The 54,786-nt window shown below is 68.8% G+C and carries 58 protein-coding genes and 1 pseudogene (2 of these 59 only partly in view); 30 read left to right on the forward strand and 29 right to left on the reverse strand.

Annotation, left to right across the window (positions count from 1 at the left end):
- Nucleotides 1-441, reverse strand: the 5' portion of a protein-coding gene (locus ACQEVG_RS36500; RefSeq protein ID WP_432991975.1) for a gamma carbonic anhydrase family protein. It extends 246 nt beyond the left edge of the window; only the first 441 of its 687 coding nucleotides appear in the window; its start codon is at nt 439-441; the stop codon falls past the left edge of the window.
- Nucleotides 442-781: 340 nt separating this feature from the next.
- Between ACQEVG_RS36500 and ACQEVG_RS36505 the strand changes: the two genes are divergently transcribed.
- Nucleotides 782-958 carry a hypothetical protein gene (locus tag ACQEVG_RS36505; RefSeq protein ID WP_432991978.1) on the forward strand — a complete coding sequence of 59 codons (177 nt, stop codon included), beginning with the start codon at nt 782-784 and terminating at the stop codon, nt 956-958.
- Between the two features lie 89 nt (nt 959-1,047).
- Complete coding sequence (locus tag ACQEVG_RS36510) at nt 1,048-1,257, forward strand: hypothetical protein (RefSeq protein WP_432991981.1); 210 nt, start codon at nt 1,048-1,050, stop codon at nt 1,255-1,257.
- A 43-nt stretch (nt 1,258-1,300) separates the two neighbouring features.
- Here ACQEVG_RS36510 and ACQEVG_RS36515 read toward each other — a convergent pair whose 3' ends face one another.
- The 4 genes from ACQEVG_RS36515 to ACQEVG_RS36530 all read right to left on the reverse strand — a co-directional run bounded on the left by ACQEVG_RS36515 (nt 1,301) and on the right by ACQEVG_RS36530 (nt 4,585).
- The gene (locus ACQEVG_RS36515; protein ID WP_432991984.1) at nt 1,301-2,209 is read right to left on the reverse strand and encodes a GlxA family transcriptional regulator; all 909 of its coding nucleotides are present in this window, start codon (nt 2,207-2,209) and stop codon (nt 1,301-1,303) included.
- 10 nt (nt 2,210-2,219) lie between these two features.
- A complete protein-coding gene (locus tag ACQEVG_RS36520) occupies nt 2,220-2,819 on the reverse strand; it encodes a cysteine hydrolase family protein (RefSeq protein ID WP_432991987.1) in 600 nt (199 codons plus the stop codon).
- Nucleotides 2,820-3,336: 517 nt separating this feature from the next.
- Nucleotides 3,337-3,564: a hypothetical protein gene (locus ACQEVG_RS36525; protein WP_432991990.1), complete on the reverse strand. Its 228-nt coding sequence runs from the start codon at nt 3,562-3,564 to the stop codon at nt 3,337-3,339.
- Nucleotides 3,565-3,586: 22 nt separating this feature from the next.
- Nucleotides 3,587-4,585, reverse strand: a complete 999-nt coding sequence (locus ACQEVG_RS36530) for a trypsin-like serine peptidase (protein WP_432991993.1) — start codon at nt 4,583-4,585, stop codon at nt 3,587-3,589.
- Nucleotides 4,586-4,819: 234 nt separating this feature from the next.
- Between ACQEVG_RS36530 and ACQEVG_RS36535 the strand changes: the two genes are divergently transcribed.
- The 4 genes from ACQEVG_RS36535 to ACQEVG_RS36550 all read left to right on the forward strand — a co-directional run bounded on the left by ACQEVG_RS36535 (nt 4,820) and on the right by ACQEVG_RS36550 (nt 6,557).
- A complete protein-coding gene (locus ACQEVG_RS36535; protein ID WP_432991996.1) occupies nt 4,820-5,179 on the forward strand; it encodes a hypothetical protein in 360 nt (119 codons plus the stop codon).
- A 218-nt stretch (nt 5,180-5,397) separates the two neighbouring features.
- Nucleotides 5,398-5,811 carry a hypothetical protein gene (locus tag ACQEVG_RS36540; protein WP_432991999.1) on the forward strand — a complete coding sequence of 138 codons (414 nt, stop codon included), beginning with the start codon at nt 5,398-5,400 and terminating at the stop codon, nt 5,809-5,811.
- 113 nt (nt 5,812-5,924) lie between these two features.
- A complete protein-coding gene (locus tag ACQEVG_RS36545) occupies nt 5,925-6,176 on the forward strand; it encodes a hypothetical protein (RefSeq protein WP_432992002.1) in 252 nt (83 codons plus the stop codon).
- 3 nt (nt 6,177-6,179) lie between these two features.
- The gene (locus tag ACQEVG_RS36550; protein WP_432992005.1) at nt 6,180-6,557 is read left to right on the forward strand and encodes a toxin Doc; all 378 of its coding nucleotides are present in this window, start codon (nt 6,180-6,182) and stop codon (nt 6,555-6,557) included.
- Between the two features lie 41 nt (nt 6,558-6,598).
- On the opposite strand, the gene ACQEVG_RS36555 is transcribed toward ACQEVG_RS36550, so the two are convergent.
- Nucleotides 6,599-7,420: an SCO6745 family protein gene (locus tag ACQEVG_RS36555; protein ID WP_432992008.1), complete on the reverse strand. Its 822-nt coding sequence runs from the start codon at nt 7,418-7,420 to the stop codon at nt 6,599-6,601.
- 342 nt (nt 7,421-7,762) lie between these two features.
- On the opposite strand from ACQEVG_RS36555, the gene ACQEVG_RS36560 reads away from it, so the two are divergent.
- Nucleotides 7,763-8,164: a DUF3662 domain-containing protein gene (locus ACQEVG_RS36560; RefSeq protein WP_432992011.1), complete on the forward strand. Its 402-nt coding sequence runs from the start codon at nt 7,763-7,765 to the stop codon at nt 8,162-8,164.
- 169 nt (nt 8,165-8,333) lie between these two features.
- Here ACQEVG_RS36560 and ACQEVG_RS36565 read toward each other — a convergent pair whose 3' ends face one another.
- The 3 genes from ACQEVG_RS36565 to ACQEVG_RS36575 all read right to left on the reverse strand — a co-directional run bounded on the left by ACQEVG_RS36565 (nt 8,334) and on the right by ACQEVG_RS36575 (nt 10,630).
- A complete protein-coding gene (locus ACQEVG_RS36565; protein WP_432992014.1) occupies nt 8,334-8,612 on the reverse strand; it encodes a GlsB/YeaQ/YmgE family stress response membrane protein in 279 nt (92 codons plus the stop codon).
- A gap of 381 nt (nt 8,613-8,993) precedes the next feature.
- Nucleotides 8,994-9,776, reverse strand: coding sequence for a calcium-binding protein (locus ACQEVG_RS36570; RefSeq protein WP_432992017.1), 783 nt, complete (start codon nt 9,774-9,776; stop codon nt 8,994-8,996).
- 68 nt (nt 9,777-9,844) lie between these two features.
- Nucleotides 9,845-10,630: a calcium-binding protein gene (locus ACQEVG_RS36575; RefSeq protein ID WP_432992020.1), complete on the reverse strand. Its 786-nt coding sequence runs from the start codon at nt 10,628-10,630 to the stop codon at nt 9,845-9,847.
- 695 nt (nt 10,631-11,325) lie between these two features.
- Here ACQEVG_RS36575 and ACQEVG_RS36580 point away from each other — a divergent pair.
- On the forward strand, nt 11,326-11,889 hold the full coding sequence (locus ACQEVG_RS36580) for a dihydrofolate reductase family protein (RefSeq protein ID WP_432992023.1): 564 nt from the start codon (nt 11,326-11,328) through the stop codon (nt 11,887-11,889).
- Nucleotides 11,890-11,950: 61 nt separating this feature from the next.
- Here the strand turns inward: ACQEVG_RS36580 and ACQEVG_RS36585 are convergent, their stop codons facing one another.
- From ACQEVG_RS36585 to dhaM, 5 genes are all read right to left on the reverse strand, one after another.
- Nucleotides 11,951-12,460 (reverse strand): transposase family protein, encoded by a 510-nt coding sequence (locus ACQEVG_RS36585; protein ID WP_432992026.1) that lies wholly within the window; start codon nt 12,458-12,460, stop codon nt 11,951-11,953.
- 142 nt (nt 12,461-12,602) lie between these two features.
- On the reverse strand, nt 12,603-13,310 hold the full coding sequence (locus ACQEVG_RS36590) for a helix-turn-helix domain-containing protein (RefSeq protein WP_432993171.1): 708 nt from the start codon (nt 13,308-13,310) through the stop codon (nt 12,603-12,605).
- A 115-nt stretch (nt 13,311-13,425) separates the two neighbouring features.
- Entirely contained in the window at nt 13,426-13,914 is a 489-nt protein-coding gene (locus ACQEVG_RS36595; RefSeq protein WP_432992029.1) for an ATP-binding protein, read from the reverse strand.
- Nucleotides 13,915-13,991: 77 nt separating this feature from the next.
- Nucleotides 13,992-14,291: an HPr family phosphocarrier protein gene (locus ACQEVG_RS36600; RefSeq protein ID WP_432992032.1), complete on the reverse strand. Its 300-nt coding sequence runs from the start codon at nt 14,289-14,291 to the stop codon at nt 13,992-13,994.
- Nucleotides 14,275-14,667 (reverse strand): dihydroxyacetone kinase phosphoryl donor subunit DhaM, encoded by a 393-nt coding sequence (dhaM, locus tag ACQEVG_RS36605; RefSeq protein ID WP_432992035.1) that lies wholly within the window; start codon nt 14,665-14,667, stop codon nt 14,275-14,277. Before dhaM ends, ACQEVG_RS36600 begins: the two co-directional genes overlap by 17 nt.
- A 58-nt stretch (nt 14,668-14,725) precedes the next feature.
- Between dhaM and ACQEVG_RS36610 the strand changes: the two genes are divergently transcribed.
- From ACQEVG_RS36610 to ACQEVG_RS36645, 8 genes are all read left to right on the forward strand, one after another.
- On the forward strand, nt 14,726-15,502 hold the full coding sequence (locus ACQEVG_RS36610) for an IclR family transcriptional regulator (RefSeq protein ID WP_432992038.1): 777 nt from the start codon (nt 14,726-14,728) through the stop codon (nt 15,500-15,502).
- A 377-nt stretch (nt 15,503-15,879) separates the two neighbouring features.
- Nucleotides 15,880-16,656 (forward strand): MIP/aquaporin family protein, encoded by a 777-nt coding sequence (locus ACQEVG_RS36615; protein ID WP_432992041.1) that lies wholly within the window; start codon nt 15,880-15,882, stop codon nt 16,654-16,656.
- Entirely contained in the window at nt 16,653-17,651 is a 999-nt protein-coding gene (gene dhaK, locus ACQEVG_RS36620) for a dihydroxyacetone kinase subunit DhaK (RefSeq protein ID WP_432992044.1), read from the forward strand. The genes ACQEVG_RS36615 and dhaK (ACQEVG_RS36620) overlap by 4 nt, the downstream gene beginning before the upstream one ends.
- 128 nt (nt 17,652-17,779) lie before the next feature.
- On the forward strand, nt 17,780-18,421 hold the full coding sequence (dhaL, locus tag ACQEVG_RS36625) for a dihydroxyacetone kinase subunit DhaL (protein ID WP_432992047.1): 642 nt from the start codon (nt 17,780-17,782) through the stop codon (nt 18,419-18,421).
- Nucleotides 18,418-20,106: a phosphoenolpyruvate--protein phosphotransferase gene (locus ACQEVG_RS36630; RefSeq protein ID WP_432992050.1), complete on the forward strand. Its 1,689-nt coding sequence runs from the start codon at nt 18,418-18,420 to the stop codon at nt 20,104-20,106. Before dhaL (ACQEVG_RS36625) ends, ACQEVG_RS36630 begins: the two co-directional genes overlap by 4 nt.
- Before the next feature lie 178 nt (nt 20,107-20,284).
- Complete coding sequence (gene dhaK, locus ACQEVG_RS36635) at nt 20,285-21,277, forward strand: dihydroxyacetone kinase subunit DhaK (protein WP_432992053.1); 993 nt, start codon at nt 20,285-20,287, stop codon at nt 21,275-21,277.
- 44 nt (nt 21,278-21,321) lie between these two features.
- Nucleotides 21,322-21,990, forward strand: a complete 669-nt coding sequence (dhaL, locus tag ACQEVG_RS36640) for a dihydroxyacetone kinase subunit DhaL (RefSeq protein ID WP_432992056.1) — start codon at nt 21,322-21,324, stop codon at nt 21,988-21,990.
- A gap of 576 nt (nt 21,991-22,566) precedes the next feature.
- On the forward strand, nt 22,567-24,837 hold the full coding sequence (locus ACQEVG_RS36645; RefSeq protein ID WP_432992059.1) for a sensor histidine kinase: 2,271 nt from the start codon (nt 22,567-22,569) through the stop codon (nt 24,835-24,837).
- Between the two features lie 234 nt (nt 24,838-25,071).
- Here ACQEVG_RS36645 and ACQEVG_RS36650 read toward each other — a convergent pair whose 3' ends face one another.
- The gene (locus ACQEVG_RS36650) at nt 25,072-25,671 is read right to left on the reverse strand and encodes an FG-GAP repeat domain-containing protein (protein ID WP_432992062.1); all 600 of its coding nucleotides are present in this window, start codon (nt 25,669-25,671) and stop codon (nt 25,072-25,074) included.
- A 379-nt stretch (nt 25,672-26,050) separates the two neighbouring features.
- Entirely contained in the window at nt 26,051-26,530 is a 480-nt protein-coding gene (locus ACQEVG_RS36655; protein WP_432992065.1) for a hypothetical protein, read from the reverse strand.
- Nucleotides 26,531-27,071: 541 nt separating this feature from the next.
- On the opposite strand from ACQEVG_RS36655, the gene lanKC reads away from it, so the two are divergent.
- The 9 genes from lanKC to ACQEVG_RS36700 all read left to right on the forward strand — a co-directional run bounded on the left by lanKC (nt 27,072) and on the right by ACQEVG_RS36700 (nt 37,506).
- A complete protein-coding gene (gene lanKC / locus ACQEVG_RS36660; RefSeq protein WP_432992068.1) occupies nt 27,072-29,708 on the forward strand; it encodes a class III lanthionine synthetase LanKC in 2,637 nt (878 codons plus the stop codon).
- A gap of 30 nt (nt 29,709-29,738) precedes the next feature.
- On the forward strand, nt 29,739-29,870 hold the full coding sequence (locus ACQEVG_RS36665; RefSeq protein ID WP_432992071.1) for a SapB/AmfS family lanthipeptide: 132 nt from the start codon (nt 29,739-29,741) through the stop codon (nt 29,868-29,870).
- A 137-nt stretch (nt 29,871-30,007) separates the two neighbouring features.
- Complete coding sequence (locus ACQEVG_RS36670; protein WP_432992074.1) at nt 30,008-31,768, forward strand: ABC transporter ATP-binding protein; 1,761 nt, start codon at nt 30,008-30,010, stop codon at nt 31,766-31,768.
- Nucleotides 31,765-33,507: an ATP-binding cassette domain-containing protein gene (locus ACQEVG_RS36675; protein ID WP_432992077.1), complete on the forward strand. Its 1,743-nt coding sequence runs from the start codon at nt 31,765-31,767 to the stop codon at nt 33,505-33,507. Before ACQEVG_RS36670 ends, ACQEVG_RS36675 begins: the two co-directional genes overlap by 4 nt.
- Before the next feature lie 179 nt (nt 33,508-33,686).
- Nucleotides 33,687-34,328: a hypothetical protein gene (locus tag ACQEVG_RS36680; RefSeq protein WP_432992080.1), complete on the forward strand. Its 642-nt coding sequence runs from the start codon at nt 33,687-33,689 to the stop codon at nt 34,326-34,328.
- 203 nt (nt 34,329-34,531) lie between these two features.
- Complete coding sequence (locus tag ACQEVG_RS36685) at nt 34,532-34,840, forward strand: helix-turn-helix domain-containing protein (RefSeq protein WP_432992083.1); 309 nt, start codon at nt 34,532-34,534, stop codon at nt 34,838-34,840.
- A complete protein-coding gene (locus tag ACQEVG_RS36690) occupies nt 34,837-36,441 on the forward strand; it encodes a helix-turn-helix domain-containing protein (RefSeq protein ID WP_432992086.1) in 1,605 nt (534 codons plus the stop codon). Before ACQEVG_RS36685 ends, ACQEVG_RS36690 begins: the two co-directional genes overlap by 4 nt.
- Before the next feature lie 3 nt (nt 36,442-36,444).
- The gene (locus ACQEVG_RS36695) at nt 36,445-37,017 is read left to right on the forward strand and encodes a transcriptional regulator (RefSeq protein ID WP_432992089.1); all 573 of its coding nucleotides are present in this window, start codon (nt 36,445-36,447) and stop codon (nt 37,015-37,017) included.
- Nucleotides 37,018-37,152: 135 nt separating this feature from the next.
- Nucleotides 37,153-37,506, forward strand: a complete 354-nt coding sequence (locus tag ACQEVG_RS36700; protein WP_432992092.1) for a VOC family protein — start codon at nt 37,153-37,155, stop codon at nt 37,504-37,506.
- A gap of 179 nt (nt 37,507-37,685) precedes the next feature.
- Here ACQEVG_RS36700 and ACQEVG_RS36705 read toward each other — a convergent pair whose 3' ends face one another.
- From ACQEVG_RS36705 to ACQEVG_RS36720, 4 genes are all read right to left on the reverse strand, one after another.
- Nucleotides 37,686-38,936, reverse strand: a complete 1,251-nt coding sequence (locus tag ACQEVG_RS36705) for a hypothetical protein (protein ID WP_432993174.1) — start codon at nt 38,934-38,936, stop codon at nt 37,686-37,688.
- A 5-nt stretch (nt 38,937-38,941) separates the two neighbouring features.
- A complete protein-coding gene (locus ACQEVG_RS36710; protein WP_432992095.1) occupies nt 38,942-40,216 on the reverse strand; it encodes a glycosyltransferase in 1,275 nt (424 codons plus the stop codon).
- A gap of 274 nt (nt 40,217-40,490) precedes the next feature.
- A complete protein-coding gene (locus tag ACQEVG_RS36715) occupies nt 40,491-40,976 on the reverse strand; it encodes a hypothetical protein (RefSeq protein ID WP_432992098.1) in 486 nt (161 codons plus the stop codon).
- Nucleotides 40,969-41,529 (reverse strand): SigE family RNA polymerase sigma factor, encoded by a 561-nt coding sequence (locus tag ACQEVG_RS36720; RefSeq protein WP_432992101.1) that lies wholly within the window; start codon nt 41,527-41,529, stop codon nt 40,969-40,971. Before ACQEVG_RS36720 ends, ACQEVG_RS36715 begins: the two co-directional genes overlap by 8 nt.
- A gap of 84 nt (nt 41,530-41,613) precedes the next feature.
- Between ACQEVG_RS36720 and ACQEVG_RS36725 the strand changes: the two are divergent.
- Nucleotides 41,614-41,803: pseudogene (locus ACQEVG_RS36725) on the forward strand (transposase); the annotation flags it as partial.
- 295 nt (nt 41,804-42,098) lie between these two features.
- Here ACQEVG_RS36725 and ACQEVG_RS36730 read toward each other — a convergent pair.
- Entirely contained in the window at nt 42,099-42,290 is a 192-nt protein-coding gene (locus tag ACQEVG_RS36730; RefSeq protein WP_030931808.1) for a hypothetical protein, read from the reverse strand.
- Nucleotides 42,291-42,454: 164 nt separating this feature from the next.
- Between ACQEVG_RS36730 and ACQEVG_RS36735 the strand changes: the two genes are divergently transcribed.
- The gene (locus ACQEVG_RS36735; RefSeq protein ID WP_432992104.1) at nt 42,455-43,588 is read left to right on the forward strand and encodes a glutathione-independent formaldehyde dehydrogenase; all 1,134 of its coding nucleotides are present in this window, start codon (nt 42,455-42,457) and stop codon (nt 43,586-43,588) included.
- Nucleotides 43,589-43,853: 265 nt separating this feature from the next.
- Here ACQEVG_RS36735 and ACQEVG_RS36740 read toward each other — a convergent pair whose 3' ends face one another.
- On the reverse strand, nt 43,854-44,738 hold the full coding sequence (locus ACQEVG_RS36740) for an NAD(P)-dependent oxidoreductase (RefSeq protein ID WP_432992107.1): 885 nt from the start codon (nt 44,736-44,738) through the stop codon (nt 43,854-43,856).
- A 49-nt stretch (nt 44,739-44,787) separates the two neighbouring features.
- On the opposite strand from ACQEVG_RS36740, the gene ACQEVG_RS36745 reads away from it, so the two are divergent.
- Nucleotides 44,788-45,195, forward strand: a complete 408-nt coding sequence (locus ACQEVG_RS36745) for a MerR family transcriptional regulator (RefSeq protein ID WP_432992110.1) — start codon at nt 44,788-44,790, stop codon at nt 45,193-45,195.
- 270 nt (nt 45,196-45,465) lie between these two features.
- On the opposite strand, the gene ACQEVG_RS36750 is transcribed toward ACQEVG_RS36745, so the two are convergent.
- Nucleotides 45,466-45,855 carry a hypothetical protein gene (locus tag ACQEVG_RS36750; RefSeq protein WP_432992113.1) on the reverse strand — a complete coding sequence of 130 codons (390 nt, stop codon included), beginning with the start codon at nt 45,853-45,855 and terminating at the stop codon, nt 45,466-45,468.
- 143 nt (nt 45,856-45,998) lie between these two features.
- Between ACQEVG_RS36750 and ACQEVG_RS36755 the strand changes: the two genes are divergently transcribed.
- Together ACQEVG_RS36755 and ACQEVG_RS36760 are read left to right on the forward strand one after the other, a co-directional pair.
- A complete protein-coding gene (locus tag ACQEVG_RS36755; protein WP_432992116.1) occupies nt 45,999-46,688 on the forward strand; it encodes a helix-turn-helix domain-containing protein in 690 nt (229 codons plus the stop codon).
- A gap of 596 nt (nt 46,689-47,284) precedes the next feature.
- On the forward strand, nt 47,285-48,088 hold the full coding sequence (locus ACQEVG_RS36760; protein ID WP_432992119.1) for an AfsR/SARP family transcriptional regulator: 804 nt from the start codon (nt 47,285-47,287) through the stop codon (nt 48,086-48,088).
- Between the two features lie 207 nt (nt 48,089-48,295).
- On the opposite strand, the gene ACQEVG_RS36765 is transcribed toward ACQEVG_RS36760, so the two are convergent.
- The 6 genes in view from ACQEVG_RS36765 to ACQEVG_RS36790 are tightly spaced (at most 59 nt apart) and all read right to left on the reverse strand, a layout consistent with a single transcriptional unit that may run on beyond the window.
- Entirely contained in the window at nt 48,296-49,645 is a 1,350-nt protein-coding gene (locus ACQEVG_RS36765; RefSeq protein WP_432992122.1) for an NAD(P)/FAD-dependent oxidoreductase, read from the reverse strand.
- Nucleotides 49,642-50,247: a flavin reductase family protein gene (locus tag ACQEVG_RS36770; RefSeq protein ID WP_432992125.1), complete on the reverse strand. Its 606-nt coding sequence runs from the start codon at nt 50,245-50,247 to the stop codon at nt 49,642-49,644. Before ACQEVG_RS36770 ends, ACQEVG_RS36765 begins: the two co-directional genes overlap by 4 nt.
- Nucleotides 50,248-50,296: 49 nt before the next feature.
- Nucleotides 50,297-50,788: an SRPBCC family protein gene (locus tag ACQEVG_RS36775; RefSeq protein ID WP_432992128.1), complete on the reverse strand. Its 492-nt coding sequence runs from the start codon at nt 50,786-50,788 to the stop codon at nt 50,297-50,299.
- Entirely contained in the window at nt 50,785-53,196 is a 2,412-nt protein-coding gene (locus ACQEVG_RS36780; RefSeq protein WP_432992131.1) for an MMPL family transporter, read from the reverse strand. Before ACQEVG_RS36780 ends, ACQEVG_RS36775 begins: the two co-directional genes overlap by 4 nt.
- Entirely contained in the window at nt 53,193-54,212 is a 1,020-nt protein-coding gene (locus ACQEVG_RS36785) for a hypothetical protein (protein WP_432992134.1), read from the reverse strand. The genes ACQEVG_RS36780 and ACQEVG_RS36785 overlap by 4 nt, the downstream gene beginning before the upstream one ends.
- A 59-nt stretch (nt 54,213-54,271) precedes the next feature.
- Nucleotides 54,272-54,786, reverse strand: the end of a protein-coding gene (locus ACQEVG_RS36790; RefSeq protein ID WP_432992137.1) for a cytochrome P450. Its footprint extends 970 nt past the window's final position; the window shows 515 of its 1,485 coding nt (coding positions 971-1,485); its start codon lies beyond the right edge, outside the window — the gene reads right to left on this strand; its stop codon occupies nt 54,272-54,274.

Here is a 54,786-nt window from a genome sequence, read left to right on the forward strand (position 1 = left end):
GATGCCGTTGAGGCGCACCTCCGAGCGCGTCCCGATGCGCGCGCCGTTGAACACCCGGCTGCCGGTAGCCAGGAATACCTCGTCCTCCGCCGAGCATCCGGTCAGGTACGAGGTGGGGCCGACCAGGACCTGCCGCCCCAAGCTCAGTGGATCGCGGCGTGTCCCGCGCAGGACCGCGTTCTCCATCACGATGCAGTCCTCGCCGAGTTCCACGGGACCGCCTTCGGCAGTGAGCACGGCGCCGAACAGCACCCGACACCCCGCTCCCACTCGCACGTCCCCGCTCAGTGTCGCGGTCGGCGCGACATAGGCAGTGGGGTGCACGGTCGGCGAACGGCCCTCGTGATCGATCAACATGCCCGCGATCATGCCGCAGCCCGGGCCATTTGCGCGCACCATTCCACCAGGAAGACCCCAGGCGCCCGGCACCAGGCTGCTCAACGAGCAAGACATCCCCATGGGCAATCGGCACCGGTGTGCAGAAGCCTGAGTCCCTCGTCCGGCGACGGTGCGGGGCCCATGAGAAGGGCGGGGTGGAGGGGGCAGGTCGGCTACTTCCGCCGCAACTGCCTCACCGCCGTCCCGCGCGTCGACTCACTTGACGAACTCAATGCGGCCTCTGCCGAGTTCGAGCGAGGCGAGGAGAACCGGCGCCCAGTCTGCCCGGACCGCTACACCCCCAGGCCCCGAACCGCGTCGCGCGGTGTTCGGCGTTTCGGGTCTGGCAGTGGAATGCGGGGGTACACGAGCCGTACCACAACGAAGAAAAGGGAGCCGCTCCATGCTTGGTATAGCCGCGGCAGTGCTGTTCTTCATCGCCTTTCTCATCAACGCCGCCGACATCACGACCAACGACACCTTCTCCTCCGGGAACATCATGCTCCTCGGCCTTACCCTCCTGGCCCTGCATGTGGCAGGTATCGGCAGTGGCTGGACCGGCCGGGCCCGCAGACGCTAACGGGCCTGGACACTCAGGTGTGGCGACACTCCCGTACCAGACGGCCCCCGGGCTGCTTGTCTGCGGCACCGCAGTCGGCGGTTCGCCGTGTGGAGAAGGCCGCGAGCCGGACATGGGAGGCGGAGCGCGCGCAATCCCTCGACCGCCTCCTGCCCGTGTGCAGCCAACTGCTCGACGTCGCAGCCGCCTCCGGCGAGATTCGAAATCTGATGACCGTCAGCTTTAGCGGGTTCGGCGCCGATCCAGAAGAGCCGCCAGTCTCCCGCCACACTCGACCTCTCGGCCGCAACACGACCTGAGGCAACACAGCGTATGTCCACAGAACACCGCTGCCTGACGCAGTCAGGCCGTGCGGGCGCGGAGGCGGCGCAGCATGCGCGGGTCCTCGAAACCGACTGAGCGGGCGGCAGCGTCGATCGTCGCGCCGTGGCTGATCAATTGCTGGGCGCGTTCGAGGCGGAGGGTCTGCTGGTAGCGCAGTGGGGTGAGCCCGGTGGCCCGGCAGAAGAGGCGGGTGAGGGTGCGTTCGCTCACGCCGACGGACGAGGCCAGGGTGGGCAGGGGGAGCGGTTGGTCGAAGCGGGCGTCGATGAGGTCCTGGGTGCGGTGCACGGTGTCGTCGAGGTGGGACCGATGCCGGAACATCGCGCTGGACTGCGGCTCATGGCCATTGCGGCGAGCGTAGACGACCATGTCCCGGGCCACTTGGGCTGCGACGGCCGGGCCGTGCCGGGTCGCGACCAGGTGCAGGGCCAGATCGATGCCGCTGGCGATGCCGGCCGAGGTGATCACGCGGTCGTCGGCGGTGAACAGGACGTCGCGGACGACGACCGCCTTGGGGTGGCGCAGGGCCAGCTCGTCCTGCACGTCGTGGTGGGTGGTGCAGTGGCGGCCGTCGAGCAGGCCGGCCTGACCGAGCGCCTCGGCTCCGGCGCAGACGCTGGCCACCGTCCCGCCCCTGGCGTGGTGGTCCCGGAGGACCTGTAGGGAGGCAGCGCCGATGGCGGGGCCGTCGGCCAGGGCGACTTTCCGCCAGCCGGGCACGACAATCAGATCCTCGGGCCCGAGCTCGGGCCAGTCGAGCCCGGCCACCAGCGGCAGCCCCTGGGCGCTGGAGACCTGGGGCTGCTCGGCGACGTAGGCGAGCGTGTAGGGGTGCCCGAAGTCGGCGGCCGTGGAGAAGACCTGCGCGGGGCCGGCCAGGTCCAGCAAGTGGACTCCGGGCACCAGGAAGAAGACGATATGGCTCACGATTCGGTCATCATGCCTGAAGTCCTGCTGCGGCCTCCAGCTGGTCGACCGTTGCGATGGTGGCGAAGCGTCCGGCGAGGGCGTACTCGGTGCGCCTGATGACCTCTTCGGCAGGCAGCGTGCGGGGGTCGGCCAGCAGCTCGGCGACGCTCTGGTCGGCGGGAGCGTCGCGGTGCGGAATGGGATTGGTCGCGGTCGCGTCGATGACAAAGGTGACCTGGTAGCCGAGGTCGCTGGCGACGCGGGTGGTGGTCTCCACGCACTGCTCGGTGCGGATGCCGCAGACGGTGAGCTCGCGGATACCGCGCTCGGTGAGGAGCTGCTGCAGGTTGGTGGTGGTGAAGGCGTTGTGGGAGGTCTTGTGGATCAGCGGCTCCCCATCCGCTCGCTCCAGCTCCTCCATCAGCCGGACATGGCCGAGGACCGGGTCGAAGACATCGCCGGTGCCGGGCTCGGCGTGCAGTACCCACACCACCAGATCCCCGGCCTGACGGGAGAGCCGGACCAGGCGGTTCACCTGGTCGGCGATCTTCAGGTCGGAGGTGGTTGCCCATAGCGGACGGGCGCGGAAGGACTCCTGGACATCGATGACGATCAGTGCTCGGGTCATGTCCCCAATCCTGAGCCGCGCGAGCGGGGTGGCGACAGGCCGCATCGGGTCCGGCAGCGGACCGATCCGGTCATCAGTGGGTCAGGCAGTTGAGCAACCACGGCAGGGGCGTGAGGAACTGATCACGGGAGCGGGTCGAGAATGCATGACGGGACGCGTGGATGTGCTGCGACGCTACCGACGAGTGGCGAGGAACCAGAACGCAGAAATGCCCCACCCGGCCCCGATTGCGACCGGTGCCGAGGCACAGCGGGCGTAATTGAGGTCGGGTGGGGCTCGTCGTCGGGCCGTGGTCGTGTCGTAGAGGGGCGTGTCTCCGACCGGGACGACGCCGGGAGGCAGGTACTGGCACTCCCCGAATCCCGTACATCAGGAAGGAACCGCGGACATGGGCAGGGGCTGCGTTCCGAATGATCGTGTGCGTGTTTCCGGCCGATGGGGAACGGATGGAGTGGGCGAAGGCGATGCGCCGTCGGGCCCGCGCCACCCCGCGGTCCGGCTGAGCCATCCGCCGGATTCAGCCGTCTTCCGGCATAGGTGCGGGCCGGCCCCCTGTCGCCCGTTCCGGTGTCCAGTAGTCCTGCACCTCTTGTGGACTCTGCCGCACCTCGCTGCCGGTGCTTCTGGGGTCCGGCTGGTGCTCGGGACCCCGGTTGGCCGTGGCGGTACGCCATGCGGCTGTCGCCGCGACAGCGGCAAGCAGGACGCCCACGACTCCCCATCGGCGGGAGCTGCTGTGACCCATGGGACCGTTCCTTGTCAGGAGGTCAGGTGACGCTGCCCTGGGCGTCGAACATGCCCTTGACCGCGTCGTCGAAGTAGGAACTCCGGTTCCATCCGCCCGAGGAGATCGTACTCATCGCCCCATTCACGTTCCCCAGGCCGTTGGCGTCGTTGAACTCCCGCAGCCATGGTCCGCCGCTGGATCCGGGGCCGAAGTCACACTGAAGTTCGATGCGGCCGTCGCTCACCCCGCGTGTGGTGCCCTGGCAGGCCCATTGGAGCTCGCCGTTGTCGCGGTTGCCCGGGTAGCCCATCACGGTCATCGCCTGGTTGCGCGAGTAGTTCCAGCTCAGGCCGTGACCGCCGGTGACGTTGACGATCTTGTTGCCGTTGAGCGGCCAGGTGGTCACCATGGCAACGTCCCGGCCGAGGTCGCTGCTGCTGATCCAGGAGTTGAAGGTGCGGAACTGTTTGGCGGCGTACGTGCCGAACGGGCGGGCGCCCGAGCGGTAGCGCGGGACGTAGACCCAGTTGGTCATCCACGTGCCGCCGCTGCCGCCGTGGACGCAGTGCCCTGCTGTGATGAGCATCTGTTTGGAGGCGCTGTTGAGAGCGCTGGCAGAACAGGCGTAGTTGAGTCCGTTGCTCGGGTTGGTGAAGTACACCTTGCCCACCGCTGCGGATTCGTTGACCAGCGTCCGCTTGGTGTCCGACCGCGCTCGGCCCGGCGAGGTCGATCCCGGCGGGCCGGTGGGTCCGGCCTTGACGCGGACTGCCCGCGGCGCATCCTTCACGTTGAGCGGGACGGCCTTGCTCATCCGCTCTGGTGTCCAGTATCGGGACAGCGCGGCGGCTGCCGCCGAGTCGACCGGCGTGCCGTTGGAGAGCCGCGCCGTGGGACTGGCGGTGGTCGCGGCCCCGGCGGGCACGGCGGCGGGTCCGGAACCGGAGTCGGCGGGTCCCGCCAAGGCGGGACCTGCCCCGGCCAGCGCCAGTAACGCGGTGGTGGCCAGCGGCAGTAGCGCGTGTCTCAGGTTGCGCATAGGTGGTGCCCCCAATGGTTGAATCGTGCGTACATTGCTGCACTTTCGCCTTCAATGTGCGGAGCAGAGCGACGGTAGGTCCGGCAAGTGCCCGCGGGATAGTAAGAAATGAGCCCGTCCGCTCATTCGTATGGACTCCTGCGGATTCCGGACAGTGCGGATTCATCGATTTCCTTCTGAGGCTCGGCCTGCTCGGACAGTGAGGAAGGAGGCAGAGATCGACATACTGGGCTGATGCGGCTTGCCTACGCCCACGAAGCGGTCCTCGTCACGCACCCAGACGCGGACCTGCGGGCGCCAGGTGCGGCAATCACCGTAGAGCTGTGCGGACACTGGGAACACCCGCCACCGTGCCCGCTGGCCGCGCACCACACCCGAGTTGAACAGGTCGGGGACCGGGTGGTTCTGCGGACGCTGTTTGCCACCGAGCCCGCCGACGAGCAGGTGGTGCGTGACCGCATCGACATCGCCCTGTCCGCCGGGCAGATGCATGGCCCCGACGGTGCGGTCACGCACTGGCGGCTGCACAGCAGTCGGCGCAGTGACCTGACCGCCGAGGAGGCGCGCCATGCCCAGCGCCTGACGGGCACCTGAGGCGGGCACCGCTCCGATCCGAATCGTCAGTGGCTTCCACGGCAGGATCGTCGCACGCACCAACCGATCGGCCGACGAGCAATACGTCCGCAGCCGCCGTGAAGGTTGGGCTTCTCGTTCACGTTCTGAGGAGGATGTGAGTGCGGAGGAGATCGAGTTGGGCTCTGCCGTATACGGCCTTTTTAGGCTGTGTTTGATTCCAACGGGAAGGGGTGGCGATGGCGACCTGGGGACTGATCGTCGAGACGACCATGGGCATGGGGGAGCGCAAGCACGCGGAGGCACACGTGATGGCGCACGTGGAGGGTGCGCGCGAAGAGGCGCTGGCGGAGCTGGAGAGGCGTGCCCGGCGCTATACGCCAGAGCACCCCAGGAGCCCGAAGCGCCGCCGGCTCTTCCGGAACAGCGACGGCTTCCTACTGGTCATCGATGGCAGCTGGCAGTCCTTTGGCACCCGGTTCACGATCGCGGAGCTGGTGGAGGACACCGCTGCGCCGGCAGAGCCCACGGCCACACGCCAGGCCGGGCCGGAGCCTGCGGACACGGTGCCGCCCCCGTCACCGTCCGAAGAGCGATACCCGGACGGGGTGCCGGTAAAGCCGGCGTGGCTGGGACGCACCGATCTGCCGTGACAGCCGCCGCACCCTCGCGGCTGCGGGCGCCAAAAGGAAGTGCGGTACCCGCCGCAAGGCGTCATGAGCTGGGTAAATGTACCTTACGGTACCCAGGGGGTACCGTAAGGGCCATGTCAGCTCTCAACATTGACTTCCCCGATCAGGAGCTCCAGGAGATCCGGGAGATCGCCTCGGCGCTCGGCATGACGATGAAGGCGTTCGTCCGCGCCTCGACTGCGGATGCCATCGCCCAGCACCGTGCCCTCAAGGAAGGTGCTGAGGTGCTCCAGCGGGTCTTCAACGACCCCGCGCTCGCCGCAGCCATCGACGATGCCGGCATCGACGACGGCCCTGCCGAAAACAGTGCAGGCCGGGCCGCCTGACTGATGCCGCCTATCCTTCACATCGACGTGCAGTGGCTCCTGCAACAGCAGGAGATCGCTATGCCCGATCAGGCGGTCGTCTCCGACTTCTCGGCGCTGGTCGCAGCAGTGGCACGGCACCGTGTGGACCCGCCCCGTCTCGGTGTCGATTCCGATCCCGCGTGGCGCGCCGCTGCTCTGCTCCACACACTCGTCCTGCTCAAGCCGCTGCCTGCCTACAACGTCCGCTTTTCCTGTGCGGTGACCATCGCCTACATGCACGCGAGCGGAGCAGGTATCGACGCTCCCTACGGAGAACTCGTAGAACTCACCAAGCAGCTGATTGCCGGGAAGGCCACTGTGTTCGACGCAGCCGACACCATCAGGACCTGGCGGATCTGAGCGCCGACGCAGAGCCCGGACAAGGCGGCCCGGTGCTCGCGTCAGCCCACGGTGAGGAGGCCTGCTTCGACGACGGCGCGGCCGAACGGCATCGCCAGTTCCGCGAGGCGCTCGCAGTCCGCCTCCCCCAGAGCGGCGTAGGCGGGCAGGGCCAGGGAATCGGTGCGGTCCTCGATGTGCTGCCGCACGGCGACGCCTTCGGGGCTGAGGGTGTCGCCGTCGAGTAGACCTCGCTCACGGAGGTCCCCCGAAGCAGCGGTCCACTTCTCCTCGGGCCAGGCGCGACTGCTCTTGAGGAACTCGACCGGAACGGTGCCGGTGGCACTGTGCAGAATCAGGGCCTCCAGGCCGCTGAGACCTTCACTGAGCAAGCATGCGACATGGCCGTCTCCGCGGAACTCCCGCAGGAGGGTCTGGGCGTGCCACAGCCGCTGTACCGGATCCGTCGGCCAGGGCAGGGCGGCGTGGGCGGCGAACAGCGGGCGTCCGTGCACATGCTCGCCGGCCGCCTCGGCGGCACGACGGGTCAGCGTCAGGATGTCCTCCAGCCCGGGCAACTCCCCGATGCCGGCGCGCCGCAGGGCCTCCCGCACGGCGGCATGCCGCGCGTGCAGCACCTGCTCCGGCGTCGCCGCGGCCCACGCTTGGGGGAGTACCCGCCGTATGACATCCGGGTTGAAGTTGTAGAAGGTGGCGATGACCAGCTCGGCGGGAGCCCGGCCGAAGACGGCACTCCTGGACGCGAAGTAGCCGGCTCGCCCGCTGAGGCCGAGTTCCTTGTACCGTCGCGCGCCCTCGGGAACGAAATAGATCATGCCGTGCAGGGGCTCGAGCCGGCGCCAGGCCTCTCGTGCTGCACCCATGGGTCACCTCTCGGGGAAGTCGGAGAGCCGGGCGTTCGCCAGACTCCCTTCTCGCTTCGTGCTCGCAGGTGTTGCAGCAGTACCGACTGGTCGGTCAGCCTTGCGGCCTGACAGGGCACTGTCAAGACTGGGCCGCGGGCCACTGCGTGCCTTCCGCGTTGCATCCCAGGACGCCGAGCCGAGCCTTGGGCCGGCGCGCTGCGGACCCACGGCTCTCATCCAGATCGTGTAGGAGAAAACGGACGGCATCAGGTGCCCACTGAGGTCTGAACGAGAGAAGCGGGCGACGTCGCCTCTTGGGCACGGGCGTGATCAGGCGGTGTCACGGGCACGCGAAGTGTCATGGGAACTCTGAGGCAGTGGGAACAGGCGCTTGAACGCTGGCAGGACGCCTTGGTCGCGAAGTTCTTCCACCGTGAACCGGTCGAGCTGCTCGACAAGCTGAGGGCCGAATGCGACAACCAGGCCGTGGTGTGCAGCCAGACCCGTGTGGTGGCGCCCAACGCGTACGAAGTCGAAATCGACTCCAGCCTGCACAAGGAAATGGCCCGGCACGCGCGGCAGGTGGGGCAGGCGCTCATGGACAGTCTCGCGCGGCACGGTGAGAGCCGCGGCTACGAATGGGCAGGCCCGCTGACGGTACGCGTGACGGCGGCGTCCCATCTGCCCAACGGCCGATACCGCGTCGCCTGCCGCGCCATGCCCCATGTCCGCGCCGACGCGTTCCCTTCAGCGAGCGACTAGGCGCCCGGTGCGATCGAACGCTTCCGGGCCGCCCAACCCGACCGCATCGAGGCCCCTGCCTCGCACACGCGTAGCTCGTGCCTGTGTGGCTCCCACCTGCCAGACGGTGGGAGCCACACAGGCACGAGCTACGGGGCTTCTCGTCTCTGTGGGTTTCGCGCGCCGCCCGTCAGGCGTGCCGGTGGGAGCGCCTGTTTCCGGTGATGAGCCGGTAGAGGGCGAGCAGGATCAGGGAGCCTACGATCGCCGCGACCCACGTGGAGAGGTCGAAGAAGCCGTCGATCGAGTCGACGCCGAAGATGACCTTGCCGAGCCAACCTCCGAGAAGGCCGCCGGCGATACCGATGAGCATGGTGATGATGATGCCGCCGGGGTCCTTGCCAGGCATCAGAAGCTTGGCGATCATTCCGGCGAGCAAGCCGATGAGTATCCAGGCGATGATGCCCATGATGATCCTCTCCCGTCTTGGGGATGTACGGCTGCGTTCACTTATCGTCTGCGCCGGGAAGGCAGGTTTAAACAGCGACATCCACGCCGCCTCATCCACCGCGGCCCGGAGCCGTGTCATGGTGACCATCGGCGGACCGAAGGTGATCGGATTCGGCATCGCCCGCCTCGGATGCCTCCACCACCGGCGGTCTGACCGCACCGAGACCTGCACCCGCCCGACTGCCCCCAGGCGCGTGCTGGGAGAGATCCTGCGGCAGGTACCGCCGGACACGATCTCCCACAGCGTGCTCTGCCCGTCGGCCGGGGCAAGGAGCAACGGGCCGCGCCCCGGCCGGCCGCTTCACGCGGTCTCAGCCGCGAACGCACATCCGAGGTGCTGTCAGGGGCAGTTGACCATCGAGTCGCCGATGTCGCGGTTGCAGGAGTCGAAGGCGAGACCGCCGTCGAGGCTGTCGTTGGCGTTGACGCCGTCGGTGGCGTTGAGGGTGTCGTTGCCCTCGTCGCCGCTCAGGGTGTCGTTGCCGCTTCCTCCGGCCAGGGTGTCGTTTCCGGGGTTCCCGTTGAGGGTGTCGTTGCCCTCGTCCCCGTTGAGGGTGTCGTTTCCGGCATTGCCGTTGATGGTGTCGTTCCCTCCCAGCCCGGAGATGGTGTCGTTTCCAGGCCCACCGTTGATGGTGTCGTTGCCCGGAGTCGCTGCCGTGAGGCCGAAGACCCCGGCCGGGTCGTCGCCCACGAGATGATCCGCGCGGGGGCCGCCGTTGAGCTGGTCCTTGCCGTCGCCCCCGTAGAGAGTGGCCGGAACATCCAGATTCGGGGAGACCGTGATGTCGTCATCCGCGTCCCGGCCGTTGACCTGCACGGCCGTGGGGAGCGGGCACGCCGCGGTGTTCTGCGACCGTGTCTCGCAGGGGGCGACGGCGCGCACCTCGTCCGCGTTGTCCGACACGAGGACGACGCTGCCCTGACGGCGGATGGTGATGTCATTGGCCACGCCCTGATCCGCAGTGACGAGCAGGGTGCCACCGACCATCTCGACCACTGTGGCGTCCGCGAGGTGCCGGGGCTCGGTGGTGAGCGGGGCCGCCGAGGCCGAGGTGCCGGCCAGCGCAGCGCAGAGGAGCGCTCCGGCGGACAGGATCGCGTAGATACGTTGCGCTGTCATGGTTGTGCGTCTCCTTCGTCGTGTCGCTGGCACTGCGGGCCCGTCTGCGCGCCGTTCGCGCTCGCCGGTCACGGGCACTCAGTAACGCTGTCGCCCAGGTCGGCCGTGCAGTTGTCGACCTCCGTGCCCCCCTGGACGTAGTCGTTGCCGCTGACCTCGTCGATGGCGTTGATGCTGTCCCGGCCCGCGCCCCCCTCCACGAAGTCGTTGCCGGTGCCGGCGACCACCTGGTCGCCGCCGTTGCCGCCGCTCACCACGTCATTCCCGGCGCCTGCGTTGATGACGTCGGCGCCGGCCCGGCCCTCGATCGAGTCGTTGCCGGCGCCGCCGAAGATGCGGTCCGGGTCGCTGGCGCCGTTGAGCGTGTCGTTGCCGCCTCCACCGGAGAGGAAGTCGGAGCCTTCGTCGCCTTCCAGGGTGTCGTTGGCGCTGCCGCCCTGGAGGCTGTCGTCACCCGCGCCACCGACGAGAGTTACCCCCGGACTCGCGAGGGATGACGCGACGCTGTCAGCCTGGTCACCGGCGTTGACGACGAGCTCGGTGAGGCTGCCGGCCCCCGGACAGACGGCCTCAGTGGCGCTGACCGCGGTGCACCCGCCGAAAGCCACGATGGTGTCACCGGTGTCCCTCACCCGGATCGTGTCGCCGACCTGCCATACGGAGATGGTATTGCCCAGGCCGACAGCGGCGGTGACGGTGACCGACGTGCCGTTCTTGCTCACCAGCGTGCCGGCGGCAGCGGAGCCGGGCGGCTGAGTACCGGGGGTCGCACTGGCCGGGCCAGTGGTGAGGCACAGCGTGCAGCCGAACACCGTTGTCAGGAGCGCAACGGTGCGATGAAGCGCCTTGTCCATGAGCTGCCTCCTGGAAAGCGTGCGGGATCGTTACTCGGCTCGAAATGCTTTCTTTGCCCTGTGGTGGCATAGCGCAGCGGCGCCACCAGCATGTCTGGAACGGCGTCTGCCGCTTGGGTGCGTTGGGCGGTTCCACGGGCCCCGAATTGTTGGCTCGTCACCTTGGTACGGGACAGCGGAATTTTGCCCGCCGGAAACGGCCGCTTACGGTGTGCTCGCCTTCCCGGCGTTCATGACAGCAGTACGGCAGTGCGTGGTGGCTCACAGCACAACTGGGCGCGCATTGTCGGAAACGTTGCCACACATCGGATGATGCCAGGCGCCCCTCAGCTGCCGGGCCTGAGTATGCCGTGTGGAGACCTTGTGGAGGAGAGGGTTTAGCGCCATTGAAGAGATGATTCCGCGAGTTTCTGACGTGCGGTGCAGGCTGTGCCGGCGGCAGGAGTGCTGCGGAAAGGAACGCCAGGGTGGCGGAAACACCACTCATGGCATCCGAAGTGCGGCATGACTCGTTCGAACGATTCCGCGACAGCACGTGGCCGTTCGTGCGCGGCCGGGAAACAACGTAGTCATTGAGGTTTTCTCAACGAAATGATCTCGTGAGGTGACTCGGCCCAGGGGATCCCGCGAGTCGCGATGGGTCCTGCGGCGTCCGGCGGTCGTACTGTCGAACCCGTTACCGAGGAGGACTTCTGATGCGCAGCGTGACCTATTCGATGAGCGTCTCACTTGACGGCTACATCGTCGGGCCGGACGGCGACTTCGGCTGGACGGTGCCCGACGAGGAGGTCTTTCGCTTCTGGATCGACGAGATTCGACAGGTCGGCGTCCACCTGTTGGGACGACGGCTGTACGAGACGATGCTGTACTGGGAGACCGCCGAGCAGGATCCATCGCTCGACGACTCAATGCTCGAGTGGGCCGCGCTCTGGAAGCCGCTCCCCAAGGTGGTGTTCTCCACGACGCTGTCGGCGGTGCAGGGCAGTGCCCGCCTGGCCTCCGGCGGCCTGGCGGAGGAGATCGAGCGGTTGCGAGCCGAGCCGGGGGAGGGCGACATCGCGATCGGCGGCGCGACTCTCGCCGCCGAGGCGGCCGCGTTGGGTCTGATCGACGAGTACCGGGCTGTGGTCTACCCAGTGCTGGTTGGCGGTGGCATTCCGTTCTTTCCCCAACGCGAGCGCCGGGTGGATCTCGAACTCGTCGAGACCCGCACCTTCAGCTCGACAGTCGTCTACCTCCGCTACCGCGTGGCGCGTTAGCCGGCTCGTCCGCCGACCCCTAGGAAGAACGGGCCAGTCAGTGACGTCTTCTCAGTGAAGATCACTTCCAGTGTCTGTTGAGGACGAGGGCGGCGCGGGTGATGTCGCCGATTCGGCTTGGGCTGAGGGTGACATGTTGCAGGGTGCGCCAGCGTTGTTTGAGTTCGGCGGCGGTGCGTTCGCCCACGGCGCGGACGTTTCTGATCAAGGCGTTCGTTGCGCGGGTGTCGGCGGGCAGGGCCTGCTCGGACTGGCCCTTGGGACAGCGGACGGGGACCCGGATACCGATGCCCGCACCGGTATTGCCCTTGTCCGCCAAAGTCGGCATTCCCTCGGCGGCTGCCTTGTAACGCGCGGGTAGCGCGTGGCGGCGGGCGGCGGTGATATCGGGGGTGGAACCGGGCTCGACGTCGGAGATCCACAACGGGGTGCCGTCCGGGGCGGACAGGAACTGCACGTTGCCGCCGAACGCCTTGTGCTTCTTGCTGCACCACACGTCGTTGCCGTTCTCACGGACGCCGGTGAGACGGTCCGACTCGATGAGCGTGCCGTCAAGGATCACGTGAGTCATCCCCTCCTGCCGGCAGCGGTCCAGTACCTCATACAGATCGACCCTGCCGGACGCTTGAAGGTGCAGCGCGATGGCCGCTCATTCACCGTAGAAGTCACGGCGGACGGGGAGGGTTTGGTCTGCGATGCGGGCTCGGCGCTGCTCACCCAGGTCTCCGACAGGACCGGGCTGACGAGGCGCTCTCGGGCGCGCTCTTGGGGATGCGCAAGCGGGCCGGCGGCCGCACCTCGGCGCTCAGCTCTCGTTCACCGATCACGAGGGCCACCGCTTCCAGACGATCCTCACCGATCAGGACGACTCCGACTGGCCTGTCCGGGGGCGAGGGTGGGCCGGCAGCGGCGGCGAGCCTGGAGGGAGGTCTTCCTGTCCGCGCTGATGACGTATTCGTCTGCACCGAGCGGCTCGCCATTGAAGGTGCGGGCGTACAGGTCCAGCACACGCTCGGCCTTGGGGCGGAGTCGGGATCGGTGATGAAGATCGAGGAGCGGTTCTGCCAGGGCTTGATCGCGTAGCTGGTGAGCCACCGGCGCACGGTGGAGGCCGACAGGAAGCGGGCGATGCCGCGCGCGACAGCCCCGCGGGTCAGTTCCGGGCGGCTCCAACGGGACAGCGGCGCGCCGGTCTCGGCGGGCAGCTGGCAGGCCGGCGCCGTGACCTGGGCGGCCTGCAGCGGGGTCAAGGAGGCCGGACGGCCGGTGCGCTTGCGGTCGGCCAGGCCCGGCAAGCCCGGCTCGGCGAACCGGCCCCGCCAGGTGCGCACGGTGTCCAGGTGCAGCCCCGTCTCAAGGGCGATGCGCGCGTTGGAGCGTCCGCGCGCCGCGCGCAAGACGACCTGCGCGCGCAGGCGCAGCCGGTGCTCGGTCGGAAGTCAACCCCCGAATGTGCGGCGAGGTGGAGCCGCCAGTCATGTCATCGCCATGGGCTTCTTCGCGGGTGGCCGTTCCTGTGCCCCGGCGGGACGTTTCTCAAGGGCTTGCAGGGACAGCACTGCCGGTGTGGTCTGACGCCACGTGGAGGTCCGCCCATCGGGTGATCCTTTGGAGGTGGTGGGATATGCCGTGTCGCATGGAAAGGGCAGCGACGATGCCGGTCCCGCGTCCGTGTTCCTCATGTTCCGCAGGGTGCGGGCGGTCGGATGGTCGGCGCGGTCGTTGTACCGGCCCAGCGTCGGTGACCTCGATGCGGAGGGCGTGACGGCCGCCGACCTCGGACATCGACAACCGCAGTGCTGCTGGGGGCAGTGCGTGAGCGATCGCGTTGGTGGTCAGTTCGGAGATCACCAAGAGGGCGTCGTCGGATGTCTCCGTGGGCAGGGCCCAGTGGGTCAGGATCCGCCGTGCGCGGCGGCGCACGGCGGAAACGCTCTCCACGATGTGCGGCAGCGGGCAGATGTACTCGCCCCGCGGGGGCGGGGCCACGTCGGTGTCAGACGTGGTTATGGCGGGATTGGTCATCCTCGGCCACCTCCACTCGTCTCTGCTCTTCATGTCGGAAGCCGGCGGCTCGATCGGTGCGGTGGCGGTCGGCCGGGTTATTCGGCGGTGGCGAGGATGTCGGCCAGTGCCCTGACGGCCTGTTCTGCGTCGGGGCCTTCGGCGCGGACGGTCACGGTGCCTCCGGCTGTGGCGCCCAGCCCCATAACGGCGAGGACGCCGGTCGGGTTGACGGTCCGGCCGCTGTGCTCCAGCTGTAGGGCACTGGTGAATCGGGATGCGGCGCGGGCGAGTTGGCCTGCGGGACGGGCGTGCAGGTTGGCGGGCAGGATGACGATGGTTTCGTGACTCGCCGTGGTTGTGGCGGTCGTGGCGGTGGCGTCAGAGCTTGGGGACATTGCGGGCCTCCTTGGCGGCGTTGGCGACGGTCTTCAGGTCGGCGCCGGATGCGGCGGTGACCACGGCTGCGACGGCTCCCTCGACGAAGGGCGCGTCGACGATCAGCACGTCGGGGCGGGGATGGTCTTCCAGAACGGTGCGGGCGGTGAGGACGGAGCTGCCGAGGTCGGGAAGTACGACGACGCCGGCTCCGCGGTCGGCGTGCCGGATCGCGGCGAGGACGAGGTCGTAGCTGGTGCCGATCCGGCCTTCGGCGGTTCCTCCGGCGGTGGCGAGGGGGACTGTGTCGGAGCCGATCTGCTCCACCAGCAGGCGAAGGCCCGCGGCGAGCTCGGCGCTGTGGGACACGAGTACGATGCCGACAAGTTTGCTCATGAACACATACGCTAATTCTCGGAACACGATTCAGCAATACTGAACAAGGAGTTTTTTCATGGTGCAGGCGGTGCAGCGGGCGGTCCAGATCCTGCGGGAGCTCGCGTCCACTGGGCCCCGGCTGGGTGTGACCGAGCTGGCCGACCGCCTGGGCGTGGCCAAACCCACCGTCCACGCGCTGCTGCGCACGCTGGAGGCCGAGGGGCTTGTGGTGCAGGACCGGGACAGCTCCAAGTACCAGCTCGGCCCGGACCTGGTGCAGCTTGGCAACGCCTACCTCGATACCCAGGAGCTGCGGACCCGCTCGCTGACCTGGGCGGACCAGCTGGCGACCCGGGCGAACGCGGCCGTGTGGGTGGCCGTGCTCACGGGCGACCATGTCCTGGTGGTGCACCACGCCTTCCGGCCGGAGGGCGCCGTGCAGATCCTCGAGGTGGGCGCCAGCATCCCGTGGAGCACCTGCGCCCTGGGCAAGGCCATCGTCGCCTTCGTTCCTGCGGCCGAGCGCGAGCGGCTGCTCGCCGACGAGCTCGCGGTCCTCACCGGCACCAGCATCACCAACCCGGAGGAGCTGGCCGGCCAGCTGAAGGAGATTCTCAGGACGGGTTACGCGATCGAGGACCAGGAGTCCGCCATCGGGGACGCGGGTATCGCATCGCCTGTTTTTGACCGCTCCGGCGAGGTGGTGGGCGCCATCGCCATTGTGGGTCCGGTCGAGCGGCTGCTGGCCGAATCAGCACGTCAGGAGCTCGCTGTCGCGGTCCGCGAGACCGCCCGCAGCCTCTCCCGCGACCTGGGTGCCCCTCGGGGGGCCGCCCGCATCGCAGGCCCCTGACCTGGCCGCCCCGCAGCCACCAGCCTCGCGAGCACCTGGCCTGCGCACTCCGCATCCATCTGCAGCCCGGCGGCGGCGTCCGCTCCCGTCACCTGCTCTTCCCTCGGGCCCCTCGGCGCATCGCCGTGGGGCCTTCTCCGTGTCCGTGGTGCTCGAGAGTCGCCGAACCTCTTGACAGGCGTGAAACGTGGGCTTAACTTCCGGAACAACGTTCATCCATAGTGAACGACTTCCCGGATTCCACTAGATATCCGGTTCCCCTGAGCCGGCCGCCAGGTTGCCCGACCCTGACCACCTGGCGGCCACCTCCCTTCATAGCCCGCTCCATGCGGAGGAGGTGAGACGCCCAAGCTGCCGCTCGGCACTGGGCGCCATCAATGGAAGAAAACACTTACTCACAAAAGCTCCTGGCCGAGATGCTAGGCACCGCGGTGCTGGTGTTCATCGGCGTCGGCTCGGTCCCCGCAACGCTCCTCGTCGGGGGCGACGCCCCGTTCACCATGGCGCAGCTGGGAATGATCTCGCTGGCCTTCGCCACTGCCGTCATCGCCATGGTCTACGCGATCGGCCATGTCTCCGGCTGCCAGATCAACCCGGCCATCACCCTGGCGCTGGCCGTCACCAAGAAGATGCCCTGGCGGGACGTCCCCGGCTACATCGCGGCCCAGGTGGCCGGGGCGACGCTGGGAGCGCTTGCGATCGTCGGGGTGCTGGGGAAGAAGGCGGTCGACGTCGGACTCGGAATCGCCGCCTACGGCGCCGGTGTCGGCGACGGCCAGGCCTTCTTCGCCGAAGCCATCGGCACGTTCATCCTCGCGTTCGTCGTCTTCGGGGCCATCGACCGGCGTGCGGCCGGCGGCTTCGCCGGTCTGGCCATCGGCCTCGGCGTGTTCGCGATCATCATTCCCGTGGCGCCCGCCACCGCGGCGTCCATCAATCCGGCCAGGACGCTCGGCCCGATGATCACCGGCCAGTTCTTCGACGCCACGGTCCACTGGGACCAGCTGCCCGTCTACCTGGCCGCCGAGGTGATCGGCGCGATCGCCGCCGGCGTCCTCTACACCGCCCTCAACGCCCACCGCAAGGCCGGCGCTGCAACTAGGGCTGAGAGCCAGGTCGTTGAGCCTGCCACTGCCGAAGGAGCCCTGTCGTGAAGAAGCTCATCAACGCCCCCGAGGCGGTGCTGGACGATGCCCTGGCCGGCATCGCCGCCGCCCACCCCGAACTGAAAGTCGACGCCGAGAACAAGTTGATCACCCGGGGCGGCGACGCCAGACCGGACAAGGTCGCTCTTGTCTCCGGCGGCGGTTCCGGGCACGAGCCGCTGCACGGTGGCTTCGTGGGCCTGGGCATGCTGGACGCCGCCTGCCCCGGCGAGGTGTTCACCTCGCCCGTACCCGGCCAGATGCTTGCGGCGGCCCAGGCCGTCAACGGCGGCTCCGGCGTGCTGTTCATCGTGAAGAACTACACCGGTGACGTCCTCAACTTCCAGATGGCCGCCGAACTGGCCACCGACGAAGGCATCACGATCGAGACCGTGCTGGTCGACGACGACGTGGCGGTCAAGGACTCCACGTGGACCGCCGGGCGCCGGGGCACCGGGGCCACGGTCTTCGTCGAGAAGATCGCCGGCGCTCTCGCCGAGAAGGGCGCCGACCTCGCCGCGGTGGCGGAGATGGGCAAGCGGGTCAACGCCGCCTCCCGGTCCTTCGCCGTGGCGCTGGCCCCCTGTACCACCCCCGCCGCCGGCAAGCCCGGCTTCGACCTGCCCGAGGACGAAATGGAAGTCGGCGTCGGCATCCATGGCGAACCCGGACGCAGCAGGGAAAAGCTCCGTCCGGCCAAGGAGATCGTGGCCACCGCCCTGGACGCGATCCTCGCCGACCAGCCGCTCACCGCGGGGGACGAGACCATCGTCATGGTCAACGGCCTGGGCGGCACACCTCTTATCGAGTTGTATGTGGTCTTCAATGAGGTCGCGGCCGCCCTGGCGGACAAGGGCATCGTGATCGCCCGCAACCTCGTCGGCAACTATGTGACCAGCCTGGACATGGCCGGTGTCTCCATCACCGTGTGCAAGGCCGACGCCGACATGCTGTCCCTGTGGGACGCACCCGTGAACACCCCAGCCCTGCGCTGGGGCGTCTGAACCGAGCCGGGGGCGGGGCCGCGCGATACGCGAGGGCCGGGCGGGAGCCTTCCCGCGCCATCTCACCCGACCCCCCGTATCCGCCCCCGCCCCCGGCTCACCAACCGTGAACGCGCCACGCAACGACCATGAACGGAGACTCCGTGGACACCGACCTCGCCCGCACCTGGGTGCAGGCCATCGCCGCCGCCGTCGACAAGTACAAGGACCACCTCACCCAGCTCGACTCGGCCATCGGCGACGCCGACCACGGCACCAACATGAAACGCGGCTTCTCCGCCGTCACCACGGCCCCGGCCGACGACAAGCCGGACACCGTCGGGGCTGTGCTGGCCCAAACGGGCGCCACCCTCATCTCGAGCGTCGGGGGCGCCTCCGGCCCCCTCTACGGCGGCGCCTTCCGCGCCATGGGCAAGGCCCTTGACGCACCCACCGCCGACACGCGGCAGTTCGCCACTGCACTCGCCGCCGGACTGGAAAGCATCCAGAAGCTCGGCGCGGCCGCACCCGGCGACAAGACCATGATCGACGCCTACGCCCCCGCGCTGGCCGCCTTCCAGCAGCACGCCGGCGCCGGAGCCGACTTCGCCGCCGCGGCCCTGGCCGCCGCCGATGCTGCCGAGGAGGGCATGCGCGCGACCATCCCCATGCAGGCACGCAAGGGCCGCGCCTCTTACCTCGGCGCCCGCAGCATCGGCCACCAGGACCCGGGAGCCACCTCCGCCGCCCTGATCTTCCGCGCCCTCGCCCGAACGGTGGTGGCCCGATGACCAATCGCCACACCTACGCCGGGCATACCGCCGCACCCGGCATAGCCCTGGGGTTCCTCCACCGCACTGACCGCCCGCTCACCAGAACCGTGCTCCCTCACCGCACCAGTGGCGACGCCGCACAGCAGATCACAGACGCCTTCGACGCCGTCGCCGCCCGCCTGCTCGACCTGTCCACCTCCCTGCGTGAACGGGGCAAGGACGAAGAGGCCGACATCATGGAGGTGAACAGCTACATCGCGCAGGACCACGATCTGCGCGAACAGGCGATCAAGCGCGCGCACCAAGGGCAGCCGGTGCCCGTCGCCGTCCGGCAGGCCATCGACACCTACGCCCGGACCATCGCCGCCCTGGACGACCCCACCCTCGCCGAACGCGCCGCCGACGTACGGCAAGTCGGCCGCCGCGTCCTGGCCCACCTGCACGGCGACACCGGCCCCGCACCCGACCAGCCCCTCGTCCTGGTCGCCCACGAGATCGGCGCGGCCGACCTGCTCGAACCCGGGCAGACAGTGACCGCCGCCATCTCCGTCACCGGCGGCCCGAACTCCCACGCCGCGATCGTCGCGCGCTCACAGGGAATCCCCCTCCTACTGGCTGTCGACCCCGCCCTGCTCGACCTAGCGGACGGGCAGGAAATCCTCCTCGACAGTGACCAGGCCACCGCCGTCGCCCCTCCCAACGACGACGAACGCACCAGGGCCCTGCACGCCATGGACGCCGCCCGCACCCGCCGCCTCGCCCTCGCCGACGAGCGCCACCTGCCCGCCCAGACACTGGACCAGCACCACGTGGTGCTGCGGGCCAACGTGGCGACCCCGGCCGAGGCCCGAGCGGCTCTGGCCGCCAACGCCGAGGGTGTCGGCCTGCTCCGCACCGAGCTGCCCTTCCTCAACCACCCCGCCTGGCCCACCCGCAACCAGCACGCGGCCACCCTCGTCCCGGTGCTGCGCGCACTCGCCGGACAGACCGTCACCGCCCGCACCCTCGACTTCGCCGACGACAAACTCCCGCCGTTCCTCGCCAAAGTCCGCCAGGGCCAACGGCTGGGCCGCGGCCTGCCCCTCATGCTCGCCCAACCCGATGCTTTCGCCGATCAGTTCCGCAGCCTGCTCAGCGCCGGAGCAGACACCGACTTGCGCATCATGATCCCCATGGTCGCCGGCATCGACGAACTGCGCGCCTGCCGACGCCTTCTCCAGGCCGCAGCCGACGAAGCCAGTGTCCCGGCCCCGCCCCTGGGCATCATGGTGGAACTCCCCGAAGCCGTCGCCGCGGCCGACGACCTCGCCCGCGAAGCCGCCTTCCTCTCCATCGGCAGCAACGACCTCACCTGCCAGATCCTGGGCCTGGACCGGCGCGACCCCACCGCCACCCCCGCCATGGCGGCACACCCCGCCGTCCTCAACGCCATCGCCCAAGTCGTCACGGCAGCACACCGCCACCACCGCCAGGTCTCCGTCTGCGGCGACGCCGCCGCACACCCCCTCGTCACCCCCCTCCTCATAGGTCTCGGCTGCGACATCCTCTCCGTCGGCCCCGCCGCCCTCGACGAAGTACGCGCCCGCATACGGCGCCTGCGCCATGACACCTGCGCCTCCCTGGCGGCCATCGCCCTCACCCGCGAAACCCCCGAAGAGGTCTGGCGACTCGTCGAGCAGTGCTGCCTGCCGTCGCTGCCCTGACCCGAGCCGCGCACATGGCGCGATCAGTCGAGCGTGGGCAGGCCCGATCGGACCGGTCCATCAAAGGACCTGCGTGACGCGCAAGGTGACGCCCTGACAAATCCCACTGATCCACTGATCCGCACCATTTGCCGGATTTCTGCTGATGTTCTTATCCAGTCGAGAAGGGGCCTGAACCGTGAAGAAGCTCATCAACTCGCCCGATGAGGTGCTTGCCGATGCTCTCGTCGGCGTGGCCGCCGCGCACCCCTCGCTGACGGTCAACACGTCCGACCGCTACATCGTCCGCGCGGACGGGCCGACCGCTGGGAAGGTCGGCCTGGTGTCGGGTGGCGGGTCCGGGCACGAGCCGCTGCACGGCGGGTTCGTCGGGTACGGGATGCTGGATGCGGCCTGTCCTGGTGAGGTGTTCACATCTCCCGTGCCGGACCAGATCCTCGCCGCCACGCGGGCCGTTGACGGCGGGGCGGGAGTGCTGCACATCGTGAAGAACTACACCGGCGACGTGCTGAACTTCCAGATGGCCGCCGACTTGGCCGCCGACGACGGCGTGCGGGTGGAGGGCGTCGTGGTCAATGACGATGTCGCCGTGGAGAACAGTACGTGGACGGCGGGCCGACGGGGTACCGGGGCGACCGTGCTCGTGGAGAAGTTCGTCGGTGCGGCTGCGGAGCTTGGCGCGGACCTGGCCTCAGCCGCCGCTTTGGGCCGGGAGGTCAACGACCGGACCCGTTCGTTCGGGGTGGCGCTCACGCCGTGCACGGTGCCCGCGTCGGGCAAGCCCGGTTTCGAGCTGGGCGAGGACGAGATCGAGCTGGGCGTCGGCATCCACGGCGAGCCCGGTCGCGCCCGCGGCAGGCTCGTCTCCGCCAAGGAGATCGTCGGTGTCGCGTTGGACGCCATCCACGCCGACATGCCGCTCTCAGGCGAAGTGCTCGTGATGGTCAACGGCCTGGGTGGCACCCCGCTTCTTGAGCTGTACGTGGTGTATGCCGCGGTTGCCGAGTGGCTCGCCGGTCATGGCGTGTGGATCACCCGCAACCTGGTCGGCAACTACATCACCAGCCTGGAGATGGCCGGTTGCACGATCACGGTGTGCCGGCTCACGCCGCAGCTCACCTATCTGTGGGATGTCCCCGTCGAGACCCCCGCGCTGCGCTGGGGACGTTGAGCGGCCTCGGACACCGCGACGGATCACGAGGGAGAAGGACGACGATGGACGCGAGCATGTTCCGGGCCTGGATCCATGAGGCGGCCCGATTGGTGGTCGACAACGCCGATCATCTGACCCGCCTCGACTCCGCTGTCGGCGACGCCGACCACGGCATCAACATGCGCCGTGGCCTGCAGGCGGCGGTGGCGATGCTGGACGAAACCAACCCGCCCACCCCCGGTGCGGTGCTCGCCACCGTCGGCCGGGCACTGATCAGCAAGACCGGCGGCGCCTCGGGACCGCTGTACGGCACCGGGTTCCGGCAGGCCGCGGGGACTCTTGGCGAGGATCCCGACGTGTCTGCGGAACAACTTGGGGCGGCGTTGGCGGCTGCCCTCGCCGGCATCCAGCGGATCGGCGCGGCGCTCGAGGGCGACAAAACCATGATCGACGCCCTCGGCCCGGCCGTAGCCTCCTACCAGGCCGTCATCGACACCGGCGGCGACCTGAGCAACGCTACCCGCGCGGCGTTCGACGCCGCCGTGCGGGGCCTGAAGCAGACCGCCGGCATGCAGGCACGGAAGGGCCGGGCGAGCTATCTCGGCGCCCGTACCATCGGTCACGAGGACCCCGGCGCGGCGTCGACCGTGCTCATTCTGTCTGCCCTTGCGACCGTCACCGCGGCAAGCGGGCGGAGGAGCGAGTGGCCAGGCGCAGGGGCGGCGTCATGAGGGTGGTGTCCGGCCGGTGGGCCAGTACGGGGGTGGCTCCCCCCGGCGCGGCCCTCGCGGCGTCGCGGGTCGAGCGACCGCGACCCGCTGGTACTACCTGGTCCTCGACCGCCTACCCTCCGCTCGTACATGGCGAGGGCGTGCCGCAGCGGCTCGGGATCGGTCAGAGTCTGGCCGATCGGCCGCCGGGCCGTCGCGGACAGCCGTCCCTCCCGCATGTCCGGCTGACTCACGGCGCCGAGCGCGGCCTCGCCGCTGGTCGGCCGAACGCGCCGGCCACTTCGCCGGTGACGCCAGGCTCCACCCGCCGAGGGGCACAGACGACGGACGGCCAGGCACCAGTACCGAGCGGATCGGCGCAGCGACCGCCGCCGACGCAGTGGTTGCGATCCCTAGAAGCCCCCAGACCGACGCGTAGTCAGCTGCCCCAGGCACCTGTCAGAGGAGAGACGAGGCCGTGGCCTCGTTCAGCGACGTCACGACAAGCGCACTCGCGCGATGAGAGGAGCGTCCGCGATGCGCGCACGCGCCGCTGAATCGCGCACGTTCAATGGCGGGGAGAAGGTGCGAGAGCAAGTGCAAACACAACCCGTGGTGGATCGCCGCGGCACGGAACCGGTGCAGACACCTCGAAAGAGCGGCAAGGGTTCCGACAACGGCAGTACCGAGCGGGGCAACTCCGATCCGGGCCCCGTGCGTGCCGGCGGACGGTGTCGGCGGCGCCGGGGCAGCAACCAGAAGGCGTTCGCACCGAGTACCTGGAGTTTGCGGACCCAGCTGCTGGCTGTGGTGCTCATCCCCATCATCACCGCACTGGTGCTCGGCTGTCTGCGGATCGCATCGGCCGTGCAGACCACCCAGGACATCGACAACGTCCGTCGGCTCGTCCGTCTCGTCGACAAGAGCACGGGACTGTTGGAGGAGTTGGAGGACGAACGCGATCTCACCGCGCTCTACGTTGCGGCCGGCCGCACGGGCGACACGAGCCAGCTGGACATCCAGCGCTCGCAGGTCGACGCGGCGCTCGCCCGAGTCCGTGCTGAGGCCGCCCAGGTCCACCGTGGGACGAACCCCGTCCTGGCCACCCGACTCGCGGCGCTCGACGCGTTGGGCGGGCCGGTGACGTCTATGCGCGACACGGTAGACCACTCGAAAATGCCCTTCCTGTCCGTGGTCGACGCATACACGGAGCTGATCGCCGAGCTCACCGACGCCCTTGACCTTCTCACGCCGGACATTGCCCACCAGACCCTTGCCGGGAGGGCCCGTGCCCTCCAGACCTTCGTACAGGCCACGGAGCAAGCCTCCCGGCAACGCGCGCTGCTCGGCGGTGCGCTGACCAAGGGACACTTTGCTGCGAGCGAGGCCCAGAGCCTGACCCTCGTCAGCCGGCAGCAACAAGCCTTGATCGACGAGTTCCGGTCCGGTGCGCCGCTGGCCCAGCGTCAGTTCTACGAGCACACCGTCACCGGAAGGGACGTCGACAGGGCTGAAATGCTCCAGAAGCAGGCGCTCACCCGGCAGGGCGCCAGCCGCCCCCGCCTCGACGCCGGCGAGTGGTTCGACACCATGACCAGCAAGCTCGAGCTGATGCGTCTGGTCGAGAAGCGGCTCGTCGGATCGGTCGAAGACGAGAGCTCGCGCGAGCAGCACCAGGCCGAGCGCTCAGTGTTCATCGCCTCGCTCGTCGTGCTGTTGATCCTCCTGCTCGCATTCGGTGTGACACGCGTCGTCGTGCAGTCGATGCTCGTCCCCCTGCACACCCTGCGCGCTTCCGCGCTCGATATCACGGAACGCCGCCTGCCCGAGTTGGTCCGGCTGTTGCGGGGGGGCTCCAGCGACGCCCAACTGGAGGCCATCAAGGTCGAGCCCACGAGCGTCAATTCGACCGACGAGATCGGCGGTGTCGCCCACGCGTTCAACGACGTCTATCGCGAGGCCGTACGGCTGGCCTTCGAGCAGGCGCAGCTGCGGATCCGCATCAACACGACGTTCGTCAACCTCTCGCGGCGCAGCCACAACCTCGTGGAACGGCAGCTGGAGCTGATCGACCATCTGGAGAACGGCGAACAGGACCCCGAGCTGCTCGCCAGCCTCTTCAAGCTCGACCACCTGGCCACCCGCATGCGCCGCAATGGGGAGAACCTGCTCGTCCTCGCGGGCGAGGAGGCAGGCCGCCGCTGGAGAGGCCCGGTCCGGCTCGTGGATGTCCTCCGGGCCGCCGCCAGTGAGGTCGAGCAGTACCAGCGTGTGCAGCTACGCGGACTGGTAACCGCGGACGTCGACGGCCAGGCAGTGAACGACATCGTTCACCTCATCGCGGAGCTGCTGGAGAACGCGACCGCGTTCTCCTCGCCGGACACCGAGGTGCTCGTCACGAGCCAGCTGCTGTCCGGCGGCGGCGCGAAGGTCGAAATCCAGGACAGCGGCATGGGCATGACCGCAAAGGACCTTGAGGAGGCCAACGAGAGGCTCCTGAACCCGCCAGTCGTCGACGTCTCGGTGGCCCGGCGCATGGGTATGTTCGTCGTCGGCCGGCTCTCCGGTCGCCACGGCATACGCGTCCAGCTCCGCAGGTCATCCCCCCGCGGCATCACAGCAGTGGTCATGCTGCCCCAGAAGTTGGTCCGGCAACACGGAGATCACATGGATCCCCCCGGACTGTCAGCCAGGTACAACTCGGAAGGACGCCTTACCGGCTGGCGCAACTACGACACGACCGAGCAACTCGACGACAGCGCGCTGGCCAAACGCGGCTACCGGTCACGCCGTCACGGCGCCCGCACGGCCGGCAAGGAGCATCAGGCACCGCCGATTTCGGCGAACCGATCGTCCGCGGGGGCGTGACCGTCATCCCGGTGGCCGAGGGCGGCTTCGGCGGCGGAGCGGGCCGAGACCGGTCCCGTCAGGACCGGCGAGGGCGGCGGAGGCGGCGTCGAGCGCGCCGCCAGGACCGGACTGGGCCATGAACAAGCCGGGCGGGAACCGAGGGATGCGCGCTGCCGAGGGGCTTTGGCCGGGGTGAGAAGAACACGGTCATCGCCAAGGATCTGCGCGTGAGCGGGCGTCCACAGGTGGGGCTCACACCACGCTGCCATTCGCCGCACACTGCGGGTGGAACGAACTGAGGCCGGAGTGAGGCATGTTGCTGGGAGTGTCGTCGTCGGTTCGATCTGCTTCAACGGTGTACTTTCCGCTGTCGCTCGCAAGCCGTGTGGCCTTGCTGCCGAGACGAGCCTGTGTCTCATAGACGCCGTCGCCGGCGTAGACGAAGGCAGCCAGGTCGGGGTAGTGATCGTGGTTGTAGTCGGCAACAGCGATGCCACGGGTCTCGCCGAGGTCGAGGTGGCGAACACTCTGTCCGCGGCCTGCCGCTGAGAACGGGCCAAGCCTCATCTCGGACACACTCGGGTTTATCGGGTCATCTCCTCGCCACGCACCGGTGGCCACGATGAACAGATCGCTCCATCCATCACGGTTGAAATCCGCTACAGCGGCCAGGACGTCTTCCTGTGCGTCGCCGGGGCTGCCGGCCAGCTTCCTCACCCCAACCTGCGTCCTGTGACCGGAGACCGCCCCGAAGGCAATGGTCAGCCGAGCCCCTGTGCGGGATGGGTCAGAGACTTGGTCGGCATGGCCGTCACCGTCCAAGTCGGCGACGAGATCGCCGGATGCGGTCACACACGGTTTGATCGCAGGCGGCGCAGTAGGGCGCGGGGGCGCCGCTCCCTGGGAGCCATAGCATCCGGTGAGAAGTGCTGAGAGTGCCACCGCAATGGCTCGGTGAGTCAGCCGCCGTATTGGACCGCCTGTGAATCCCGTGGTGTGCATGAGGTGACGGCCCTTCAGCCGGGGAGAAAGATTGCTAGCAGCGGTGGATTTTAGGACGTCGCCACTGAACCGGCTTGGTCGTGGTCAGCTGTCCATGGTCAGGCCGGTGCCTGCAAGGCAGTCGTCGATGAGGCGCGGACGGTACTGGGTCTTCTTGAGGCTGCGCTCTTCTTCCCCACGCCCATGATGGACATCCTTCCGGGACAGAACCCCTGATCTCGGATGTCCGTCAAAGCGGATCAAGCCCAGGATGTGGTGTGTTCAGGGTGAGTTGGTGAGCCGTTTCGCGGCCCTTGCTGTAGGCGGGCTGGAGGTGGCCGGGCAGGACGCTGGGGCGGGAGAAGCGGAATTCCACGACTCCGAGAGCGAAGGCTTGTTTGTCGGTGTGGGGGAAGTTGCCGTCCCAGCCGTCCCAGTCGGCCCAGGGCCACAGGCCGCCGATCCGGTACCGGCCGTGGGTGTCGGGAAGTATGAGTGTGGTGGCGGTTTCGTTCCATGGTGTCGTCCAGCAAAGCCGCAGCGTCGTCCCCTTCCAGGATCCCGTGAAGATGGAGTCGTCCTGGTTGAGGTCCTGAAGCAGTTGATCGGCGGTGTCAGGGTGGAGCGCGATGGCGTCGAATGCGCACACGTCGCCGGTGACGGCACCCGGGTAGGGGCCGTGTTGTGTGCCCTCGATGGTGAACAGACCGACGGATGCGGGTGCTTCCATCATCACTCCTTGGCAAGCGGGCGGTGCTTGCCGCAGCCGTCTGTACGGGGGAGCACTGGTCCCTGGCAGGGCGTTACTGCCGACCGCACGCGCCGGCCGTTCCAGTGGCCTTGGGGGCCGGGCCGGGTGGTTGATGGCTGCAGCCGATGTGTTGCTCAGCCGGTGTGTTGCTGAGCCGATGAGCTGTGTGGCCGTGATCAGGTCAGAGGGTACTCCTGGCCCGGCAGCGGCAGACAGTGCGGTACGGCGCCAATTCCTCAGAGATTTCGTCGGGGGACCGGGCCGGCTGCCCGCCGCAGGTTGGCACGGTGGCCGCCCCCGGTGCGCCGCGGTGCCGTCCGCGGCCACCAGGGGAGCCGGCGGGCCTCCCGGCGCGCGGGTGAACGCCCCTCGGCGTCCTTCTCCGACGGTCTCCGACGGTGAGATGGATGTGTCGTGATGGGTTACTCGTGCGTTCTGCATGCCTGTTGCGTGACAAGTGTGACTGTTCCGGCTTCCGGCTACGTGACAACGTCTCGGTGTCACCAGCCGAAGGAGTCTGATGAACAAGGGGTACGCCGCTTTCTGTGATGTCAGCCGTCAGTTCTATGACGCGCCGTACCGGCGGGTCTCTGACGGTGCAAGCAGCAGTGCGCCGTACTCGGTTGCGGGGCGCGATCTGCCGCAGGGGTGGCAGCGGCATCGTTCCGGTGACTGGCTGGCCTTCCGCCCCGTGGAGCGGGAACTCCCCAGCCAGGGATGGAAGATCCACGTCTCCGCCTGTCTGGACAACGCGGAGAGGGTCCTGGGGACGGTATGGGACTACTGCGTCCCACGGTCCGTTGCCTTCAAATGCATGCCGAGCCGCTATTTGCTCCATTCCCGCAACGCGAAATACGCGAATCGCGCTGCCAGCGGAAAGTTCATCACGGTCTATCCGGCCGACGACGAGGAGTTCCGTACCGTTGCGGAGGGCCTGGACGGGCTCCTCGTCGGCGAACCCGGCCCCGTCATCCTCAGCGATCTGCGCTTGGGCACCGGTCCCGTCTACGTGCGCTACGGCAGCTTCACCGAGCGGTACTGCTATGACGGGAGCGGCGAACTGGTCCCCGCGGTGTCGGACGCACAAGGACAGTTGGTGCCCGATCGCCGGGACCCGACCTTCCATGTCCCCCCGTGGATCACTCTCCCGGCGTTCCTCGAACCGCATGTGGCGGCCCGCGCCGCGACCACTGTCGCCGATGTCCCTTACCGGTTCGAGCGGGCGTTGCACTTCTCCAACGGTGGCGGCGTGTATGTCGGCCGGGATGTGCGCACCGGCCGGCAGGTGGTCCTCAAGGAGGGCCGGCCGCATGCGGGCCTTGCTGCCGACGGAGCGGACGCCGTTGCCCGTCTCGAGCGTGAACGCGACGCTCTGCAGAGGCTGGCCGGGCTCGCCTGCACCCCTGAGGTACTGGACTTCTTCACCCTCGGAGAGCACTCCTTTCTTGTCATGGAGTACATCGAGGGGCGGCCCCTGAACAACTTCTTCGCCCACCGGCACCCGCTCATCGAGGCCGACCCCAGTACGGAAAAGCTCGCCGAGTACACACAGTGGGCGATGCGGATCTACCGTCTCGTCGAGGAGGCTGTGGAGGCGATTCACGCCCGGGGTGTGGTCTTCAACGATCTGCACCTGTTCAACATCATGCTGTCGGAGGACGAGTCCTCGGTGGTGCTCCTGGATTTCGAGGCCGCCGCCGTCGACGACGTGACACGGCGTCAGGTGGTCGCCAACCCGGGATTTGTCGCCCCCGCCGACCGCAGGGGCTTCGACGTCGACCGGTACGCCCTGGCATGCCTGCGTCTGGCGCTGTTCCTTCCGCTCACAAGCCTGTTCGCGGTGGACCGTGCCAAGGCCGGCCATCTGGCCCGGATCGCCGGGGAACGGTTCCCGGTGCCGCCGGCCTTCCTCCAGGAGGCTGTTGCGGAAATCCAGCGCGGCCTTACGGCCGCGTCGCCCGGGTCGGCGGGTTCCAAGGCGGGGGAAGGGCCCGGCTATCTGCCGGTGCGGCTTGCCGACTGGCCACGCAGCCGCGACTCCATGGCAGGGGCCATCATCGCGTCGGCCACACCGGAGCGTGAGGACCGCTTCTTCCCCGGAGACATCGCCCAGTTCGCCAACTCGGCCGGGGGCGCCTGCTTCTCCTACGGGGCGGCGGGAGTCCTGTACGCGCTGGCCGAGACCGGCGCCGAACGATGTCCGGCGGCCGAGGAGTGGCTGCTGCGGGCCACGAAGTCGCCCGCCTCCGGCACACCGCTGGGGCTCTACGACGGGCTGTCCGGCATCGCGTGGGTCCTCGACCGGCTCGGGCACCGGGACCAGGCGCTCGACCTGGTCGACACCCTCACCTCACGGCCCTGGCACGACATCGCGCCCGACCTGCACAGCGGCCTGGCAGGTCTCGCCCTCGCCCTGGACTCCCTGGCCACGTCCACCGGCGAGCGCACCCTGCACGAAAGGGCACTGCAGTGTGCCCAACTGATTGCCGACAAGACCGCCTCATCCGCCGCGGGTCATTCCGCCGGACCTGCCGCCTCCCGCGCCGGGCTGCTGCACGGTGCCAGCGGAACGGCACTGCTCTTCGTGCGCCTGTATGAACGAACCGGCGACGGCGCCCTGTTGGACCTCGCCGCCGACGCCCTGCGCAGCGACCTGAAACGCTGCGTCCGCAGCGCCGGCGGCACCCTCCAGGTCAACGAAGGCTGGCGGACCATGCCCTACCTGGGAGCCGGCAGCGTCGGCATCGGTATGGTCATCGACGACTACCTCCTGCACCGCCGCGACGAACAGTTCGAACAGGCACGAGTCGACATCGTCCGGGCTGCACAGGCCAGGTTCTATGCCCAGCCCGGCCTGTTCCGCGGAGCCGCAGGCATGGTGCTGCATCTGAGCCGCACCACGACCGAAGGCCCCGGCACACACGACGCCGATGTGCGCCGACAGATCGACTCACTGTCCTGGGGCGCCATCCCCTACCAGGGCCAACTGGCCTTCGCAGGGGAGCAGATGATGCGTCTGTCCATGGATCTGAGCACCGGCACCGCCGGCTGCCTGCTCGCCCTGGGCAGCGCTCTGCACGAGGCTCCCGTGCACCTGCCCTTCCTCCCGCCGCCAAGGCGGCCCCAGAACCGGCTCCCTTGGGGGAGCCGCAAGTAAGAACCGTCCCCAATTGAGAGGAACACGACCATGACCCTTCTCGACCTGCAGATGATGGAAACCCCCACCACCGAGATCACCGGCGAGCTCGGCACCGGCGGCAGCCGCGCGAGCCTGCTGCTGTGCGGCGACAGCAGCCTCAGCGTCACCACCTGTAACTGAGCTGTCGCCTGCGGAGTGTGAACCCGCCCTGCGGGGTCTGAACACTCCGTGACATGACCGCAGTGGCCCCGGCTGACGCACGCCGGGGCCACTGCGCTCCGACTCGCCCCTGCCACGAAGACGAGGACCGCACACCCATGGCCCTCACCCACCGCCCGCCCGCCGGGCAACCCGCAGCCACCGCCCGTGCCCGGCACGTCCTGGCCGACGCAGCCCGCCACAGTGCCGGCCACGCCACGGCCGTGCTTGTCTTCAGCGCGACATCTGCCGCCGCGGCCATCGCTCTCCCGGCAGCGCTCGGCGGCACGCTGGACCGCACGCTGAACGGGGCAGCAGGCCTGCACCGCGCCCTCGCCTGGTGCGCGCTCCTGATCCTCACCGAAGTCCTCTCCGACGCTCTCGTGGCGTACCTGAGTGGAGTCACCAGCGCGCGCAGCACCGCTCGCATCCGCCGCCGGGGCATCGCACATCTGCTGAGCCTTGAACCCCGGCGCGCCACCGACCACTTCACCGTGGGAGATCTCGTCACCCGGCTGACCGGAAACGCCGCCGAGGCCGGCACCGCCCCCGTGACCGCGGCCGCCGGCGCCGCCTCGCTGCTGGCCCCGCTCGGCGGACTGGTCGCGCTGGCGCTCACCGACCTCTGGCTGGCCTCCGTCTTCCTGGCCGGAGCGCCCCTCCTCCTCCTGCTACTACGTGCCTTCACCCGGCACTCCTCCGACAGCATCACGCAGTACCAGCGCATCCAGGCCACCATCGCATCCCGCCTCGTTCAGGCCCTCGGCGGTGCGCGCACCATCGCTGCCGCGGGAACCGCACAGAGGGAACGCGTGCGCATCCTGGCACCCCTTGGCGACCTGAGTGCACAAGGACGACGCATGTGGCAGGTGTACGGACACGCCGCAGCCGGCAGCAGCATCCTGGTGCCACTGCTGATCACGTTCGTGGTCGCCGTCGGCGGAATCCGGCTCGCCGACGGAAACCTGAGCGTCGGCCAGCTCCTCGCCGCCGCCGCCTACACCAACCTCGCCGCCGGCCTGGGCGCGGTCACCGGACAGCTCAACGCTCTCCTGCGCAGCCGTTCCGCTGCCCGCCGTACCGCCGAAGTCCTGTCCATCCCCCCGGTACGGCAGGGCCGGCGCCCGTTGCCGGCCCACGGACCAGGCCGCCTGGAGCTGCGTGGCGTCACCGTCATCCGCAACGGAGCGCCCGTGCTGCACGACGTCGATCTGACTGTCCCCGGCGGGACGATCATGGCCGTTGTCGGTCGCTCCGGAGCCGGGAAGTCGACGCTTGCCGCACTGGCCGGTCGCCTGACCGACCCCGACGCCGGCCAGGTACTGCTCGACGGAGTGCCGCTGACCGAGGTCGACCCTGCACACCTGCGCAGGGAAACCGGCTACGCCTTCGAACGTCCGGTCCTGTTCGGCGAAACCGTCGGCGCCGCCATCGCCTTCGGCCCGGATGCGCCCAGCGCCCTGCGCATCGAAAGGGCAGCCCGCGCGGCCGGGGCCGACGCCTTCGTGCAGCGCCTGCCCGGCCGCTACGAGGCCCGGCTCACTCAGGTCCCCCTGTCCGGTGGAGAACTCCAACGACTGGGACTGGCACGGGCCTTCGCTCACGCCGGTCGCCTGCTCGTGCTGGATGACGCCACCTCCAGCCTCGACAGCGTCACGGAACTTCACGTCGGACGGGCCCTCGTGCACGATGTACACCCCGGGACCCGTCTGCTGATAGCCCATCGTGTCTCCACGGCGGCGCGCGCCGATCTCGTCGCCTGGATGGACAACGGCCGGATCCGCTCGGTGGGACCGCACGAACGCCTGTGGGAGAACGCCGACTACCGTGCGGTGTTCGCCGGCCCCGAAGAAACCTCGACGAAGGACCCGGACTCATGACGGGCGGCCGGATCCTGCCCCAAGCGATGCGATTCCTGGGCCACCGCAGACGGGTACTGCTGAGGCTGGGAAGCTGGTCTCTCCTGGAATCCCTGCAGACCTTCGTCGGCGGCTACAGCGTCGCAAAGTCGCTGGACCAGGGCTTCCTCGCCGGCCGCCCAGGCACCGGGCTCGGGTGGCTGTCTCTCGCAGTTGCCGCCGCCCTCGCGGGCGGCCTGGCCACCCGGGGAGTCTTCCGCGGCCTTGCCGGGCTCGTCGAACCCCTGAGGGACGGGCTGATACGCAGGGTGACGTCGAAAGCGCTGGCCGAGGCGATGGCCGGAGCCGCACGCGGCGCGGACAGCGCCGTGGTCTCGCGGTTGACGCATCAGAGCGAAATCGCACGCGACAGTTTCGCCGGACTGGTGCTGGTCGCCCGGTCCTTTCTCTTCACCACGGCAGGCGCGCTGGCGGGTCTGGCCTCGCTGGCTCCGCAGCTCCTGCTGGTCGTCGTGCCACCCCTGCTCCTCGGGCTGCTCCTGTTCACCGCCACGCTGATCCCCATGGCAGCCTGCCAGCGCGCCTTCCTGCGTGCCGACGAAGCCCTGGCCACCCAGACGGGAGCACTGGCGGAAGGCCTGCGCGACGTGGTGGCCTGCGGGGCCACGGCGCAGGCGAGCGGCCTCACATGTGCTCTGATCGAGAACGAGGCACGCACGGCCCGGGCCCTCGCCCGGTGGGCAGCCGCCCGCACCCTGGCCCTGGCGGTGGCCGGACAGCTCCCGGTCGTCCTGCTGCTGGCCGCGGCCCCGTGGCTGCTGCGGCAAGGACTCACGGCCGGCGCTCTGGTCGGCGCTCTGACCTACCTCACGCAGGCACTCCTGCCGGCGCTGCACACTCTGGTGCAGGCCCTGGGAGCCGCAGGCACCAGACTGCTCGTGGTCCTCGACCGGCTGACGGCCGGAACATATCCGGATCCGCTCACCCCAGCAGCAGCCGCCGAATCCGCCTCCGTGCACCCCGCCGACGGTCGGCAGGCGCCCGCGGTCGAACTGCGCACGCTGACCTTCGCCTACAGAACCGACGCGCAGCCGGTGCTGCGCGACCTCAGCCTCACCATCGCGCCCGGAGAGCACCTCGCCGTCGTCGGCCCCAGCGGCATCGGCAAGTCCACCCTGACCGCACTCATCGCCGGCCTGCTCACCCCCGACCAGGGACAGGTACGGATCCATGGAGAACAAGCACGGATGAGTGCGTCCGGCGAACCCTCCCGGCTCCGGGTGCTCATTCCCCAGCAGGCGTACGTCTTCAGCGGAACGCTCCGCGACAACCTGCAGTATCTGTGCCCGGACGGCGCCTCGGCAGCGGCCATGCGCCACTCAGCCGAAGCGGTCGGCCTCGGCCCGCTGATCCGGCGCCTGGGCGGATACGACGCAGTGACCGACCCTGCCACGCTGTCGCACGGCGAGTGCCAACTCATCGCCCTGGCCCGGGCCCACCTTTCGCCCGCACGGCTGATACTGCTCGACGAGGCAACCTGCCACCTCGATCCAGCAGCTGAGGCACAGGCCGAGGCGGCATTCGCCGCACGGCCCGGCACCGTGATCGTAGTGGCCCACCGCATCAGTTCAGCCCAGCGAGCCGACCGGGTCCTCGTGCTCGACGGCGTCCACGCCGCACTCGGAACCCATCAAGAGATGCTCGACCAGTCTCCGCTCTACCGGGACCTCGTCGGCCAGTGGCACGCCGAGCGCATCTGACGGCAAGTCTGGATCACCGGCGCTGTCGTGGACTGCGGACAAGGGCCCCGGGGCCCCTTCGGCGGCAGGCGCCTGCCTCCCCCCAACCGGGCGTCATGCCGGGCCCGTCCGGCATGGCGCCAGGGCCGACGGCGCGATGTGCCGGATGCTGATGGCCTCCGAACCCGCAGGAGAGGCTCGTGAACCACCCCAGCCGTGAAGGAACCCGGAACTCGGCAGCCACCGGCGCGGGCCAGGACACTGCCGGTCAGCCCGGGGTCATCGGCATCGCACTAGCCGCCGTGCTGACGGCCGCGCTCGCGCAGGGTTCCTGGCAATGGTTCGCCACGTACATCGGGTTGACGCTTCTTGCGGTGGTCTTCGCCTTCTTTCGACTGCCGGCATGGACGCCCGGCATCCGATCTGCGTACTTCCGTAATCTGGTGGCGTATTCGCTGGTCGTCGGCCTGTGCGTAGCCATCGCACTGGCCCCCGTGATGCAGCGCTGGGCTTGGCTGTTCCCGATGTCAGGCACCCGTAGCGGGTGCCCTGAGGTGGGCACGTACGAGGGCCTCCGGGCAGAGGCCGCGCTCGCGAACCTGGCTGGTCGCGACGGCGCCGCATTGGCTCACGCGCAGGAGGCCCAGAGTCATGACGCCGTTGCCGTCTGCCTGGCAGCCACGACGACCCAGTGGCTGCCCCTGTACGGGGCAGGGGCAGCCGGGCTGGTAGCTGTGGGCGCATGGTCCCGCGACCGGGCCCGGGCGAGGAAGAAGACCCATCCGGACCCCTCGTCGTCAGGGCTGGCTCACGTGTGGACGCGACAGGACGGCACCAAATAGCCGCCGGGGCGCCGACCTCCGACCGAAGGGGACAAGCGGACGGCACTGTGAAGGCCGCCTGCGCCGCCGACACTCCTGACGTCGGAGGCTCTGAATGCGCGCTGAGTCAGCCCACGACGCCATCCGACGGTCGGCACTTGGCATAGGTATGTCAATTTCGCATGACAGCAACTAAAAAGCACTTGAACTGCTAGGGTCCGTGCATGGGGATGACGTTGAGGGAGACGCTGCAGCTGACGGTGGCGGCGTTGATGCAGGCGACCGGAGACTCGCAGCACGAGCTCGCGGTCGCGCTCGGGCTGCAGCAGACGCAGGTCTCCCGGCGGCAAGCCGGCCGCACAGCGTGGACGTTGGACGACTGCGATGCCCTGGCCGACCACTTCCGTATCCCGGTGCTCGATCTGCTGGCCGGACCGAGCCGGGCGTGTGAGGTCCTGCCCGCCGACCGGCGCAGGCCAGGCCCGCGACCGCGGGCCGGCACCACGCGGGCGCGCGAGGGAGCTCAGAGGTGACCGGCTTCGAAGCGATCGACGCGCTGCTGAATTCCAGCGGCCCGGAGGTGGAGCTCCCGCCCGCACAGGAGCGGCGGGCGCTGCGGGAGGGGCTGCAGCTCTCCCGCCCGCAGCTGGCCCAGGTGCTCGGGGTGAGCCCCTCGACCGTCGGCGGCTGGGAGTCGGGCCGCGACCCGAGCGGCGAAGTCCGGGAGAAGTACGCCTACTTCCTGCAGCGCGCCGGCGAGAAGCTCCGCCCGGCCGATGGCGACACGGGCACCACGCCAGTCGCGGCGGACACAGACGAGACGGAACGAGCGGCGGAGCCGACGGGGGATCCTGGCCCGGTGGACACGGACCTGGACGATGTCGAGGCACTGCCGTCTCCTCAGCCCTGCGTCCTGTGCGGTGGGCCCGCCGCGCATCAGGTCGCCGGGTTCCCTCAGCACTTGGACCCCGCCGACTGCGCCGGTCCCGCAGCCGCCGCCCCTGCGGCGACTGCTCCGGAGACCGCACCGCCGGCACAACCAGCGTCGCCTGCGCGGACCGCGCGACAGCCGTACGCAGGCCGGATGCCGGAACGCCGACATGGGCAGCCTGTTGTGGCGGTCGGCCGCCGGGTCCAGACGGCGGACACACCGGACCTGATCGGGGATGCGGTCCGTGCCGCGCTGGAGAAGCACGGCGGGGACGTGGAGGCGGCGACCGCTGCACTGATCAAGCGGGCAATCCCGGATGCGATGATCCTGCTCGACGAGACCCGCAAGGGCGCCCGGTACGACATCATCGCCCACCCCGGTATGCCGGACATCCTGCGGAAGAAGACCGCGAAGGGCTCCGACGACATCTGGGAGGCACGTCCGAAATGGACCCGCCCCGAACTCCCGCCGGGGCGGCATGAGATCACCGCGCTGGATGTCAACGGCGCCTATCTTTCCGCGTTGAAGACCCATCTCCCGATCGGGCAACTGGAGCATTCCACCGGGTTCGACCACGATCGCCGCCGCGCCGGTGTCCATCAGATCACCCCGCCCGCGTGGGACCACGAGGACGTGCTCCCCAATCCGGTCGGCAACCGCGACGAGCCTGGCCCGCTGTGGGTCACCGAACCCACGCTGCGGCTGCTGCTGCGGCTGTCCGGCCCGAAGTACGCACTGTGTGATCCGCCGGAGATCCACGAGTCCTACACGTCGGGAGCGACCGAGAACTTGCTGGAGAAGTTCCGCATCACGCTGAAGGACGCCCGCGACCGAGCCATCGAGCAGGAGAACGAGGTCACCCTCGAATACGTGAAGGCGATGTACTCCAAGTTCGTGTCGACGATGGGGGAGTCGAACTACAACCGGGAGTTGTACCGCCCGGACTGGATGCACCTCATCCGCTCCCAGGCCTTCGCCAATCTCTGGATGAAGGCGTTGAAGGCCCACGAGGAGGGGCTGATCGTGGTCAGTGCGATGGGTACCGACGAACTCCATGTCGTAGGTGCGTGGAAGAGTGTCTTCCCGGAAGGTCGCGGTGTGAGCGAGGTCAAGGTGAAGGATGTTTACACCGTCGGCGCCGACATCGATCCGGCTGCCGCCGGCGACACCGACACGACCGACGAGACCGAGGCGGGGGAGTAGCAGGTGCCGGAGCGCAACGTCGAGTTCGGCAAGTACGGCGCTCGCGGCATCAAGGGCCATGAGGCCGTCGCCCGCCGGCTCGACAACCTCGCAGGCTTCATCGCCACCCCCATCACGGCCAGGCGCGGCCTGATGGCCCGCCTTCACTACCTGACCCGCTCCGACCACGCCCGTCAGGCTGCCCGCGATGCCGGCCTGACCGTCACCGACCGTACGGTGAAGGCGTGGCTGGACGGCAAGCGCAGCCCTTCACGGAGGAACCTGGAGCGCATTGAGGCTGCCTACCGCATGGTGCGACGGCACAACGTGGCCCGTTACTTGATCGGACGGCTCAACGCCGGCGGACGCGGCACCCGAGTGGAGATCCACCCGCTCAACCAGTCCCAGGTGAGCCGCCCCCATCAGCGAGTGGTGGAGTTCCGGCGCCTCAACGTGCGGAACTGGGACCGCATCGTCGAGGCCTGGGCCGCGCAGGACGACCAGGGCATGGATGAGGCATGGGTCGACCAGATCGTCGACCTCGGCTCGCAATGGGGCCAGTACGAATACGTCACCAACATCGGATTCGCGGCCTGACCCAGAACGTCGTTCCGGCCGGCACGTCTGCCGATTGAGGACCTGACGGCGGCCGCTGCCACAGAGGTGGGGCTCAGGCGCAGGGCGATGATCTGGTGCCACCACGCCCGATGGCCGTCCTGGCAAGATAGCGGCATGGAACGTGTGCTTGGAATCGGTGGATACTTCATGCGGGCCGCCGACCCGGCAGCCCTGAGCGCGTGGTATCGCGATTGCCTGGGCCTGGACGCCGATGAGAACGGCCTGTGGCGTCAGGCAGCCGGGCTGACGGTGTTCGCGACGTTCGAGGCCGAGACCGACTACTTCGGGTCCCGCGCCCAGCAGAGCATGCTCAACTTCCGGGTCCGCGACCTGGATGCGATGCTCGCGCAATTGCGCGCCAAGGGAGCGGACGTGGCTGAAGAGACGCAGGACATGGAGGGTGTCGGTCGATTCGGCTGGGTCACCGATCCCGAGGGCAATCGCATCGAACTGTGGCAGCCCGCCTGACCGCGTCTTACACACATGAGGCCTGTGGAATGGGGTTTGGCCGACGCCCATCCGGTTGTCCGCTTCGCTGTCTTGGCGCGGGCCTGATCGCCGGCAGGTCGCGGCGTCGAACCGCCGTGTTGGTGTCACGGGGTGTCGCGTGGCCGTGAGGATCCGGCCGGTGCCGGTCCGGCTGTTTCTTACGGAACGCCGAGCTCGAAGAGGACGTAGCCCGCGTACGAACCGGAGGCCAGCCCCGCGATGCCGAGCAGCGTGACCTGCATGGGCCATCCGAGGCGGCGCATCGCGATGGCGAGCGGGATGAAGAGAGGGAAGGCAGGGAGCAGGTAGCGCGAGACATTGCCGAAAAATTGCTGGGTGCCCAGCACGAGGGCAACGGTGAGGACCGTGTACACGACCAGTACGGCCGGCGGGCGCAGCCGGATCAGCAGCGGGATCAGCATCAGTGCCATCACGACGACAACGACGCCGATCACGTCTTCCATCGGCCACGCGCCGAAGTACTCGAAGTGGCCGACCGGGACGGATGCAAATACGTTGAGCGTGTGCCGGCCCCAGTCGAACTCGTGGGCCCAAGCACCTGACTGGAGTGTGAAGTAGCCGCCGTAGTCGCCCATTTGGTGGCCCACCCAGCCGAGGTAACCGAACAGACCGAGGGGGGCGATCGCCATCGCGGCCAGCGGGCGCAGGACGCCGTCCTGGCGTCGGTGGAGGGCGAGCAGCCCGGCGACCGTGAGGGCGGCTATCAGCGCGCCGGCGGTGGGGCGGTTGAGTCCGGCGGCGAAGGTGAGGACACCGCCGGTGAGCCAGCGGCGGGTCATGACGGCGTGACAGGCCCAGACAGCGAGGGCGACGTAAAGGGACTCGGAGTAGACCGACCACTCCATGCCTGAGCCGGGCCAGACGGCCCACAGTCCGGCCGCAGTCAGGCCGGCTCTGCTACCGCCGAGCCGCGTCGTTACGGCGTGGATACCGAGGGCGGCGACGAACGAGGCGGCGACGGAAACCAGCATGCCGGCGCCGAACAGGCCGAGGCCGGTGCACTCGGAGACCAGCCGCATGACCGCCGGGTAGAGCGGGAAGAACGCCGCCGAATTCCCTTCGAGAGTGATCATGCCGGTGGCTCCGGGGACCGGTACCAGCGCGGGGTGGTACCCGTGTTCGGCGACCTGCTGGTACCACCAGCCGTCCCAACTGGCCAGTACATCCCACGGGTTGGCGCCGCCGCCGAAGCGCGGGTGCTTCGTCCGGTAATCCCCGGCGGAGTGCAACAGGTACATGAAGACGGAGAAGCCGATGAGCTTCAGCACTCCGTACAGCGCGAGCACGGGTCCGTAGTGCTCGATCGCACGGCGCAGTCGCTGCCGCCGGTCGGGAGTGGGGGCGGCCGATTCGGTGAAGCCGGGGCCGGAACCCCAGGTTGTCAGCATCGTGCTCATGAAGCGGTGGATCCCGTCTTGTGGCTGCTGGGCCGGGACCCGAGGAGGCCGGGCCGGGCAGCGAACACCCAGGCCCGGAAGAGCAAAAAGCGCAGCAGCGTCGCGGCCAGGTTGCCGACGACCAGCACCGCGACTTCGGTGGAGTGGGCCGCTTTGGGCGCCACGTGGTGCAGGGCGACCAGCGAACCGCTGGTGAGCACCAGACCGACGAGAAAGGCCACCATGCCCCTGGCCTGGTGGCGCATCGCACCGGTGCGGCCGCGCAGCCCGAAAGTGAGCCGCCTGTTTGCGGCCGTGTTGACGACGGCGCAGGTCAGCAGGGCCAGGGCGTTGGCGGCCTGCGATCCCGTCGCGCGCCGCAGAGCCGCGTACAGCAACAGGTATCCGAGGGTGCTGACAGCGCCCACGGCGGCGAAACGCACCAGCTGGATGGCCAGATTGCCCCGTGGCTCGCTGCCGCTGCTACGGCGCAGCCCGGCCAGCGGCAGCGAGCCGCGGGCCAGTGCCCGGCCGATCCTGGCGATGCCACGCAGATCGGTCAGCGCGGTGGACACGATGTCGACCCGGCTGTCGGGGTCGTCCACCCAGTCGACCGGCACCTCGTGGATACGCAGTCCGGCCCGCTCGGCGATCACCAGCATCTCGGTGTCGAAAAACCACCCGGAGTCCTTCACCAGGGGCAGCAGCCGCTCGGCGACGTCGCGCCGCACCGCCTTGAAGCCGCATTGCGCATCGGAGAAACCGACGGCGAGGGTGGAACGCAACAGCGCGTTGTAGCAGCGAGAGATGATCTCCCGTTTGGGGCCGCGCACCACGTGGGATCCGCGCGCCAGGCGGGTGCCGATGGCGATGTCGGAGTGCCCGGAGATCAGCGGGGCGACGAGCGGCAGCAACGCCGCCAGATCGGTGGACAGATCCACGTCCAGGTAGGCGAGCACTGGGGCGGGGGAACGCGACCAGGCGGCGTGCAACGCCCGGCCCCGCCCCTTCTCGGCCAGCCGTATCCACTCCGCTTCGGGCAGCTCGGAAGCCAGCCATGCGGCGACCAGCGCGGTTCCGTCGGTGCTGGCGTTGTCGGCGACGGTGATCCGGAACGGGTACGGAAAGGTCTCACGCAGGTGAGCGTGGAGCCGCCGGACACACGGCTCGAGGTCTGTCACCTCGTTGAACACGGGGACGACCACGTCCAGGACGGGGTCCGGGTGTTGTGCCGGCAGCGGTGCGCGTCGCGGCAGATCGTCCGTCAAGGCGGTTGGCTCTGCAGTTGTCATTGTTTTTCCTGATCCGTTCTCTGCCGCTGGGCATGCTGAAGGCTCGCCGCAATATCCGTGGGTTGGCGGGTGTCAGCCGGTCCAACAGCCGTCGTGCCGCACCGGGCGCCGGAGCTGGTGCCGGGGCGGGCTACTGCACGGACGGCTGGGTGGACGTCCGTACGGGCGTAGTCAGGGGCGTGGTCATCGAGTGTCCGGTCCAGATGGGGCGGAATAGGGCGTGCGGGATCACCCGGCGGGCGGGGCGGGCGCCGGGCCTATCGGGCGGGGAAGGTCAGAGGGGGTCGGAAGTCGCGGTGGCGGAGCCACCCGGGGTGGGCGGGACGAAGGTGGATCCATCCGGGTCCGGTTGGATCGTGGTGGACTCGCCCCCGTCGGGCGGCACGGTTGTGGACTCGCCCTCGTTGGGCGGCGGCACGGGGGTGGAGCTGTCCGAGTCAGGCGGCTGACCGGTGGTGGTCTCCGAAGGTACGGGCTCGACCGTGGCGCTCTCCGAAGGTACGGGGGACGGGTTGGGCGTCGGGTCGGTGGCCGGCTCGACCCGCCCACCATGATCCGAAGGCGCCAGCGTGGTTGTGGCGACGCCGGTCACCGCGCCGACGGCCAGGCACGCAGCGGCGGCGATCACCGCGAAGCGTCGACGGCGGTGTCGGGTGCCGCGTGCGAGGATCTCGGCGGCCGGGGCGGCCACGGTCCGGTCCTGGGCGGCATCGGCAGCCCGCTTCAGCAGGGCCGCCAGGTGATCGTCGGGCTCAAGCACCGGGGGCCTCCTTCGCGTACGGGTTGTCCAGATGGCGGGTGAGGGCGGCCCGGCCCCGGACCAGATGGGTCTTGACCGTGCCGGTGGACAGGCCGGTCTCGGCGGCGATCTGCTCGACCGACAGGTCACACACGTAGTGCAGCGTCACGGTGCGGCGCTGCCTGGGCGACAGCTGCCGCAGCGCCGCGACCAGTGCCACCGATCCCGGGTCGGGTTCCCTGCCCGGGATCGGTGGGCCGTGCCGCTGCCATGCCTCGTCCGAGCGTCTCCTGCGGCGCCATCTGCTGACCGCCAGCCGCCAGGCCACCGTACGGACCCATGCCTCGGGCGCTCCGTCCCGCGCGAGCTGGGCCCGGTGACTCCAGCCGCGGACGAACGCCTCCTGGACCACGTCCTGGGCCTCGTGCAGGTCGCCCACCATCAGGTAGAGCTGGCTGGTGAGGCGTCTGACCGAAGAGGCGTAGAACTCCTCGAACTCCTCGACGGTCAACGCGCACTCCTTACGATCGGTCTTCGCTACGTCTACGCCTGAGGACCGGTCTCCGGTTGACATCGAGCACAATATTTTTCTGTGTCTGGTGATGCCCTGCGATGCCCGCGTGGCGGCTTAGGCTGTTTCGTTCGGATCATCCGATCGTTGGTCCCGGGTGTGCCGTTGACTGACGCGCAGTGGGCGCGGATCGAGCCGTTACTCCCGGACGCGGACCTGGACCCGGACCCGGACGCCGAGGCGAGGTGGCCGGTGGCGTGATCACCGCGAGGTGATCGATGCGATTGCCTGGAAGTTCCAGACCGGATCGCAGTGGGTCCACCTGCCCGAGACGTACGCAGCTGGAGGGGTGACGAGGCGGAGGCCGATCACGACGGTCACGCTCATGCTGAGGGGAGGACGAGGGCGATGACGCCGATGATGCGGGTGGTGTTGCACCAACAGGAGCGGGCCGTGGCAGCCGCAGTCCGCGTCATAGGCGACCAGCGATCACCCACCGCTGGCCTGGTCCGCCGGAAGGGCACGAGGGCCCCGTCATCTCGGGACCACGGGAGAGTTAAGCGTCATGGACATGATCGAGTCACGAGGCCAGCCCTGGGCGTATGCGCAGATCACCGTAACGCGCCCTGAGGTCAGCGGTCGGCGATGTCCTCGCGGAGGCCGTCGGAGAACTCCCACCACGACAGCGGAAGCCAGTCGCCGTTGACAAAGGCATCGACAGTGGCGCCGCGACCGCGGACAGTCACCGTCGTGCCGGGCGGGTACGTGGTGCCGGACAGGCCGGGTACTGGGACGAGCAGGGTCCCGAGTCGCTGAGCTGCCATTACTCGCCCTCCGTTTCCGTTTCTCGGTGCGACACCAGGGCGGATATTCCTCCCGAGATTACCGGGTTGTCTGTTGGTGCAGGCCGGAGAATTATGAGAGATGGGTCACTGAAGTGGCCCGGGGGTGGAATGTGGATGTGTATCGCCGAGCGGAGGTGGCAGCCATGAAGGCCGTCGTTTACAAGGGGCCGTTTACGGTGGCGGTCGAAGACGTTGAAAAGCCAAAGATGCAGCACCCGAACGATGTGATCGTACGGATCACATCCACCGCTATCTGCGGCTCCGACCTGCATATGTACGAGGGTCGCACCGCTGCCGAGCCCGGCATCGTCTTCGGCCACGAGAACATGGGAATCATCGAGGAAGTCGGCCAGGGCATCACCTCGCTCAAGGAGGGCGACCGTGTGGTCATGCCCTTCAATGTTGCCTGCGGCTTCTGCATCAATTGCGTTGAGGGATTTACCGGATTCTGTCAGACCGTCAATCCCGGATTCTCGGGCGGCGCTTACGGCTATGTGGCCATGGGCCCCTGGCCAGGCGGCCAGGCGGAATACCTGCGTGTTCCCTACGCCGACTTCAACTGCCTAAAGCTGCCGCCGGGAGACGAGAACGAGACCGACTTCATGTTGCTTGCCGACATCTTCCCCACCGGCTATCACGGCTGTGAACTCGCCCAGGTCCGCCCGGGGGAGAGCGTTGCCGTGTACGGCGGCGGGCCGGTCGGGCTCATGGCAGCCTATTCGGCCCTGCTGCGCGGTGCGAAGAAGGTGTTCGTCGTGGATCGGGTTCCCGAGCGCCTGGAGAAGGCTCGGGAGATCGGCGCGGTTCCGATCAACTTCGCCGAGGGCGATCCGGTGGAGCAGATCAAGGAGCAGACCGAGGGTGTCGGTACCGACAAGGGCGTGGACGCTGTCGGGTATCAGGCGATGGCGCGCGGCACTGACCGCGAGGAACCGGCGACCGTCCTGAACTCGCTTGTCGGTACGGTCCGGCCCACCGGAGCGCTCGGCGTGCCCGGCCTCTATGTCCCGGCCGATCCCGGTGGCCCTGACGACCAGGCCAAGCACGGCATGCTCCTCGTCTCGATCGGCAAGCTCTTCGAGAAGGGCCTGCGGATGGGTACGGGACAGTGCAACGTGAAGCGCTACAACCGGTACCTGCGCGACATGATCATCGAGGGGCGGGCGAAGCCGAGCTTTGTCGTCTCGCATGAACTGCCCCTGGACCAGGCGCCGTCGGCGTACGACAAGTTCGACAAGCGGATCGAGGGCTACACGAAGGTCGTGCTGCACCCGTAGCGGAAATCCTGGTCGCAGGCCGACAACCACGAGCTCACTCTTCGACGTTGTCAGCCAGGTCTGCTTCGACACGGCCAAGCAGTGAAGTACGAGTCGCCCGACCGACCTGACGGGCCGGTCGGGCCTTCGTGTGCGGTTGCACACCTCGTCATGAGCGCGGCCTCGCCGAACGTGCGCTGACGCGCCGCCTGGCCGGGTGGGGAGCGCTGTTGACCGCCCGCATGGTCGGGGCGGGCGGTCAACGGCTGCCCTGTGTCGGGATCGGTCAGTCGTCGCGGGGTTTGCCGAACTCTTCGATCAGCACGGGATATTGCTCCCCACCGTGTCCGGCGGCGATCGAGCGGTCGGCCATCGCCTTGATCAACTTCGGCAGTTCGGCGTTGACGCCCCCCGCCTCGCTCTCCTCGATCAGGTGCGCCATCGCCCGCGCGTCGGTCTCCAGGGCCGACACCTCGGCCGGGAAGGAGCCGCTGTCGATCTGCTCGGCATACCCCGGCAGCCATGCGGCCACACCGGCAGCGATCTGCTGCGCAAACGGCGCATACGTTGCGGCGTCAACACCGGCCGTCCTGAGCAGGGCAGTGCCCTGGAGCCAGGCGTTCAGGACGCTCCACATCATGGCTAGGCCGGCCACGTCGTACAGGGACGCCAGCCCATGGTCCGCGCCGAGGTAGGTGACGGTGCCGAGCGCGTCGAGTGTCGACTTGTGTGCCTCGAAGTGCGACTGCGGCCCGCTGTGCAGGATCACCGCCTCGGCGGTCCCGATCGCCGGTGGGATGGCCATGATGGCGCCGTCCAGGTAATGGGCGCCGCGCTGCTCGGCCCAGTGGGCGGCTTCCCGGGCCTGGGCCGAGTCGCCCGAGGTCAGATTGATCAACATCGTGCCGCCCAGCTCGACATCGCTCGCGCCGAGCAGCTCGTGCACGGCCTGGTAGTCGGTGACGCAGATGATCGTCAGGGAACCTGCCTTGAACGCGTCGCCAATTGTTGGCGCCAGCCGTGCACCCTCGGCCACCAACTGGTAGGCCTTGGAGGCCGTACGGTTCCACACGGTTGTGGGATGCCCGGCTTTCAGGAACGCGCCGGCGAGCGCCTGGCCCATCAGTCCGAGTCCGATGACTGTCACGGGTGTATCGGTTTTGTTGTTCATGGCAGCATCGTCAACGTTGATACCGGTGTGAAGGTCAAGCGAGGTTTTGATGCGGATCGGGGAACTGAGTCGTCGGACGGGCGTCAACGCCCATCAGTTGCGCTACTACGAGGCCCAGGGCCTGCTGGAGGCAGACCGCGGCGCGAACGGCTACCGCGAATACGACGAGAACGCCGTGCTGCGGGTGAAGCAGATCCGGCACCTGCTTGGTGCTGGATTGTCCTCCGAGGACATCGCGTACCTGCTGCCCTGTGCAGCCGGAGAGGCCCCGGAGCTGCCCGGGTGTCCCGAGTTGCTGGCCGCGATGCGGTCACGGCTGCGGCGACTGGACGATCAAATGGACAGGCTCGCTCAATCCCGCGACGCTCTTGCCGACTACATCGATGCGGCCGAGCGAATGGGCAACGAGAGCTATCCACCCTTTGACGATGCTGACCTGGAGCCCGTCCCCGCCTGAGCAGCGGGGGTGCCCCGTCTCGCGGAACCGTCTCGACCAGCAGCACCCCGCCGGCCTGCGAGACCACCGCCGAAGCCCCGGCCCGGACACGAACACGCGGAGGCAGAGCCGCACGCTTCACCTGGTGAGTGACTTCTTTCCCGCGGTGGACCGAGCCTTCGACAAGCCCCGTCTTGGCGTGGTTGGGCTGATGGCCCGTCAGGCTGACAAGGCCCCTGGCTGTAGTGCGCACCATGTTGTGCCGCGACGGATCGGTCTCGTGGGAGCAGCTCAGGCGTTCTTCCGCCATATGAGGACGGCGGCGACGGCCAGCAACACGATCGCCGCCACGTCGATCCGCGCCACGCGCATCGTCGCGCTGTTGAGGCCCGGCGTGGAATACGCGAGGAGCAGGAACGCTCCCATGCTGATCGCCCCGGCCGTTACGGCGGGGATGCGCAGCGACGGAACGAAGGCGGCGCAGATCAGGGAGAGTCCGACGAGCCCCAGCAGGACGGCCCTATGGCGCAGGAGCACCGTCAGGTCGGCGGAGTCGGCGCCGTCGACTGACACTCCGTATGCCGTCGTGATCCGGGAGGGTGCGACCGCGACGAAGCCGGGGAGGAGGTTCACCGCCCCGACGAGGAGAAGCAGAGCGGTCGCAACGCGGTCAAGCCACATGTCAGTTCTTCCAAGGGGTGGGAAGGGGCGATCGAAGTGCTGGCTAGCATGTCTGCATGCAACCGGCGTCGCTTTCAGAAACATGCCATGATCAGGCTGCGCTGTGGTTATGGCCCGGTCAGGCGCTGTACGTCGGCCCGTCCATGGCGTTGGACGTCCACTCCGGCTCGGTGAGCTGTCTGGCGGTGGGTGTCGACGCGGAGTTCACCGTCCGGCTGGAGAACGGCCCTTGCCAGGTCACCCGTACGGCACTGATAGCGGCGCGGGTGCGGCACCGTGTCGTCGCTCACGGGGACCGGATGGCCTTCTGTTACCTGGACCCCGTTTCGGCGCGGGAGAGGGCGTGCCGGCGGATGATGAGCGGGGAGGCCGAGCTCGCGCGGGGGCACAGACACGAGCTCGAACTCTCCCGGCTGGCCGCGGTAATGGACGGGGGTACTTCCGTACCGGCTGCCCGGCACTGGCTCGATCTCGCCGGCCCCGACGACGCCGCGGAGACCAGGGACGCACGGATCCGGCAGGCTACCCGCCGGCTGTCGGAGGATGCCGGGCAGCAGCTTTCGGCACAGAAACTGGCGGCGGAGGTCGGCCTGTCCGTGTCGACGTTCCTCCGGCTCTTCCGGGCCCATACGGGGACGACGTTCCGCCGCTACCGCCTGTGGACGCGCATGTTGCGGGTGGCCACCCTCCTGGAGACATGGCCGGATCTGAGTACGGCGGCGGTGGAGGCGGGCTTTGCCAGCCCCTCCCACTTCAGCAGCGCCTTCCACGCGATGTTCGGTTTCCGCCCCAGCCAGCTCCTCGCCCGGGACGTGACGATCAGAGCCGCATGACTTCCTCGCCGACACGACTTTCACGAAGCGCGGCGGCCTGCTCCCCGGCCCGCCTCCGGGCGCGAAAGGCGCTGATTGCATACAACTCGCGCCGCCGAACGGCCTTGTCGGCGAGATGGACTGACCTCGCGTTGTCCCGAGCGGCAATAGTCCTGGTGGTCCAGGGTGTTACCGTGGGTATGGAATAGCGATACCACTGTGCGGACCATCCGTCAGAACTCGCCGGAGTGGGCAAAGAGGCGCGAAAGCAAGTCGACGACAAGAAACGTGGGTAAGTATGGCCTGCAGGCGCTCCAAGCCGTAACGACTGCAGTTAACCGGGGGGAACTTCATGCGCGCATTCTCGCGCCCTGCCGAGGGGCGCAGCGGGGACCGAGGGCATTGGCCAAAAAGCGGAACCGACCGCTCATCGTCCGATACGGAACCTTCCGGGACGCTGGACCAGACGGTCCGGGGCACTCCCTGGCCGCCATCGGCGACCTCTTGACCGACAACCTCTTGACGAACGACCTCTTGACCAACGACCTCTTCCTGAATTCTCACCGGTTCCCCTGTTTTGCGTTCCCGCGAACACGCCATTCTGCTCGACCAGCAGATTGACTGATCTACCGCTAGGATCTCGTAAGGGTGAAGCTCAAATGGAATTAGGTATTCTCGGCCCACTTCAGGTGCTTGACGAAGGTGTCTGCGTCAAAATTCCGGGAGAGAAGCTCAGGGCCATTGTCGCTGTCCTCGCGCTTTCCCCGGGGCGGCCCGTTTCCCGGAACGAGCTGATCGATGAACTGTGGGGTGAGCAGCCGCCCAGGAACGCCGAGAACTCCCTGCACGGTCACATCGCTCGGCTCCGCCGGGTACTCGAGGCCCGCACGGGTAAGCGCTCGCTGCGCGAAGTCGTCGAGACATCGACCTCCGGATACGCGCTGACCGCTCCCGAACTCGAGGTCGACGCCGCTCGCTTCGAGGAACTCGTGCACCACGCCGAGATCGTGGAGGAACGAGAACCGGAACGCGCCGCAGAACTGCTCACCGAGGCGGTCGGCCTGTGGCGCGGACCCGCACTCGTCGATACGGGGCAGGGTGTGATCTGCCGCATGGCCTACACCCGGCTTCAGCAGACCCGGATCGCTGCCTGCGAGCGGCTGTTCGATGCCCGGCTGAAACTGAACCAGCACCGTTCCGTCATTCCCGAGCTCGAACAGATGCATGCCATGAATCCGTTTCATGAGCGCTTCTGCGAGCAGCTCATCACCGCCCTCTACCGGTCCGGTCGGCAGGCGGACGCGCTCGATGCCTACAACCAGATGTGCGAGCGCCTCTCGCACAGCCTGGGACTGGATCCCGGACGCGAGTTGAGGGACAAGTTCTACGGAATCCTGCGTCAGGACCCGGCGCTGCTCTGACCCGGCAAGCCCGCCCGATTCGGGCCCAGTTGAACCGAGCAAGCGTGTGATGTCCGTGCACCTGGCCGGCCGGTCGCTGGTCATCCACGCTGTCCGGCTCCCAGCCCCACGGTCCGCTTCCGGCCCGGGTTCACGCCCAGTGCGGGCTGCGCGGCGCGCAGCCGCAGCTGTTCTGCCGACAGAAGGCGAACGGCTGCGGCGGGCGCCTCACGCCGCACGGCGGGCGCCGCGCTCCAGCATGCGGAGATGGGCCCGTAGCAGTGCCTTGGCCGGGCCGCGTACGGGGATCCGGGGTGCCTGGGACCGGTGCCACGGGAGCTGGTGCGCCGCGTCGCCACCGTCCAGCATCGCGGCCGCGTGCGCCCCGTGTGCCACCGACATCGCCAGCCCGTGCCCGCAGCAGCCGCCGATGTACCACACGTCCGGACTTCCCGGGAGAGGGCCGACGACCGGCAGGCCGTCGCCGGTCATCCCGATGGTTCCTGACCAGCGATGAGAGACCTGCACCTCCGACACGCTCGGGTGCAACAGACGCAACCGTTCCTCCAGCCAGCCCCAGGCACCGGTCGAACCGGCCCGGTCCGGTGCCGTCGCCAGAACTGCCCTTCCGCCGCCCATCACCAGCCTCCCGTCGTGCGAGAGCCGGAAGTAGGGCGCCAAGGGATGGGCATCGATCAGCGCGCAGCCGGTGCGCCCGCCCAGTGCCTCCCGCGCCTCCGTGGCCAGCGGCGCGGTGGCGATCGCGTGCACCCGCAGCGGCAGCACCGTGCCGACCGGCAGGCCAAGAGAGCCCGCTGCCGCGTTGACGGCCAGCACCGCCTTGCGGGTCCGCACCGTGCCGCCGGGGAAAACCAGATGCGTGGTGCCTTTGCCCCCGCCCGCCGCTGCCGCACTGGAACGGATCCCCAGCAGCGGGCTGTTTCCGAAGAAACGAACGCCCTTGGCGGCGCAGGCACGTGCCAGGGCACCGCTGAGCGCTGCCGGGTCGAGGGTGGCGGAGCGGTACAACAGCCCAGCGTGATAGGGCACGTCCAGGCGGTTGTGTATCCCCACCGCCGAGAGGACAGGGACGTCCAGTCCCAGCGACCGGTAGGACTCCGCCTGCCGCGAGAGCGCCACCAGCCCCGGGGCCGCACGGCTGGCCACCAACTGCTCGCCGGTACGCAGTCCGCACGGCGTACCCAGGTGTGCGCACAGCTCGACAACCCGTTCCACGGCGCCGACGCTGGCCAGGTACATCCGGCGGGCGGTGGAGGGGCCGTAGAGACGGACGGCCTTGTCGATGACCGGCCCGACGCGGGGACCGAGCAGTCCGGTGCCTCGTCCGCTCGCGCCGGCGGCCGGGCGTTCGGCGTCCGCGACCAGGATGTCGAGGGACGGATTGCGGTCGGCCAGATAGTAGGCGGTGGCGAGCCCGGCCAGTCCCGCGCCGACCACGGTCACGTCCGCGGTGAGGACACCGCGCACCCGCTGCGGCGGTGCGTCGGCGGCGGGAGGGCCGGCCGGATCACGGTCGGCGGGTGCCCAGCAAGGCTCCCCGGCCGGGGGATGCCTCATGGTGCCTCCAAAGACGGTTGGGTTTCGGGTGTGGCCCAATCGGCGGGGACTGTCCGGTCCGGTTCGGCCAGGGTGCGGAACCTCCGGTCGTGCCAGAGAAGCGGCTGGCCGCTGCCCGTCCGCACCGCCGCGATCCGGCCGACCACGAGGCAGTGGTCTCCATACCGGCGGATGTCCTCGGACAGGCACACCGACCAGGCGAGCGCGTCCTCCAGCACCGGCACCGCGAGCACCTGGCGATGGGCCTGATGGGCGAACCGCTCGGCGGAGCCGACTTGGGGGTTCGCGAAGAGTTTCGCGCGCTCCTGCTGCGACTGGTGCAGCAGGTTGACGGCGAACCGCCCCTGCGCCTTGATCACCGCGAGGGTCCGCGATCCCGTCCCCAGACAGACGAGCAGCAGGGGCGGGGCGGCGGAGAGCGAGGTCACCGCTGAGACGGTGGACCCGACCGGGCCACCGCGGCCCTGAGCGGTGACCACACTGACACAGGACGCCAGCTTGGCGTAGAAGTCCAGACAGTCCGAAGCGTGCGCGCCGGGTTCGTCGAGCGGGGTGGCCGCGTCCGCCTCACCGCGGGATGCTCCGGCAATGACCTGACGCATCACCAGGCTCCTTTCATGGGTGTGGGATGCCTGCGCGCACACGGCCGAGCTACCGGCCGGTTTCGAGTGCGTCGCGCAGCGCGGTGAGCGTGGACCGCATCGTGGTCCGGTTGCGCGCGGTCCGGCGTACGACGCCGGTGAGCAGCGGGGCGACGACGGTGATCAGTCGGCCCGGCAGGCCCGAGCGCCGGTCCTGCCACTCCTCAGTGACCTCGCAGCCGTGGGGAAGCTGAACGAAGCGGTAGGTCCAGCGGGAGAGCGGGATGCCGAACAGGCTGACGTCGAAGGCGAACACACGGCCCGGGGTGGCCTCCACGACCCTGCACAGGGTCACCCATGGCAGCCAGGAGGCCCGGTTGCGGCCGAGGAAGCGCATGCCCTTGCGAGGGTGGCCGCCGCGCCCGATGATCCACGCGCCACGGCACTCCGGGCTCCACTCGTCCATCCGGGCGACGTCGCTGACGGCGGCGTAGGCCACCTCCGGCGGTACCTGGACGACGAAGCTCTCGGCCACCCGCGGCGCGGCGGTCAATTCGCTCACGACGGCACCTCTTTCGGTACCTGGCGGCCGGGGGCCTTCCGGCCGGGCATCCACCAGTTCCAGCGGGTCATCAGGCGCATCGAGGCCGGCACCACGAGCAGCCGGATAACGGTCGCGTCGAGCGCGATCGCCACCGCCATGCCGATGCCGATCTGCTGGATCGGCAGGATGCCGGTGAAGGCGAACGCCGTGAAGACCGCGACCATGAGGACCGCCGCGCCGGAGATCAGCGGTGCGGTGGCGGCCATCCCCCGGGCCACGCTGCCGGTGTCGTCGCCGCTGCTGACGTAGTCCTCCCGGACCCGGCTGAGCAGGAAGACCTCGTAGTCCGTGCTGAGGCTGAACAGCAGTGTCACGAGCAGTACCGGCACGAAGTTCGTGAGGTACCCGCTCTCGTCGAATCCGAGCAGCCCGCTGCCCAGCCCGTCCTGGAACACCAGGACCAGTACGCCGTACGTGGCGGCCATCGAGACCAGGTTCATCACGATGGCCACAAGCGGCAGGAACACGGACCGGAAGGTGAGGAGCAGCAGCAGGTAGATGACCGCGAGCATGGTGCCGATGACGGTCAGCAGGCTGTCAGAGATCACCTCGTTGGCGTCGACGCCCTCGGCGGTCTCGCCGCCGACGTAGACCTGCCAGCCGTCCGCCGCCGGGAGATTGGCGGACTTGGCGCGCACCGAGTCGAGCAGTTTCCGCACGGACTCGGCGGACGCGGTGTCACCACCGACGACTTCGAGCACCAGCGTCCGGCTGTCCGCGGAGACGAAGTGGCGGACCGTACCGCGCAGGTCGTCCGGCAGCCGGGACAGCGCCTGCGGTGCCAGGGCCGCGAACGGACGTTCCGCGTCCGCCTTGCGCAGCGCGTCCACGACGGAGTCGACGCGTACCGCACCGCGCAGGGCCGCGAGTTCATCGTGCAGGCGCACCAGTCGGGCGGCGTCCTCCGCCGATCGCTGCGCAAGGGGCGTACGGGATTCGACGACGACCTGGATCGGTGAGGCGCTGCCCACGCCGAACTGGTCCTTGGCCGTGTCGTACCCCTCACGGACAGCGGAGGTGGCGGGCACCACCCGGGCGTCCGGCGTGAAGGTCTCCAGCCCCAGGGAGGGCACGGCCAGCAGGCCCATTCCGGTGAGACTGACCACCAGGAAGGGCACAGGGCGGCGCATGACCGCCCGGGTCACGCCCGCCCAGCGGCTGTGGTCCCGTTGCTCTGTCCCTCGCGTCCGCCGGCGACTGCCGACAGCGCCCCATTCGATACGCGGACCCAGCAGGTGCAGCAGAACGGGCAGCAGCAGCACGCTGGTGAGGATGGCGAAGGCCACCACGAGGACGGCGCCGAGCGCCATCGACCAGATGACGTTGAGGTCGACCAGGAAGAGGGTGGACATGGCGGCCACGATGGTGACGCCGGAGGCCACCACCGTTTCCCCCGAGGTGCGCAGGGTGCGGGTGACGGCGTGTTCCACGGCCTGCGCGGACGGTTTCTGGCCTTCGGCGCGCAGTTCGCCCTTGAAGCGCATGATGACGAAGAGGGAATAGTCGACGCCCACGCCCAGGCCGAGCATGGTCGCGGCGTTCTGCACGAAGAGGGACAGTTCCATGTGCCGGGCGAGGACGGCGAGCAGGCCCAGGGTGAACGCCACCGACGTGATGCCCACCAGCAGGGAGGCCAGGGCGGCGGCCACGCTGCGGAACAGCAGCAGAAGCACGATCATGATCAGGGGCAGGGTGACCAGTTCGGCCCGGATCAGCCCGCGTTCGCTGAGGTGGTTGACCTCGCCCCACAGGGCGGCCTGGCTCACCAGGGACACTTCGAGGCCCTGCGGCGAGTACTCGTCGCTCAACTTGCTCTGGATCCCGGGCAGTACGCGGCGGGCGGTGCCGTCGTCGAGCCGGGAGCCGATGCGCACCAGGGTGGTGCGGTGGTCCTTGCCGAGGAAGGAGGCGCGGGTCTGCTCCGCGGTGAGCGTGGTGTAGCCGTAGCCGCTGGTGGCCTTCAGGCCGGGGTCGTTGAGCACGCGGTCGGCGACGGACCGCACCCGGGTGGCGAAGGCGGGGTCGCCTTCGGCGTAGCGGGTGTCCTTCACGACGAGGGTGAGGGAGGTGGCGCCGCGCCCTTCGAACCCGTTGGTGACCCGTTGGGCTGCGGCCGCGGAATCCGAGCCGGACACGTACCATCCGCCTCCGCTGAGCGATCCGGCCAGCTGAGTGGCCCCCCAGCCCGCCATCAGGAGCAGCAGCAACCACAGGGCGGCCAGCGGTCGGCGCCGGCGGCGGGTGAACCGGGCGATGCGATCGGGCAGGCGGGAGAGGGGGCCCCGCCTGCCCGGGCCTGCCGCCGGTTCGAGTCCGACCGGTAAGGCCGGCTCCCGGGGGGCGGAGCGGGTCGTCCGCTCCGTCATGCGCGGATCTCGATTCCGTGCCCGCGGTCGTCGGTGAGAATCTCCATCAGCGCCCGGTTCCCCGTGGTGAGGCGCTCGCGCCGTCCCGTGGCCTTGTTGTGGATCTCCAGCTCACAGGAGGCGATCTTGGTGTTGAGGCAGTGCTTGATCCCGCCGGGCGGGTTGTAGTAGTTGAGCCCCACGAAGTGCTCCGCACTGGCGCTGAACCGGCCGCGGATGGCCACGCTCTCGTCGGAACTGGCGAAGTTCCAGTAGAAGTAGCCGAAGTCGGCCTTGGCGCGAAGAGCCTGGCCCAGAGAGACCAGCGAGTAGTCCCGGTCCTGGTGCCGAAGCACCAGGAAGGTGACCATGGGGGTGGTCACCGGCCCGGCGATCCGGGTGCGCCCGGTGACGATCTCCAGGAAGCTGTCGGGTTCCTCGTCGAAGCCCGCAATCTGGCCGAAGGCGTAGTAGTCGGTGTGCCTGCTGCCCCAGTTGTGGTTCTGGCTGCCGGTCCAGCCTTCGATGCCGATCGTGAGGCCGTTCACTGTGAGGGTTCCGTCATAGACCGCGAGCGGGACTCCGACCAGACTCTTCGCCTTGGGGAATCCGCCCGTGTACATCTTCGGCGGCAGCAGGAGGAGCGGCGGCTCGTCGCCTTTGTACGTCAGGTCCCAGGCGATGTGGCCATTGGTTCCGTACGCCTGTCCCCGCAGGGCGCCGGGTTCGAGCACCCGGTCACCGACGCGTGCGCCGAAGGAGTCGGGGCTGAACTCGCATTCGGCGATGGGGTATTCCTCCTTGGCGACCACGTGCTCGCCGGTGACCCCGTCGAAGTACACGGCCCACAGCTCACCGATCGCGGCGTCGGGCATGTCTGCGGGGGTGAAGATCGTGTACCGGATCCAGAAGGCCCGGGGCTCAGTGGGGTGGTTGCCCCGTTGGTAGAAGCTTTCGTAGTGTCCGGTCTTCTGGCCCGGTCGGTAGTGCGTCCGGTTGAGCGCCGCCGCGTCGGCGGTGGCGTAGTCGATGTGCATGGGATCCCGTCTCCTCCGGTCTGCCGGTACTGGTCTGCCTGCCCTGGGCGGACGCCTTGTCAGTCCGCGGCGGTGCCGGCACCCGTCGGCACGGATCCGGCAAGGGGTCCGTGCCGTTCATGGAGCGTCATGACCATCCCGTACTTGGGGCGCAGTGTGATGGTTGCGTGGTTCACGACGCGGTGGGACGGCACGTGCCGGAACTCGTAGCGCCGTACGAGGGCGGCCAGCAGCAAGTGCGCCTCCATCAGGGCGAAGTGCTTGCCGATGCACAGGTGTGGGCCGGCGCCGAACGGCATGTACGAGAACCGGTACCGCCCCTTTCTGTTCCCCTCGGTGAAGTGGTCGGGATGGAAGCGCTCCGGGTCGGTCCAATGGCGCTCGTGGCGGTGGATGTTGAACAGGTTCACCAGCACCCGGGAGCCCTTCGGGACGTGGTACCCGCCGAGTTGGGTGTCCTTGAGCGTCAGGCGCGGAATGATCGGGGCCGAGGGGTACAGCCGCAGCGCCTCCTCGAAGACCTGGAGCACGTACGGCATCGAGGGCAGGTCCTCAACGGTGGGCATCCGGTCAG

This window comes from Streptomyces sp. CA-135486, from assembly GCF_050936555.1.
Lineage (GTDB): Bacteria > Actinomycetota > Actinomycetes > Streptomycetales > Streptomycetaceae > Streptomyces.

Excerpts from the sequence above, each read along its gene's own strand:
- ACQEVG_RS36505 (WP_432991978.1), top strand. The coding sequence starts at position 782 with ATGCTTGGTATAGCCGCGGCAGTGCTGTTCTTCATCGCCTTTCTCATC.
- ACQEVG_RS36520 (WP_432991987.1), bottom strand. The coding sequence starts at position 2,819 with ATGACCCGAGCACTGATCGTCATCGATGTCCAGGAGTCCTTCCGCGCC.
- ACQEVG_RS36525 (WP_432991990.1), bottom strand. The coding sequence starts at position 3,564 with ATGGGTCACAGCAGCTCCCGCCGATGGGGAGTCGTGGGCGTCCTGCTT.
- ACQEVG_RS36530 (WP_432991993.1), bottom strand. The coding sequence starts at position 4,585 with ATGCGCAACCTGAGACACGCGCTACTGCCGCTGGCCACCACCGCGTTA.
- ACQEVG_RS36535 (WP_432991996.1), top strand. The coding sequence starts at position 4,820 with ATGCGGCTTGCCTACGCCCACGAAGCGGTCCTCGTCACGCACCCAGAC.
- ACQEVG_RS36540 (WP_432991999.1), top strand. The coding sequence starts at position 5,398 with ATGGCGACCTGGGGACTGATCGTCGAGACGACCATGGGCATGGGGGAG.
- ACQEVG_RS36545 (WP_432992002.1), top strand. The coding sequence starts at position 5,925 with ATGTCAGCTCTCAACATTGACTTCCCCGATCAGGAGCTCCAGGAGATC.
- ACQEVG_RS36550 (WP_432992005.1), top strand. The coding sequence starts at position 6,180 with ATGCCGCCTATCCTTCACATCGACGTGCAGTGGCTCCTGCAACAGCAG.
- ACQEVG_RS36555 (WP_432992008.1), bottom strand. The coding sequence starts at position 7,420 with ATGGGTGCAGCACGAGAGGCCTGGCGCCGGCTCGAGCCCCTGCACGGC.
- ACQEVG_RS36560 (WP_432992011.1), top strand. The coding sequence starts at position 7,763 with ATGGGAACTCTGAGGCAGTGGGAACAGGCGCTTGAACGCTGGCAGGAC.
- ACQEVG_RS36565 (WP_432992014.1), bottom strand. The coding sequence starts at position 8,612 with ATGGGCATCATCGCCTGGATACTCATCGGCTTGCTCGCCGGAATGATC.
- ACQEVG_RS36570 (WP_432992017.1), bottom strand. The coding sequence starts at position 9,776 with ATGACAGCGCAACGTATCTACGCGATCCTGTCCGCCGGAGCGCTCCTC.
- ACQEVG_RS36575 (WP_432992020.1), bottom strand. The coding sequence starts at position 10,630 with ATGGACAAGGCGCTTCATCGCACCGTTGCGCTCCTGACAACGGTGTTC.
- ACQEVG_RS36580 (WP_432992023.1), top strand. The coding sequence starts at position 11,326 with ATGCGCAGCGTGACCTATTCGATGAGCGTCTCACTTGACGGCTACATC.
- ACQEVG_RS36585 (WP_432992026.1), bottom strand. The coding sequence starts at position 12,460 with ATGACTCACGTGATCCTTGACGGCACGCTCATCGAGTCGGACCGTCTC.
- ACQEVG_RS36595 (WP_432992029.1), bottom strand. The coding sequence starts at position 13,914 with ATGACCAATCCCGCCATAACCACGTCTGACACCGACGTGGCCCCGCCC.
- ACQEVG_RS36600 (WP_432992032.1), bottom strand. The coding sequence starts at position 14,291 with ATGTCCCCAAGCTCTGACGCCACCGCCACGACCGCCACAACCACGGCG.
- dhaM (WP_432992035.1), bottom strand. The coding sequence starts at position 14,667 with ATGAGCAAACTTGTCGGCATCGTACTCGTGTCCCACAGCGCCGAGCTC.
- ACQEVG_RS36610 (WP_432992038.1), top strand. The coding sequence starts at position 14,726 with ATGGTGCAGGCGGTGCAGCGGGCGGTCCAGATCCTGCGGGAGCTCGCG.
- ACQEVG_RS36615 (WP_432992041.1), top strand. The coding sequence starts at position 15,880 with ATGGAAGAAAACACTTACTCACAAAAGCTCCTGGCCGAGATGCTAGGC.
- dhaL (WP_432992047.1), top strand. The coding sequence starts at position 17,780 with ATGAACGGAGACTCCGTGGACACCGACCTCGCCCGCACCTGGGTGCAG.
- ACQEVG_RS36630 (WP_432992050.1), top strand. The coding sequence starts at position 18,418 with ATGACCAATCGCCACACCTACGCCGGGCATACCGCCGCACCCGGCATA.
- dhaL (WP_432992056.1), top strand. The coding sequence starts at position 21,322 with ATGGACGCGAGCATGTTCCGGGCCTGGATCCATGAGGCGGCCCGATTG.
- ACQEVG_RS36655 (WP_432992065.1), bottom strand. The coding sequence starts at position 26,530 with ATGGAAGCACCCGCATCCGTCGGTCTGTTCACCATCGAGGGCACACAA.
- lanKC (WP_432992068.1), top strand. The coding sequence starts at position 27,072 with ATGAACAAGGGGTACGCCGCTTTCTGTGATGTCAGCCGTCAGTTCTAT.
- ACQEVG_RS36665 (WP_432992071.1), top strand. The coding sequence starts at position 29,739 with ATGACCCTTCTCGACCTGCAGATGATGGAAACCCCCACCACCGAGATC.
- ACQEVG_RS36670 (WP_432992074.1), top strand. The coding sequence starts at position 30,008 with ATGGCCCTCACCCACCGCCCGCCCGCCGGGCAACCCGCAGCCACCGCC.
- ACQEVG_RS36675 (WP_432992077.1), top strand. The coding sequence starts at position 31,765 with ATGACGGGCGGCCGGATCCTGCCCCAAGCGATGCGATTCCTGGGCCAC.
- ACQEVG_RS36685 (WP_432992083.1), top strand. The coding sequence starts at position 34,532 with ATGGGGATGACGTTGAGGGAGACGCTGCAGCTGACGGTGGCGGCGTTG.
- ACQEVG_RS36700 (WP_432992092.1), top strand. The coding sequence starts at position 37,153 with ATGGAACGTGTGCTTGGAATCGGTGGATACTTCATGCGGGCCGCCGAC.
- ACQEVG_RS36705 (WP_432993174.1), bottom strand. The coding sequence starts at position 38,936 with ATGCTGACAACCTGGGGTTCCGGCCCCGGCTTCACCGAATCGGCCGCC.
- ACQEVG_RS36710 (WP_432992095.1), bottom strand. The coding sequence starts at position 40,216 with ATGACAACTGCAGAGCCAACCGCCTTGACGGACGATCTGCCGCGACGC.
- ACQEVG_RS36720 (WP_432992101.1), bottom strand. The coding sequence starts at position 41,529 with ATGTCAACCGGAGACCGGTCCTCAGGCGTAGACGTAGCGAAGACCGAT.
- ACQEVG_RS36730 (WP_030931808.1), bottom strand. The coding sequence starts at position 42,290 with ATGGCAGCTCAGCGACTCGGGACCCTGCTCGTCCCAGTACCCGGCCTG.
- ACQEVG_RS36735 (WP_432992104.1), top strand. The coding sequence starts at position 42,455 with ATGAAGGCCGTCGTTTACAAGGGGCCGTTTACGGTGGCGGTCGAAGAC.
- ACQEVG_RS36740 (WP_432992107.1), bottom strand. The coding sequence starts at position 44,738 with ATGAACAACAAAACCGATACACCCGTGACAGTCATCGGACTCGGACTG.
- ACQEVG_RS36745 (WP_432992110.1), top strand. The coding sequence starts at position 44,788 with ATGCGGATCGGGGAACTGAGTCGTCGGACGGGCGTCAACGCCCATCAG.
- ACQEVG_RS36750 (WP_432992113.1), bottom strand. The coding sequence starts at position 45,855 with ATGTGGCTTGACCGCGTTGCGACCGCTCTGCTTCTCCTCGTCGGGGCG.
- ACQEVG_RS36755 (WP_432992116.1), top strand. The coding sequence starts at position 45,999 with ATGGCGTTGGACGTCCACTCCGGCTCGGTGAGCTGTCTGGCGGTGGGT.
- ACQEVG_RS36765 (WP_432992122.1), bottom strand. The coding sequence starts at position 49,645 with ATGAGGCATCCCCCGGCCGGGGAGCCTTGCTGGGCACCCGCCGACCGT.
- ACQEVG_RS36770 (WP_432992125.1), bottom strand. The coding sequence starts at position 50,247 with ATGCGTCAGGTCATTGCCGGAGCATCCCGCGGTGAGGCGGACGCGGCC.
- ACQEVG_RS36780 (WP_432992131.1), bottom strand. The coding sequence starts at position 53,196 with ATGACGGAGCGGACGACCCGCTCCGCCCCCCGGGAGCCGGCCTTACCG.
- ACQEVG_RS36785 (WP_432992134.1), bottom strand. The coding sequence starts at position 54,212 with ATGCACATCGACTACGCCACCGCCGACGCGGCGGCGCTCAACCGGACG.